The organism is Desulfuromonadaceae bacterium, assembly GCA_019429445.1.
Lineage (GTDB): Bacteria > Desulfobacterota > Desulfuromonadia > Desulfuromonadales > JAHYIW01 > JAHYIW01.
Window position 1 is genome coordinate 1 of sequence record JAHYIW010000004.1, and the last position, 57,671, is coordinate 57,671.

General features: G+C 55.3%; 50 protein-coding genes (1 of these 50 running past the window's edge). 31 read left to right on the forward strand and 19 right to left on the reverse strand.

Translation table 11 applies throughout. The features are described from left to right. Nucleotides 1-19 precede the first annotated feature (19 nt). From K0A93_02125 to K0A93_02165, 9 genes are all read right to left on the reverse strand, one after another. Nucleotides 20-991 (reverse strand): calcium/sodium antiporter, encoded by a 972-nt coding sequence (locus K0A93_02125; protein ID MBW6510901.1) that lies wholly within the window; start codon nt 989-991, stop codon nt 20-22. A gap of 138 nt (nt 992-1,129) precedes the next feature. Continuing rightward, entirely contained in the window at nt 1,130-1,816 is a 687-nt protein-coding gene (locus tag K0A93_02130; GenBank protein ID MBW6510902.1) for a hypothetical protein, read from the reverse strand. Between the two features lie 104 nt (nt 1,817-1,920). Further along, complete coding sequence (locus tag K0A93_02135) at nt 1,921-4,245, reverse strand: MMPL family transporter (GenBank protein MBW6510903.1); 2,325 nt, start codon at nt 4,243-4,245, stop codon at nt 1,921-1,923. A 17-nt stretch (nt 4,246-4,262) separates the two neighbouring features. Further along, on the reverse strand, nt 4,263-5,234 hold the full coding sequence (locus K0A93_02140) for a hypothetical protein (protein ID MBW6510904.1): 972 nt from the start codon (nt 5,232-5,234) through the stop codon (nt 4,263-4,265). A 97-nt stretch (nt 5,235-5,331) separates the two neighbouring features. Then, complete coding sequence (locus tag K0A93_02145; GenBank protein ID MBW6510905.1) at nt 5,332-6,693, reverse strand: DUF1329 domain-containing protein; 1,362 nt, start codon at nt 6,691-6,693, stop codon at nt 5,332-5,334. 17 nt (nt 6,694-6,710) lie between these two features. After that, the gene (locus K0A93_02150; GenBank protein MBW6510906.1) at nt 6,711-8,519 is read right to left on the reverse strand and encodes a DUF1302 domain-containing protein; all 1,809 of its coding nucleotides are present in this window, start codon (nt 8,517-8,519) and stop codon (nt 6,711-6,713) included. A 59-nt stretch (nt 8,520-8,578) separates the two neighbouring features. Further along, nucleotides 8,579-10,570 (reverse strand): Ig-like domain-containing protein, encoded by a 1,992-nt coding sequence (locus K0A93_02155; GenBank protein MBW6510907.1) that lies wholly within the window; start codon nt 10,568-10,570, stop codon nt 8,579-8,581. Nucleotides 10,571-11,523: 953 nt separating this feature from the next. Continuing rightward, nucleotides 11,524-11,901 carry a type II toxin-antitoxin system VapC family toxin gene (locus tag K0A93_02160; GenBank protein MBW6510908.1) on the reverse strand — a complete coding sequence of 126 codons (378 nt, stop codon included), beginning with the start codon at nt 11,899-11,901 and terminating at the stop codon, nt 11,524-11,526. Then, the gene (locus K0A93_02165) at nt 11,891-12,133 is read right to left on the reverse strand and encodes a hypothetical protein (GenBank protein ID MBW6510909.1); all 243 of its coding nucleotides are present in this window, start codon (nt 12,131-12,133) and stop codon (nt 11,891-11,893) included. The genes K0A93_02160 and K0A93_02165 overlap by 11 nt, the downstream gene beginning before the upstream one ends. A 327-nt stretch (nt 12,134-12,460) precedes the next feature. Between K0A93_02165 and K0A93_02170 the strand changes: the two genes are divergently transcribed. Both K0A93_02170 and K0A93_02175 read left to right on the forward strand, forming a co-directional pair. Then, the gene (locus K0A93_02170; GenBank protein MBW6510910.1) at nt 12,461-12,733 is read left to right on the forward strand and encodes a prevent-host-death protein; all 273 of its coding nucleotides are present in this window, start codon (nt 12,461-12,463) and stop codon (nt 12,731-12,733) included. Next, nucleotides 12,730-13,029, forward strand: a complete 300-nt coding sequence (locus tag K0A93_02175; GenBank protein ID MBW6510911.1) for a type II toxin-antitoxin system RelE/ParE family toxin — start codon at nt 12,730-12,732, stop codon at nt 13,027-13,029. The genes K0A93_02170 and K0A93_02175 overlap by 4 nt, the downstream gene beginning before the upstream one ends. A 225-nt stretch (nt 13,030-13,254) precedes the next feature. Here K0A93_02175 and plsY read toward each other — a convergent pair whose 3' ends face one another. Together plsY and K0A93_02185 are read right to left on the reverse strand one after the other, a co-directional pair. Next, on the reverse strand, nt 13,255-13,845 hold the full coding sequence (gene plsY, locus K0A93_02180; GenBank protein ID MBW6510912.1) for a glycerol-3-phosphate 1-O-acyltransferase PlsY: 591 nt from the start codon (nt 13,843-13,845) through the stop codon (nt 13,255-13,257). A gap of 30 nt (nt 13,846-13,875) precedes the next feature. Beyond that, nucleotides 13,876-14,940 (reverse strand): nitronate monooxygenase family protein, encoded by a 1,065-nt coding sequence (locus K0A93_02185; GenBank protein MBW6510913.1) that lies wholly within the window; start codon nt 14,938-14,940, stop codon nt 13,876-13,878. Between the two features lie 304 nt (nt 14,941-15,244). Between K0A93_02185 and K0A93_02190 the strand changes: the two genes are divergently transcribed. Together K0A93_02190 and K0A93_02195 are read left to right on the forward strand one after the other, a co-directional pair. Beyond that, nucleotides 15,245-16,204: a HAMP domain-containing histidine kinase gene (locus tag K0A93_02190; GenBank protein ID MBW6510914.1), complete on the forward strand. Its 960-nt coding sequence runs from the start codon at nt 15,245-15,247 to the stop codon at nt 16,202-16,204. Then, on the forward strand, nt 16,197-16,901 hold the full coding sequence (locus K0A93_02195; protein MBW6510915.1) for a response regulator transcription factor: 705 nt from the start codon (nt 16,197-16,199) through the stop codon (nt 16,899-16,901). The genes K0A93_02190 and K0A93_02195 overlap by 8 nt, the downstream gene beginning before the upstream one ends. A 6-nt stretch (nt 16,902-16,907) precedes the next feature. On the opposite strand, the gene K0A93_02200 is transcribed toward K0A93_02195, so the two are convergent. Further along, nucleotides 16,908-17,474: a HEAT repeat domain-containing protein gene (locus K0A93_02200; GenBank protein MBW6510916.1), complete on the reverse strand. Its 567-nt coding sequence runs from the start codon at nt 17,472-17,474 to the stop codon at nt 16,908-16,910. An 11-nt stretch (nt 17,475-17,485) separates the two neighbouring features. Continuing rightward, nucleotides 17,486-17,974 (reverse strand): single-stranded DNA-binding protein, encoded by a 489-nt coding sequence (locus tag K0A93_02205; GenBank protein ID MBW6510917.1) that lies wholly within the window; start codon nt 17,972-17,974, stop codon nt 17,486-17,488. Nucleotides 17,975-18,279: 305 nt separating this feature from the next. On the opposite strand from K0A93_02205, the gene K0A93_02210 reads away from it, so the two are divergent. From K0A93_02210 to alaS, 13 genes are all read left to right on the forward strand, one after another. Further along, nucleotides 18,280-18,975 (forward strand): 1-acyl-sn-glycerol-3-phosphate acyltransferase, encoded by a 696-nt coding sequence (locus tag K0A93_02210; GenBank protein MBW6510918.1) that lies wholly within the window; start codon nt 18,280-18,282, stop codon nt 18,973-18,975. A gap of 23 nt (nt 18,976-18,998) precedes the next feature. Next, nucleotides 18,999-20,639: a ribonuclease J gene (locus tag K0A93_02215; protein MBW6510919.1), complete on the forward strand. Its 1,641-nt coding sequence runs from the start codon at nt 18,999-19,001 to the stop codon at nt 20,637-20,639. A 63-nt stretch (nt 20,640-20,702) separates the two neighbouring features. Beyond that, nucleotides 20,703-21,506, forward strand: coding sequence for an undecaprenyl-diphosphate phosphatase (locus K0A93_02220; protein ID MBW6510920.1), 804 nt, complete (start codon nt 20,703-20,705; stop codon nt 21,504-21,506). A 14-nt stretch (nt 21,507-21,520) separates the two neighbouring features. Further along, nucleotides 21,521-23,809 (forward strand): DNA translocase FtsK 4TM domain-containing protein, encoded by a 2,289-nt coding sequence (locus K0A93_02225; protein ID MBW6510921.1) that lies wholly within the window; start codon nt 21,521-21,523, stop codon nt 23,807-23,809. 14 nt (nt 23,810-23,823) lie between these two features. Beyond that, on the forward strand, nt 23,824-24,582 hold the full coding sequence (gene larB / locus K0A93_02230; GenBank protein ID MBW6510922.1) for a nickel pincer cofactor biosynthesis protein LarB: 759 nt from the start codon (nt 23,824-23,826) through the stop codon (nt 24,580-24,582). Then, nucleotides 24,579-25,757, forward strand: a complete 1,179-nt coding sequence (gene larC, locus K0A93_02235; protein MBW6510923.1) for a nickel pincer cofactor biosynthesis protein LarC — start codon at nt 24,579-24,581, stop codon at nt 25,755-25,757. The genes larB and larC overlap by 4 nt, the downstream gene beginning before the upstream one ends. 1 nt (nt 25,758) lies before the next feature. Continuing rightward, nucleotides 25,759-26,214, forward strand: a complete 456-nt coding sequence (locus tag K0A93_02240; GenBank protein ID MBW6510924.1) for a phosphatidylglycerophosphatase A — start codon at nt 25,759-25,761, stop codon at nt 26,212-26,214. 249 nt (nt 26,215-26,463) lie between these two features. Continuing rightward, complete coding sequence (locus tag K0A93_02245; GenBank protein MBW6510925.1) at nt 26,464-27,738, forward strand: CinA family nicotinamide mononucleotide deamidase-related protein; 1,275 nt, start codon at nt 26,464-26,466, stop codon at nt 27,736-27,738. Continuing rightward, nucleotides 27,735-28,325 (forward strand): RNA 2',3'-cyclic phosphodiesterase, encoded by a 591-nt coding sequence (gene thpR / locus K0A93_02250; protein ID MBW6510926.1) that lies wholly within the window; start codon nt 27,735-27,737, stop codon nt 28,323-28,325. Before K0A93_02245 ends, thpR begins: the two co-directional genes overlap by 4 nt. Nucleotides 28,326-28,395: 70 nt before the next feature. Further along, on the forward strand, nt 28,396-29,421 hold the full coding sequence (recA, locus tag K0A93_02255; protein ID MBW6510927.1) for a recombinase RecA: 1,026 nt from the start codon (nt 28,396-28,398) through the stop codon (nt 29,419-29,421). After that, nucleotides 29,421-30,569: a type IV pilus twitching motility protein PilT gene (locus K0A93_02260; GenBank protein MBW6510928.1), complete on the forward strand. Its 1,149-nt coding sequence runs from the start codon at nt 29,421-29,423 to the stop codon at nt 30,567-30,569. Before recA ends, K0A93_02260 begins: the two co-directional genes overlap by 1 nt. After that, nucleotides 30,541-31,011, forward strand: a complete 471-nt coding sequence (locus tag K0A93_02265; protein ID MBW6510929.1) for a recombination regulator RecX — start codon at nt 30,541-30,543, stop codon at nt 31,009-31,011. Before K0A93_02260 ends, K0A93_02265 begins: the two co-directional genes overlap by 29 nt. A 28-nt stretch (nt 31,012-31,039) precedes the next feature. Then, entirely contained in the window at nt 31,040-33,682 is a 2,643-nt protein-coding gene (gene alaS, locus K0A93_02270; GenBank protein ID MBW6510930.1) for an alanine--tRNA ligase, read from the forward strand. 79 nt (nt 33,683-33,761) lie between these two features. On the opposite strand, the gene clpB is transcribed toward alaS, so the two are convergent. Continuing rightward, a complete protein-coding gene (clpB, locus tag K0A93_02275) occupies nt 33,762-36,374 on the reverse strand; it encodes an ATP-dependent chaperone ClpB (protein MBW6510931.1) in 2,613 nt (870 codons plus the stop codon). A 1,176-nt stretch (nt 36,375-37,550) separates the two neighbouring features. Next, on the reverse strand, nt 37,551-38,282 hold the full coding sequence (locus K0A93_02280; protein MBW6510932.1) for a substrate-binding domain-containing protein: 732 nt from the start codon (nt 38,280-38,282) through the stop codon (nt 37,551-37,553). Nucleotides 38,283-38,731: 449 nt separating this feature from the next. Between K0A93_02280 and K0A93_02285 the strand changes: the two genes are divergently transcribed. From K0A93_02285 to K0A93_02340, 12 genes are all read left to right on the forward strand, one after another. Continuing rightward, complete coding sequence (locus K0A93_02285) at nt 38,732-39,823, forward strand: response regulator (protein ID MBW6510933.1); 1,092 nt, start codon at nt 38,732-38,734, stop codon at nt 39,821-39,823. 134 nt (nt 39,824-39,957) lie between these two features. Next, the gene (gene argB / locus K0A93_02290) at nt 39,958-40,848 is read left to right on the forward strand and encodes an acetylglutamate kinase (GenBank protein MBW6510934.1); all 891 of its coding nucleotides are present in this window, start codon (nt 39,958-39,960) and stop codon (nt 40,846-40,848) included. Beyond that, entirely contained in the window at nt 40,845-42,062 is a 1,218-nt protein-coding gene (locus tag K0A93_02295; GenBank protein MBW6510935.1) for an acetylornithine transaminase, read from the forward strand. The genes argB and K0A93_02295 overlap by 4 nt, the downstream gene beginning before the upstream one ends. Next, nucleotides 42,063-42,971 carry an ornithine carbamoyltransferase gene (gene argF / locus K0A93_02300; GenBank protein ID MBW6510936.1) on the forward strand — a complete coding sequence of 303 codons (909 nt, stop codon included), beginning with the start codon at nt 42,063-42,065 and terminating at the stop codon, nt 42,969-42,971. It begins immediately after the preceding gene. A 148-nt stretch (nt 42,972-43,119) separates the two neighbouring features. Continuing rightward, nucleotides 43,120-44,340, forward strand: coding sequence for an argininosuccinate synthase (locus K0A93_02305; protein MBW6510937.1), 1,221 nt, complete (start codon nt 43,120-43,122; stop codon nt 44,338-44,340). 31 nt (nt 44,341-44,371) lie between these two features. Then, entirely contained in the window at nt 44,372-45,748 is a 1,377-nt protein-coding gene (argH, locus tag K0A93_02310; protein ID MBW6510938.1) for an argininosuccinate lyase, read from the forward strand. A 7-nt stretch (nt 45,749-45,755) separates the two neighbouring features. Continuing rightward, complete coding sequence (locus K0A93_02315; protein ID MBW6510939.1) at nt 45,756-46,502, forward strand: fibronectin type III domain-containing protein; 747 nt, start codon at nt 45,756-45,758, stop codon at nt 46,500-46,502. Between the two features lie 145 nt (nt 46,503-46,647). Further along, nucleotides 46,648-47,523 carry a 4-hydroxy-tetrahydrodipicolinate synthase gene (dapA, locus tag K0A93_02320; protein ID MBW6510940.1) on the forward strand — a complete coding sequence of 292 codons (876 nt, stop codon included), beginning with the start codon at nt 46,648-46,650 and terminating at the stop codon, nt 47,521-47,523. Between the two features lie 53 nt (nt 47,524-47,576). Beyond that, on the forward strand, nt 47,577-48,380 hold the full coding sequence (dapB, locus tag K0A93_02325) for a 4-hydroxy-tetrahydrodipicolinate reductase (protein ID MBW6510941.1): 804 nt from the start codon (nt 47,577-47,579) through the stop codon (nt 48,378-48,380). Nucleotides 48,381-48,502: 122 nt separating this feature from the next. Next, nucleotides 48,503-49,738 (forward strand): LL-diaminopimelate aminotransferase, encoded by a 1,236-nt coding sequence (locus K0A93_02330; protein ID MBW6510942.1) that lies wholly within the window; start codon nt 48,503-48,505, stop codon nt 49,736-49,738. A 107-nt stretch (nt 49,739-49,845) separates the two neighbouring features. After that, entirely contained in the window at nt 49,846-50,166 is a 321-nt protein-coding gene (locus K0A93_02335) for a type II toxin-antitoxin system RelE/ParE family toxin (protein MBW6510943.1), read from the forward strand. Nucleotides 50,167-50,168: 2 nt separating this feature from the next. Next, nucleotides 50,169-50,453 carry a helix-turn-helix domain-containing protein gene (locus K0A93_02340; protein ID MBW6510944.1) on the forward strand — a complete coding sequence of 95 codons (285 nt, stop codon included), beginning with the start codon at nt 50,169-50,171 and terminating at the stop codon, nt 50,451-50,453. Between the two features lie 336 nt (nt 50,454-50,789). Here the strand turns inward: K0A93_02340 and K0A93_02345 are convergent, their stop codons facing one another. Continuing rightward, a complete protein-coding gene (locus K0A93_02345) occupies nt 50,790-51,677 on the reverse strand; it encodes a radical SAM protein (GenBank protein ID MBW6510945.1) in 888 nt (295 codons plus the stop codon). A 296-nt stretch (nt 51,678-51,973) separates the two neighbouring features. On the opposite strand from K0A93_02345, the gene K0A93_02350 reads away from it, so the two are divergent. Continuing rightward, on the forward strand, nt 51,974-52,174 hold the full coding sequence (locus K0A93_02350) for a cold-shock protein (protein MBW6510946.1): 201 nt from the start codon (nt 51,974-51,976) through the stop codon (nt 52,172-52,174). A gap of 235 nt (nt 52,175-52,409) precedes the next feature. Here K0A93_02350 and K0A93_02355 read toward each other — a convergent pair whose 3' ends face one another. Then, nucleotides 52,410-53,615, reverse strand: coding sequence for a rhomboid family intramembrane serine protease (locus K0A93_02355; protein ID MBW6510947.1), 1,206 nt, complete (start codon nt 53,613-53,615; stop codon nt 52,410-52,412). Between the two features lie 301 nt (nt 53,616-53,916). On the opposite strand from K0A93_02355, the gene K0A93_02360 reads away from it, so the two are divergent. After that, entirely contained in the window at nt 53,917-54,573 is a 657-nt protein-coding gene (locus tag K0A93_02360) for a fumarylacetoacetate hydrolase family protein (GenBank protein ID MBW6510948.1), read from the forward strand. Nucleotides 54,574-54,668: 95 nt separating this feature from the next. Here the strand turns inward: K0A93_02360 and ppdK are convergent, their stop codons facing one another. Together ppdK and glyS are read right to left on the reverse strand one after the other, a co-directional pair. Continuing rightward, the gene (ppdK, locus tag K0A93_02365) at nt 54,669-57,332 is read right to left on the reverse strand and encodes a pyruvate, phosphate dikinase (protein MBW6510949.1); all 2,664 of its coding nucleotides are present in this window, start codon (nt 57,330-57,332) and stop codon (nt 54,669-54,671) included. A 116-nt stretch (nt 57,333-57,448) separates the two neighbouring features. Beyond that, nucleotides 57,449-57,671: the end of a glycine--tRNA ligase subunit beta gene (gene glyS / locus K0A93_02370; protein ID MBW6510950.1), read on the reverse strand. 1,844 nt of this gene lie beyond the right edge of the window; only the last 223 of its 2,067 coding nucleotides appear in the window; its start codon lies off the right edge, out of view — the gene reads right to left on this strand; its stop codon occupies nt 57,449-57,451.

The window sequence follows — 57,671 nt, forward strand, 5'->3', positions numbered from 1 at the left end:
AAAAAAACAAATCAGCCAGCTATATTAAAAAAAAATCACGAATCAGATAACCGTTGTAGACGAGATATGAGCAGACCAAAAGAGCCCCGCCCCAACGATTAATGCGCCCCACTCTTCGATAACGATAACCGAAAACAAAGATCGATAAAGTCAAGACGGCCATCATCAGCAGGTCGCGAGAAATAACGACCGGTTCAACGCTCATCGGTTGAATCGTACCAGCAATACCGACCACCGCCAGGGTGTTAAAAAGATTCGAGCCGAGAACATTCCCCAGCGCGATGTCATGGGCCCCTTTGCGAGTTGCGATGATAGCCGAAGCCAGCTCCGGCAGCGACGTTCCGACCGCAACGATAGTCAAGCCGATCAACAGGTCGCTGACACCAAAACCCCGGGCGATCGCAACCGCTCCCCAGACCAGGATGCGCGAACTTACAACAAGGAGAGTCAGACCGACAACCAACCGCAAAAGTGCGCGGTTAAACGGCATGGCGTGGATATCGATATCGAGCGCCATTTCACTCCCCATGACTTCCTCATTATTTTTTACCCCTTGCCAGATCGTCCAGCCCATCACGACGGCGAAGACGCAAAGAAGAACCACCCCTTCTATCCGGGTAATTTCACCATCCCAGAGCTGAAAACCGGCCAGCGCCGTCACAACAGTGAGGAGTGGCAGCTCTTTGCGTAATACCTTGGACTGCACAACAATCGGACTGATCAGAGCGGTCAGTCCCAGAACCAGAGCGATATTTGCGATATTTGACCCATAAGCGTTACCGAGGGCGATGCCGGGGTTCCCCTGTGATGCGGCCAGTGCCGAAACGACCATCTCCGGGGCAGAAGTTCCAAAACCGACAATGACCATACCAATCAAAAGCGGTGGCATGCCAAAATGGTCAGCGGTCGCTGAAGCGCCTTCGATAAAACGATCAGCACTCCAGATCAAAAGTATCAGTCCTGAAATAACAGCGAAAAATGAGAGCAACATAAGAGTTGTGAACCTTGGAGCCTTTTGTAAAGGGTTTCGTGTAAGATTATTTTACTGAAACCGATCGTTTAAAGACCAAAAAGACCGGTCCGCGTTGCGCTGACCGGTCTTTTCTCCTATCAGACAAAAGAGCAGAGATCAGAGCGATTTAAACATCTTTTCCAGCGAAGTGGTGTAGCTGTCTGTCCACTCATTGATTGTCTCTTTATTGACCGCCTTGATACCGAGCCCCCCTAAAACTTTTTTCCCGACCATATCGATACGACGGTAGAAAATTTTATCCCCATTTTTATCCCAGAAGGAGACGATATTTTTTGTTTTTGCCCGGGTAAGCGGCACAAAACCTCCCGTTGCCTGGGTCCATTCGGAGAAGACCAGAACAACAGCGTCAACTTTCAGCGTTTTGCAGAGCTCACGAGCCTTTTCCGGAGTAATATCCCCTTTTTTGAAACCGGGGCCAAACAACGGCATCTCTTTTTTAGTGATGATTGGCGAATAGACCGAAACCTTGATATCTTCAGCCGCTTTACGGTATCCCTTGCTGGTGATAAACGTTTTAACGGCAACAACCTGCCAATGTTCAGACAAGGTTTTTTCGGTGACGGCCAGCATCTTTGCAGTCGCTCCCTGCATCAACGATGAAACAGAGTGACCACCGACACTATTCGAATCGACCGACCCCCCCCAATCACTGATGGCCAGCGAAACGACGGCAACCTGCTTCAGTTCAGGATTCCCTTTAAGATTCGCCTTAACAGCCCCGGCACAGCCGGTAAGCAGTAGTAAAAACATCAGAAATACGACAAGAGACAAGCGTTGCTGCATGATTGAAACCTCCATATCAGTATTAGATTAAATTTAATGTGATGATTCTGCCAAATCAGCAACGATTAAGCAAGGTTTTGTTGGTCTTAATATATGCTCCTCCCCTACCTCTTTTTTTCTTTTTTCAGCAGAAAACAGGCGAGAGCCGGTAAAAGCAGTATAGCGCCAAGCATGTTGACCAAAAACATAAACGTCAGCAGAATTCCCATATCTGCCTGAAACTTAAGCGGGGAGAAGATCCAGGTTGAAACGCCGATCGCAAGAGTGACGCCGGTAAAAACTACACCATTTCCGGTGATCGCCAGCGTATGCAGATAGGCTTGCTGTAATGATTGTCCCTGAATCAGATAACTGCGCAGGCGGCTGAAGATGTAGATACCGTAATCGACTCCGACCCCAACGCCCAGGGCGACCACAGGCAAGGTGGAGACTTTTAAGCCGATTTGAAAGATGCTCATTAACGCATAGGCGAGAAGAGAGACGAGTGCTAGAGGGATTACAATACAAAGAACCGAACGAACCGAACGGAATTCATAAAAACAGAGCAGGATAACAGCGCTGAAGACATAGAGCAGAATCGGGAACTGGGCTGCCGAGACCTCCTCATTGGTCGCGGCCATAACCCCGACATTGCCGGTTGCCAGTCTGAATTTCACATTCTCTGTGGCTGTGGTTTCCCGGTAATTTTTAACTTCGGATACAATCTTTGCGATGGTTTCAGCCTTGTGATCTTTGGTAAAGATCATCACCGGCATAACGCTGCAGTCGGAATTAAGCAGACCACTGCTGGTCGGAACATAACCGACAGCCTGGACCATGGTCGATTGATTACGCGGCAAAACCCGCCATTTCAGACTCCCCTCGTTCCAGCCGGAATTGATCACCTTGGCAATTCCCGGGAGGGTAATGACCGATTGCACCCCTGCAACATTATTCATATGCCAGGCAAAACGATCGATCGCCGTCATGATGTCGAAATCGACACAACCGTCAGTTTTGGTTTCAACAATCACCGTGATCACATCGACACCGATAGAGAAATGTTCGGTCACAACAGCACTATCGAGATTGTATCGGGAATCAGACCGCAGCTCGGGGACGCCGCGATGCATGTCGCCTATTCTCACATCCGACCCCTTCCAGAGTCCGAACCCGAAGAGAATGACGGCAACAGTCAGAATAATCATGGCAGGCTTCGGCTCGGCGGCCTGCTCGAAGAAACGCCAGAAAGGTCTCAAGAGACTGATCTGCTGATCGACACGCCGCTGGTAACGGTTGCCGGTCCGCACGTAAGAGAGGAGAATCGGCAAAAGGACGAGATTGGTCATAATAATAACGGCAACCCCGAGACTGGCGGTCACCGCCATCTCCTGAATCACTCTGATATCGATCAGATAAATCGTCACAAAACCGATGGTATCACTGGCCAGTGCAATAAAACCGGGGATCAGCAGCTGGCGAAAGCTCGCTTTGGCCGCGCTGAGTCGATCGGCGCCAGCACGCACTTCTGCCGTATTGGCAGTGATCATCTGCACAGCATGACTGACACCGATGGCAAAAATCAAAAACGGGACCAGCAGCCCCATCGGGTCGATGCCGTAACCGAGCAGCGGGAGCAGTCCGAGTTGCCAGATAACAGCAATCAGTGAACAGCTCAAAGGGATCAGGCTGAGAAGATAGGAACGGGTATACAAAAAAACCAGTAAAGACGTAATAACAAAAGCGACAAAGAAAAACAGGATCACGCGTTTTGCTCCATCAGCAATATCACCGATAACTTTGGCAAAACCTATGATATGAACGCTCACCTCATCGCTCTGGTATTTATCGCGAATCTTCTCTTCGAGCAGGTCTGAAACTTTAATAAAATCGAGCTTTTCACCACTGCTCGGGTCGATTTCCAACAGTTGCGCACTGATCACTGCTCCACTGAAATCGTTGGCCACCAATCGACCGACAATCCCGGCCTTAAGGATATTTTTCCGAACTATTTCCAACCCCTCGGCCGTCGGTTCAAAATCTGCCGGAATAACATTGCCGCCGGCGATCCCGTCTTCAACAACTTCGGTAAACCTGACATTCGGAGTAAAGAGCGAAGTGACCTGCGCGCGGTCGACTCCCGGGAGGAAGAAGACATCATCGGTCGCTTTCTGCAGCGTCTCAAAAAACTCCGGAGTAAAGATATCGCCCTGTTTTGTCATCAGGGCGATTAAAACCCGATTTGCACCGCCGAACTCTTTTTGATGCTCAACATAGGTCTGCATGTATTCATGTTCGAGAGGGAGCAGTTTGCTGAATCCGGCATCAATGCGCAGATTGGTAACGGAATAAGCCATCAGCAGCGTCATCAGAATAAAAAACCCGAGGAACAGACGGCGATTATTAAAAACGACCCTTTCAAGGCTCGATATCAAAATATCCAATTTCATAAAGATCTCCTGCCCCCTTATTTATCTGAAAGCAGACTGGTTTGTGAAAATCTGGCAACGCCGAAGTCTCCTACGGCAACAATAGCGCCGTCAGCGCTCTGAAGTAAGCTGCTGTAGCCCCGGCGTTCAGGATCTTGTTGCAGCTCAAAACTCTGGCCATCGTCATCACTGACGAGAAGAACTCCGGCCATTCCGGCGATAACGATCCTCCCGTCATTCAAACGCAGACCGGCGGTCAGACTCGCTTCCGTTACTGTTTCTATCTGTTCCCAGGTTTCACCAGCATCCTCTGAACGAAACAGATGACCGCGTAATCCATACAGCAGCAATCGGTCACCGGCTATAGGCAAAATACCAAAAAATGATCCATTGTAATCAGGCGTCAAACTGATCCAGTTTTCCCCGTCATCATCAGAACGGTAAGCAAGCCCCGCTTCTGCAGCAATAAACAGGCTGTCACCAATTTTTAAAATTTTATTCAGATGTAAATCATCTTCACTGATAAATCTCTTTGACCAGCTGTTTCCGGCATCGAACGTCTCCAGAAACAGACCGTAAGCGCCAATTGCAAAGCCGTGTTGCTGATCGAGAAAATAGAGATCGAGCAGAGGCGTCTCGGCTTCGATATCTTCATAGAGAAGCTCCCAACTCACCCCGCCATTTCGTGTGCGTAAAATGACCTGATCATGACCAACCGCAAAGCCATGCAGACGGTCTGTAAAATAGACGCCGGTTAAAGTGGTCCTGGTCGGAACCTGTTGTTGTTGCCAGCTGTTGCCGTTATCCTCACTGATCAGGATATGTCCACGCTCTCCCACAGCAATAAGCGCACTTTCTGCACGTTTCATATCAAGAAGCAGGGAGTGCGTTGCAAGGGGTGCAATGACCGAATTTTCATCCTCTGTCGCACAAGAGACAGAATAACAGGAGACGAAAAAGATCAGAAAAATGATCAGTTTAAAGCTGTATTGAGATAAATAATTTTTCATAATCGACCATCTCACAGTGTGTCCTGATTAAAAAAAACGGTCGAGCCGATACCGACCCGACCGCAAAAAAGCAAACAAAACAGTGATTATTTAATGTTCAACGATGTCCAGATCGACGCAGATCCCCGGGTGAAAAATCATTGAGGGTCCGCTTGATGTCAAAATTATACATGCTGCTTTCATTATCCAGCCCGATTGCGATATAACGACCGGTTTGCAGATCGGTGTGAACTTCAAGGGTTGTCCAGAAGGTCGGCACCTCATAATAGTTGATCGAATGCCCTTCTGATACCCGCCACAATTGATCCCGGTTGTCATAGATATCGACAGCGACGATCTGCCAGCTATCCTCATCAATATAGAAAGTGCGCCGTTTATAGAGGTGTCTCTCCCCGTCTTTTAATGTCGCGTCGACAATCCAGACCCGGTGCAGCTCATAGCGCAGATAGTCCGGGTTGAGGTGCAAAGGGGTCAGAATATCTTTGTATTTGAGCTTGTCGCTATGCAGCGTGTAAGAGTTATAAGGGACATAAATCTCTTTTTTGCCGACCAGTTCCCAATTATAGCGGTCCGTGGCACCGTTAAACATATCGAACTGGTCATTGGTCCGAATCCCGTCGGAAGCGGTACCGGGATTGTCGTAGGAGACGTTTGGTGCTCTTCTGACTCGTCTCTGCCCGGAGTTATAGACCCAGGCGGCGCGCGGTTCCTTGATCTGATCGAGAGTTTCATGAACAAGAAGAATATTGCCGGCCAAGCGTGCCGGCGCGGTGACAACCTGCTTGAAAAGAAGGATTTTGTTATCGAGCTCCTTTTCGGTTATCCCCGCCTTGCTGTAGACAAGATTGAATTCGTCGTCAAACTTGACCAGGGTGTAGTCGCCACCACGAGTCAATGCCGCCTGGGCGATTTGGCGTGACGCCATATCACCGCGATAGCGCAGCAAGTGATTCCAGATCACTTCGATCCCTGATTTTGGAATCGGAAACGGAATACCGTTGACGGTCCCTGTAACGCCGTCACCGTTATTAACCAGCTCGGCCGTCGCAGCGACCTTGCGGGTGGCGTCATAAATCCGTTGGGGGGATGATGCACTCCGCCGGGTCGGATAGACGTTCATCTTGAAAGTCGGATAAGCCTTCAGCATCGCCTGATGACCGACCGTCAATTTATCAGAATATTTTTCCAGATTCTCATTGGTAATGCTGAATTCGATCTTGTCCGCTGCAAAAGGATCCTGGTGATGATCCCCTTTTTTATAACCGGCAAGCGGGGTGGTAATCCCCCCGGTCCACGCGGGGATCGTCCCGTCGGCATTCGCGGCTTGTTCAGCACCGATCGGTGTCAGATCCTTTCCGAGCCGGGCAATCTCTTCCGGCGTCAATTTCGCCCAGCAGACGGACGCGATGCCGACAAACAGCAGAGTCGCTCCGAGAGTTATATTTTTTTTCAGACGCATAGTAATTCCCCTATCGTTTAGAATGAGTATTTGATGTTGGCGGCAACAATATCACGATCATTGAGCAGGTTGTACCGTCCGGCGCCGAAGAAATTGGTGTAGCTCAAGTCGGCGGTCCAGCTGTTGAGATAGTTGGCGCCAATCCCCACCGTGACCGCCATGCGCCCTTCGATGAAGTTGCCACCGGGTCCGGGGCTGATGCCGTTGACGTCGTGCTGCCAGGCGACCCGTGGAGAAAGAGTGACCGCGCCAATGGCGTTGTCATAGTCGAGTCGCGTCGCCAGACGATATCCCCAGGAGGTGGCGTCGGCAAAAGCGTCAGCTGGCTCAATTTCACCAAAATGCAAGGCCGCCAGATTGGCATTACCGCTGATGGGGGTTCCGGGGCCATTCAGACGCAGTTTATCTTTGTCCGGCATATCGTTGACATGGGTAATGCCGACTTCACCGATCAGAACAAACTGACTCGCTCCAAAAGTGGGGCCTAACAGTTTCGTCGCCGTAGATTGAACCTGCACAACGTCCCGTTTGATATAACCGGGGACCACCGATTCAAAGGGGATCAACCCCAACTGACCATAGGTGGCAAGCGGGGCGGCACCAGTGTTTCCCGGGCTGAGATTATCCTGAGCACCGAGCGCCGCAAACAGAATTTCAATATCATCGATCTGTAACGGCATATCCTGCCGATAGGAGACTTCTCCCTGCAGGGCGATTCCTGACCCTTTTAACTGGGTGTTGAAACTGATGCCGTAGAGTTTGATATCTTCGGGATAACTGACAAAATAACTGGCTGTCTCTGCATAAGTACGCCCTTGCGGGTCGACTCCGGCGGCAGCGGCGGCCGTGCCGGTGCGGGCGTTGATAATCGGCAGACGACTGTGATAATTAATGAAGTAAAATCCGAATTCGGTCTCATTGAGCGCTGGTGTATAGACCCGCAAAGCTAATCCATACTGGCCGTCATCGGAGGCTTCCTGGGTTGCGGATCGACCGACGACAGCACCCGTAGACGCCGGGACCGTATCAGGGACCCCTCCCCAACCGAGCATGACCCGACTCCCCCCCTCGCCGACAAAATCGTTGGTACTCCAATACGATCCGGGAGGATCGATAACCGTCTCCTCCCAATCGTAGAGGTAGAAACCTTCCAGAGTGGTGTTCGCTGTCGCTCCGATCGAACCCCAGATCATCCCTTCCGGTATTAAAGCTTCTTTCAACTCAGCCCCCGGCAGACGAATCGCACTGACATTGACCGGATTGATGCTGTTGATACTGTTCTGGATAAAAGTGCTCTCACCCCAACTGACAACCTGATCGCCGACCCGAAACTGCATCGGTATCGAACCGGCATTAAAGGATGCGTGGATATAAGCATCGAGCAGATCGGTGGAGCTGCCAACCAGATCTTTAGCCTCAGAGGTCAAGGGTGCTTTATCGCGATCACCCTTCTCATTTTCGTAATCATAAAATGTCGTGCCGCGCAGAAAAAGTCCGACGCTGCGATAGTTCACCGCCAGATCAGAGGTCAGTTTGGCGACATTACTGATCAGCCCCTTACCATAATTAAGATTACCGTCATCAAAGTTGACCGAACGCGCCGTTCCACCGGCGGCTGTGCCGATCAGCTTAGAACTCTGATTCTGCACCCGCCACGTCGCCCCGTACGAGAGGGTCGAATCGAGGCTGCCGGTGATCTCCCCTGCTTCGAACTGAAATGCTGCCGCAGAAGAGACCACTAAAGTTGAAAGAATCAAAACAGACAGGACAAATCCACCGACCGGTGAGCCGTAGCTCCAGAATTTTTTAATCGTTTGCTTCATCATAGTCACCCCTTTGGGCAATAAAGATCGTTGAGATATCGCTCTGATCACGAATCTACCCCCTATTCCAGAACAGAATCGTCAGATATTGTAAAAGTAGTGCCATCCGTCGCCAAAAAGGTTGCCATGGCCGTCTGCATGACAGATGTGACCAGAGGATTTGCCGCCGGGCTGAGAATCGAACTGTGGTCGCCAGAAGTAAAGCGTAACCAGGTGCTCGTCACGCTGTTCTTCTGTAGTCCCATAAAGAAGGCCAGAGGATCGGTACCGGCAAGCGGCGACGGAACCGTCCCCGCCGGAGCATCAGCCATGACATTATTCGGGACAACCTGATCACCGATCACCTCGAACAGTAACATTCCACGCCCCGTTCCGACCGTTGTTGCGTAGTTGATTGGATCGGCAGAATCGATAACGGTCTGGGTCGCACCCATAAAACTTTCATAATCCGCAGAACCCTTGAGCACACCATTGGCGGCCAGACCTGCCGCAATACGCGGTCCAAAGGTTGCTGATCCGTCGAGGAGTTTGGCAATCCCGCCGCCAGGCATGCCAAGAACCGCCGACTTTACTCCAGACTCCAGGTCGAGGAAGGGGACGCCAACGATGCCACCAAGAGAGTGTCCGACAAAGTAGATATTACTGATATCAAAGTCTGCTCCTCCGCCGTCGTAATCCATCGTCGTCAGGGCGTCTGTTAAGGCAAAGAGATCAGCTACTGCCTGGCGCACATTGTCACGTGAGGTCAGCAGGCTGGAAAGATTGATGAAATGGGTGCCGGAGGAATCGGCACCATCCGGCATTTCACCACCCGCAAAGTCAAGAGGAGCGCCGGTGGTATTGTTGACTAGATCCAGATCAAAAGTTCGCTCCGCTCCGAAACGAAGAGGGTGTCCAAGAGGTAAACCATGCAACGGCATATCTATAGCAACGACCGCAAACCCGGCATTGGCTAAACTGTCTGCGACAGCCAGCATATTGGTACGGTTTTGAGTAATGCCGTGCTGGAAAATAACGACTGGCCATGGTGCGCTACCCGTTGCAGGCACGGATAGTAGCAAAGGAATGGTTTCGGTGCTGGTTGCAACCGGGTTCGGATTTAGAAAGGTCAAATTAGAACCACTCACCCCCTGCCAAAATGACTGCAGCGGATCAAGCGGACTGATATCGGCATTTTTAAGATAATAAGGGACATCCAGTGTCCCGGCAAAAACATTCGCCAGACCAGGGCCAGCACCCAGCAGGGATGCGGTTGTCCCGATCGGGACAAAGTTATCAGCCGCTCCAGTTGCGGCGGTACGTGCGGCGTTCAATACCACTCCAACCGACTGAGTGGTAAAGGTCCAGCTGAGAATGACAGTATCGGTATCAACCCCGGCGCCAGTCAAAGCCGCTTCCTGATAATTCACCAACTGTCTGACCGGTTCCAAAGCCTCTGCAGCCGTTCCGACAAGACTGTTTGGCGTTTTGGCAATCAGATAGTGTGCGGAAGTTTGTGGTGACCGCCCATCAATGCTCTTGATACCATCAGTCAGCATGACCATATAGCTGCTGCTCGATTTCAAGGGAGCCGTGGGGAGGATCACCAAGGTAGAATTGGTCGGATCGACCGATGAGAGTGTTGCAAAGAATTCACGACCAAAACTAAGCTCACGGACAATGCCCGTAACCGGACCTCCAACCGGTAAACTAGGAGACGTAAAAACACTCACCTCAAACACTCTAACTGTTGCCGGCGTTAACGTTGTCGGGTCGATAGCGCTGCTGAAGGTCGTGCTGATCGGCGCGACAGTCGAAAAACCATCCAGCGCATTCATCGCCACCTTCGGGTCTGAAAAAGCATCCGGGTCGTCGACCGGGATATTCAGCGTCCCATCGGTTGAACCACTGAACAAAAGGTTAGTCGGGAATGGAATGACCCCTGCGGTCAGGTCAAAGTAAGCGGTAAACCCTTTTCTGTCGATATTGAGCTCTGTTTCAACATTCTCATTACTGCTGCAAGCCGTCAGCAGAAGCAGTAATGAGAGGACGAATAACCAGATTACCCTGTACATAAAATTGGCCTCCTCTTGACAAATAGAACCGAATTTTTACTTGATAGGCTGAATCAGCCTAACAAGCAGCAAACCTGCCGCAATCGAGCTATCAATTTTGCGTCCCTCTTGACTCTGGAATCAAAAAAAGAGAAGACGTCAATATATTTTCCACCACAATATATCGACAGTATACTGAGGCTCTCTTCCCCTGCAAGAAATATAATAGCGTTATACAAGCAGATTCAGATTATATTGAAATGACAATTAACATTAAGCGTATAGACTTTGATCAATAAATGATTTTAATTCTTTTGATGATACCGATATTTAAATTAAAAAAAATAAACAGCTAACCTGCCGTAAAATAAAGCTTGAAACGATTATAGCAAGAGCTTGAAAAAGCGACATAGACAGACCATAACCACAAATCAGAATCTGGCTCAAGTTGACGCTCTCGTAAACGTTATAGAACAGCATTCTATCCAAGTCAACAATTATTATTTTATTTAATCCTGCAAGAGTAAAACAACCGTTACGATCGACAAGTGAGGCAGGAAGTTATCGGCAAAGTTCGGTGGAGGGAAATGAAGAATTGAAATTTAAAAGAGTCTGCACAACGCAAAAAAGCGGGTACCGCTACGGCTGTAGCGCTACCCGCTTTTAAACTGGTGGCCTCGGTGCGACTTGAACGCACGACCTACCGCTTAAACAATAGAGAGCAACAATAGAGGGACGTTGTTAAGCTGGTTAACTTGCCATTTTCAAGGGGTCAGAAAGGGACACTTAGCAGCTTAATTTTCCAACACATTTCGCCCCTTAAATTAATCGTAGGGCACCAGGGAGCAGACCAACAAAATCCAAAGTTAAGAAAGGGGGTAGTCGGTTAGCTCCACCTCTGTGCCTGTTGAACCCCTTTAAATTTTCCCTTGGATTTCTGAGCCGTGAAGATGCGACCCCGGTGATCGGTTACCTTAAGGTTTAAATGCTTTTAGTTGAAGATCTTTTATGACCCTGAAATGCTTCACATTACTTGAGGCGAGGGTCATGTTATTTTCGACTGCTGTAGCGGCTATGAGGGCATCACCTGATCCAATGCTTGATGACAAGGTATACTCCTCAATATAGATGGACGCACGATGGCCAATATTTTCAGTTAAAGGCAGGACCATAAATCCAAAAGCTGTTAAAAAATCTTTCGTGCATTTATGCTGTTCTTTGTTTTTGGCATTCTGCAACAATTCCATGTAGGTCTGAACCGAGAGGTATTTTTCTTCTTCTTTTTCAAAGAGATCGGCGGCTTTTTTATTGCCTCGCTGAGCCCAGATAAATATATCAGTGTCAAATATCATCGTATCGAGGCCTCCTCAACTCTTTCATGACATCTGCCACAGATTGTGTCGAATCTTGAGATAACATTCCAAAAAATGGATGCTCTTGAACTTTTTGCCGCTTTTTCTCTCCCGAAGGGATCAAAACCCCTTTGACTTTGCCACGATAAAAAACGGTTACTCTCTCGTTCCGGTCTAACGCCTTGAGAACATCATTCATTTTATATCTGAGATCGACTACCGTTGCTTTCATAGTGAACCTCCCCTTGAAATGTATATTTCAAGTATACATTGACTCCTCAAAAGTCTCAAGGTGAGATGCCATTTTTTTGGTTCTTACGGTTGAAATTTCTGGCGGACAGTTTATCTAACTCCCCGCAGACAATCAAATAAAAAGCAAGGGCACAAGGATCTGCAAAATTAAAATTTAAGAAAAGGGGGGAGTCGGTTAGCTCCACCTCCGTGCAACAGGCCTGCTGAAGAAACAGCTCACCAGGGGCCATTTGTTGGGTAAAATCTCCTTGTCATGACCGGGTATCCTCGTTATAGTGTGTTGCAAATGCAACGCAAGGAGCCAGTTATGAAAACAGCCAGTATGCCATCACTCCGAGTCGACCCTGAGCTACGTCACGATGCCGAAAGTGTTTTGCGTGAGGGCGAAACCCTCTCCAGCTTTATGGAGCAGGCACTCCGCTTAAGCATCCAGTCCCGTCGCGTACAAAAAGAGTTTATCGCTCGTGGATTAATCTCTCGCGATGAAGCAAAGCAAACGGGTGAGTATTTTGCGGCAGAGGACGTTTTGCTTGAAATGCAAGAGCTGCTGGCGCAGGCACAAACCAGGGCGCGTAAGTGAACGATCAGGTTCGTTACACAAAAGCCGCCAGGGAAGATCTGCTTCGACTTTGTAAATTCCTTGTCGAGAACGACCTGGAAACTGCGAAGAGTGCGCTTGAAGCAATCAGAAAGAGTGTAAGTCTTCTGCAGGATTTCCCTTTCACCTGTAGAAAGGCAACTTTCGAAAACCCGTTTTTAAGGGAGATGGTGATCAGCTTCGGTGCTGGCGGGTATGTCGCCCTGTTTGAGATCGAGGCGGAAAATCTTGTCACCATTCTGGCGGTTCGGCATCAAAGAGAAGAGGATTACCATTAGCGACGCCAAGGCTCTTGAAAAACTGACTTGACGTACAGAATCGCCAATGACACAAATCTCCCCAGTCTTTTCCATTCCACGCCGTTGCGCCTCTTTGCAAAATCGTCGGCCGTTTCTATCGCCCCGATAAAACTGGTGACTGCTCATCGGGTATCGGGCGGCCTTTTTTGTCAAGAGCTGTCCGGGGGAATTCCCCGGAGGGTGAGGAAGGGGGAGGAAGGTTCTTCAGACACGAAAGCGGTTTTCAGTGCCGCTGATCAGACGGGAAATATTGTCCCGGTGGCGCCAGATGACGATTGCCGCGATGAAAAATGTGGCACCGACCAGTGCTGTGGAACGCTCAAACCAGAAAATCAGCAACGGTGCAGCTGCCGCCGCGCAGATCGAACCGAGCGAGATGTAGCGCCAGATCGCCACCAGGGTAATAAAGATGGCCACCAGACATGCGACCGTCAGCGGGGACAGGACAATAAAAATGCCCAGTGCCGTGGCGACGCCTTTTCCCCCTTTGAAACCGAGATAGATCGGATAACAGTGGCCGAGAAATACCGCTAGCGCCACCAGCGCCACCTGGGGTTCCGGAAGATGCCCCCACTGTGCTGCGAGCAGGACCGGCAGCACCCCTTTGAGGGCATCGCAGACCAGCGTCAGCACTCCCAGTTTACGTCCGGCCACGCGATAGACGTTGGTGGCGCCGATATTGCCGCTGCCGGAAGAACGGATATCCCCGGCTCCGCTTAAGCGGGTTAAGATCACTCCGCAGGGGAGTGCGCCGACCAGATAAGCAGCGAGGATAATCAGCATCAATTCAGGCATCGGTTTTCTTTCCGCCGTGGCCGGTACAATTTAGAGATCAAACAGTTCGTTGAAGATTGCCTGGACGGTGGTGATTTTGTCGGCTTTCCAGGCATTGGTGCCGCAGAAAACCAGTCCGGTTTCGGTGTCGCCACGTTGTGCCCGGTCGAGGGCGTGGACGATACAGAAGCGTTCTTGTGACGATTTGTAGGTACATTTCTTCAGGCAGGCGGTTGGACACCGCAGATTCAGTGCGACGTCGCGCTCACGAATTTTATCAAAATGGGTGAGGATGGCGCGACCGGGAAGCCCGGCCGGACTCATGATCAACCCGATATCCTCTTTACGGCAGTCGAGATACATCTGTTTGAATTCGTCAGAGGCATCACACTCTTCAGTACAGACGAAACGTGATGCCATCTGCACGCCGTCGGCCCCTTCGGCCAGGGCGTGCAACAGGTCGGCGCGATCCCAGATTCCGCCAGCGGCGATAACCGGAATATCAACCCCCCACATTTCCTGAAAATAGGTTTTGACACCCCGGACTGTTGCATACTGATCGTAGCTGCCGTCACCGATCTTTTCCATTTTCTCACCGAGGTGCCCCCCGGCAGTGTCGGGGTCTTCGACGACGACGGCGTCCGGCAGGCGATGGTAGCTTTTGTTCCATTTGCGGGCGATCAATTCAGCGGCCTTGATGGAAGACGCGATCGGCACCAGCGCGATATCGGGGAAATCGGCGGTCAGTTCGGGGAGGTTGAGGGGCAGACCGGCACCGCTGACAATGATCTTGGCGCCCCCCTCACACGATGCGCGAACGATCGTTTCGTAGTTCGAAACGGCGACCATACAGTTGGTGCCGATGACCCCGTCGGGGGCGATTGCATACGCCTTGCGCAGTTCATCCTTGAGCGCCGCAGGGTCGGCGGAAAAGAAGTTTTTACCGTCAAAGTGCGGGCTGTTAAGGCCGAGGCCGGCGGTGGCGATCAGTCCGATGCCGCCACATTTGGCCACCGCGCCGGCCAGGTTGGCGGCGGAAACCCGCACCCCCATGCCGCCTTGAATCAAGGGGTAGGGAACACTATGTTTGCCGATTGTCAATGAGGGGCTACTCATGGGATAGGTCCTTTTTGGGTCGGTTTGTAGTTAACGGAAGCATAGCAGAAGGGAGCGTCGTCAATTGTAATAGTTGTGTAAAAACATCTTGTTACTTTTATGATGCACTCGCAAAAAAGCATGAGATGGCTAAGCAAAAATTTCGTCCTGCAAGGCTTGGTGGTTTTTCAGGGGCGAAGACCTACATCAGGTAGGTCGAGGTCCTGAAAAACCAGCGTAACGCCGGAGGGCGGACTTTTTGCGACGCCATCTTTTGTGACCTTTCTCCTTGTCGCGGTTCGGTGGGAATGATAATAGATAGCGTATGAAAGTATTTGGACGTATTATTAATCCCTTGATCACCTTCATTGCCGTGCAACTGGTGTGGATTCTGCTGGTGGTGCTGTGGATCTACTGGTTTATGGGCGCCCACCGGAAATTTCGTGATGTGGCGGAAAAATACAGTCCGGAACTGCTCCAGGGGGGGGTCGACTGGGTAATCCTGTTCGAAGGACTGCTGTTGCTGGTTGCGATTCTGGTCGGGGTTTATGTTATTTTTCTTTTCTGGAGTCGACAGGCCGCACTTTATCGCGCCCAGAAAAATTTTATTTCTCAGGTCACCCACGAACTTAAATCGCCGGTGGCGTCGCTGCAATTGCATCTTGAAACAATTCGCCGGCGTCGACCGAGTGTGGCAAAGATGGATGTATTTATCGATACCATGCTGGCAGACAGCGAACGCCTGAACAATCTGATCGATAACCTGTTGTCAGCCCATCATCTGGAACAGCGCACGACCCTGCAACATTACTCGACGCAAAACTTTTCTCAATTTATCGAAAGGTACTTCGGTTCCCGGCAGTATTCCCTCCCCCATGCCGGGACGATGGAACTCTCGGTTGAGTCCGACCTGTACGTGTCGTTTGACCCGGACATGATGGAGACGGTTCTGCGCAACCTGCTTGAAAACGCCATCCTCTACTCTGAAGGGGCCCCACGCATTACGGTTCGTCTGCAATCCCGTGCGAAATATGCGTTATTGGTGGTTGCCGACCGGGGGCGTGGAATCGCCCGCGAGCATCAGCGTAAAGTCTTCAATATGTTTTACCGGGTCAAACCGCAGGACAAGAAATCGGTTCGCGGCAGCGGTCTCGGTCTGTTTATTGTCGGTGCGACGGTGCGCCGTTTTAAAGGGAAGGTCTGGTTGGAGAGTGCCGGTGAGGGACAGGGAACCGCTGTTTACATTAAGTTGCCGCTCCGCCCGCAGGGAGAACGGGATGAGTGATGCGCATATCCTGCTGGTGGAGGATGAACCGAATATTGCCTGCGGGTTGATTTATAATCTGGAGGCGGAGGGGTTTCGGGTCACCCACGTTGAAACCGGCGAAGAGGCTTTGTCCGTCCTGACCGGCGATGTCGTCCTGGTGATTCTGGATTTGATGTTGCCCGGCATTGACGGTTTTGAGGTGTGTCGCCAGTTACGCGCTATCGACCCGCGGCTACCGATCCTGATGCTGACCGCGCGTGGTGCCGAGGTGGACCGGGTGGAAGGCCTCAAGGCCGGTGCTGACGACTATCTGGCCAAACCGTTCAGCCTCGACGAATTCCTGTTGCGGGTGGAAGGGATGTTACGGCGCTCCGAGTGGTATCGCCCGGCTGACAGCGCGCAAACAACGTACGTTTTTGGTGGCAACACTGTCCATCTGCATGAACAGCGCGCGGAAACAGCCGCCGGGGAGATTGTTCTGACCGAGCTTGAAGTACGGATGCTCGATTATTTTATTCGTCATGAGGGACGGATCGTCGAGCGTAAACAGCTGCTCAAGGCGGTTTGGGGGGTAAGTCCTGATACCGAAACGCGCACTCTGGACAACTTCGTCGTGCGTCTGCGGCGCTATTTCGAAGCCGACCCGGCAACCCCTATCCATTTTCAAACCGTGCGGGGGCGTGGTTATCGTTTTGTTCGCGCCGGTGACAAGTGATGGAACTCAGCAGCGCAGGGCGGCGAGAGCTTTGACCGCCGCCCGACGAATTTCCGGGCGGGGGGCACTGATCAGCGGTGCCAGGGCGTCCTGGGCGTCGGGACTGCCGATTTTGCCCAGAGAAGCAGCGGTCGCCAGCACCAGACGGTCGTCATCGCTGGCGAGCAGCGGCGTCAGGTAGGGCACCAGACGGGGATCGCGGAAATTGCCGAGTGCTGCGGAGGCATGGACACGCACTGACGGTTGCGGGTCCTTGAGCAGTTTAACCAGCGAGCCGATCGTTTTCGGGTGACATTTGTTGCCCAGCACCTGTGCCGCCGCACCACGGATATCGGCATCGTTGCTTTCAAGTTCACTCAGCAGCGGTTTAAAAACCTGCGCCGATTCAAACTTTTCCAACGCAAAGATGGCCCGCATGCGCTGGCCACGATCACCTGTACGCAGGATCTTAAGCAGATACTCCAGACTGCGTGCCGCATCGAGGGCATTCAGCGCTTCAGCGGCAATCGCCCGCGTCTCTTCATCACGGTCCTGGAGAACGGCCAGGAAGAGTTGTCGACGTTTTTCAATCATCGCAGCAGGTCTCAGAACGGGATATCATCATCCGGGTTAAAGGGGGGTTCATTGAAGCTGTTGTCCGGTGAACTTGCGGCCTGGTTGTTGTCCCGACTCTGGTTGAAATTATCCGCCGGTCGCTGCTGGTGTTGTTGATAACCTCCCCCGCTATTGCTGCTGCCACTTTCGCCACGCTGTCCCAGCATCTGCATCTGGTCGGCGACGATTTCCGTCATATAGCGTTTGTTACCGTCGCGGTCATCGTAGGAACGGGTTTGAATCTTTCCTTCAATATAAACCTGTTTCCCTTTTTGCAGGTACTTGCCGCAAATTTCGGCCAACTGCCGCCAGGCAACGATATTATGCCATTCGGTTTTTTCCTGCTGTTCCCCGTCACGATTTTTGAATCGCTCAGAGGTTGCCACGGAAAAGGTTGCCACCGCGACGCCTGACGGGGTGTAGCGCAGCTCCGGATCTTTTCCCAGATTGCCGACCAGAATAACCTTGTTAACGGACATTGTCTGCTGCCTCCTTGTGCGAAATAAATATGCTCGAAAAGTGATGGCGTCGCAAAAAAGTACGGCCTACGGCGTTAAGCTGCGACCTACCTGATGTAGGCCTTCGCCCCTGAAAAACCACCAAGCCTTGCAGGACGAAATTTTTGCTTAGCCATCTCATTCTTTTTTGCAGGTGCATCAAAAGTGAGTCTAGCGGAAAGCAGCGAGGCTGTAAAGCGGGAACACAATCGATTGTGGAAATGGTTGACTCCCCCCACCAACTTCCCTAGACTGCAAGTTTATTTGCAGACGGAGTTTTCTGGACGATGTTGCGTACACTTTATTTCATGGGCGGATTTACGCTGGTTACAATTTTTTTTATGCTGACCGGCCTGCCCCTGACACTGATTAATCCTGATTATTTTCACAACTACACGTTTTATTGGGCGCGTATCTGTCTGCTCATGGGGGGGGTACGTCTGCACGTGGTCGGCGGTGAACGTGTTCCCCGCGACCGGGCGGTGATCTACATGCCCAACCATCAGGGCAATTTTGATATTCCCGCGCTGTATGTCGGGATCTCCAGACAATTTCGCTGGCTGGCCAAGGTGGAACTGTTTCGCGTGCCGTTGTTCGGTTTCTGCATGCGCAGCATCGGGCATATTCCGATCGACCGCACCGACCGCAAAGAGGCGATTGCCAGCCTCGACGAAGCGGCGCGCCGGATTGCCGCAGGAACCTCGGTGATTATTTTCCCCGAAGGTACCCGCAGCCTCGATGGTCGCTTGCAACCGTTCAAAAAGGGGGGCTTTACGATGGCGATGCAGGCTGGCGCAGTGATCGTGCCGGTGGCGATTTCCGGCAGCGCCGAGGTCATGGCGAAAAATGGCTACCGGGTGCGGGGAGGGTCAATCCGCCTTGAACTGCTGTCGCCGATTGAAACCGTCCACATCGATGACCGGAGTGTACTGATGGAGAAAGTTCGCGCCTCAATTGCGCAGGCGCTGGAGTCCGTCAGGTGAAGAACGACAACGGTGCGATCCGCTTGTTGCCGTTCGGGGGACTGGGTGAAATCGGACTCAATCTGATGGCGCTCGAATATGACGGTAAACTGCTGATTATCGATTGCGGGTTGATGTTTCCTGAACCGGCCATGCTCGGCGTCGATCTGGTCGTTCCCGAGATCGGCCTGCTGACCCGGCGCAGTGCCGATATCGTTGGACTGGTGCTGACCCATGGTCACGAAGATCATATCGGTGCGGTCTCCTATCTGTGGCGTCAGCTGGGCAAACCGGAAATCTACGCGACCGCCCTGACCATCGGCCTGCTCCAGGCCAAACTGCGTGAGTTCAATCTCAGCGGGGTAACCACGCATGTTATCCGCCCGCGTGATGAGGTGATCCTGGGACCGTTCCAGGTCGAATTCTTTCGCGCTGCCCATTCGATCGTCGACGGGGTCGGGTTGGGAATCCGTACTCCAGCCGGGCTGGTGGTACACACCGGCGATTTTAAGCTCGATCCGACCCCGGTCGATGGCGAAACGACCGATCTGGCACGTCTGGCGGCCTACGGTGAAGAGGGGGTGTTGCTGCTGCTCTCCGATTCGACCAACGTCGAGCGCGCAGGGTATACCCTTTCGGAACAGACCGTGGGGGCGGCGCTGCAGCGACTCCTGCCGACCTGTTCGCGGCGCATCTATATTGGCACCTTCTCTTCGCACATCGCCCGTATTTGTCAGGTTCTGGAGGCTGCCCAGGCGCACGGGCGGAAGGTTTTGATTCACGGTCGCAGTATGGTCACCAGCACGGCTGTGGCGCGACAACTCGGATACTTGAACATCGCTGATGATCTGCTGATCAATCTCGCCCAGCTCAAACAATTGCCACCGGAACAGACCCTGGTGTTAACGACCGGCAGTCAGGGGGAACCTTTGTCCGTCCTCGCGCGCATGGCCCGCGACGATCACGCTCAGTTGCAGATTGAAGAGGGGGATACTGTCATCCTGTCGTCGCGGCAGATCCCCGGCAACGAGAAGGCGATCACCGACATGATTAACCATTTGTATCGCCGTGGGGCCGAGGTTCACTACGAAACAACCAGTGAGATTCATGTTTCCGGACATGCCAGTCGCGAAGAGCTCAAACAGGTTCTGGCGCTAACCCGGCCGCAGTCGTTTGTGCCGATTCACGGTGAATATCGTCATCTAGTCAAACACGCGCGTCTGGCGGTCGCCATGGGAGTCGCTCCGGAGCGCGCGCTGGTGCTCGAAAACGGGCAATCCGCACGCTTTTCCGTCAACGGAGCGAGTAATGCCGGGACGTTTGAGAGCGGTCGGATATTCATCGATGGCAAAGGGGTCGGTGATGTCGGGGCGGTGCAGTTACGTGATCGCAGCCACCTGGCTCATCATGGCCTGGTGGTGGCGTTGCTGGCGGTCAATCGTTTGACCGGTGCACTGCTCTATGGCCCGGAACTCTTTACCCGTGGATTCGTTCCGGAAGAAGAGCGGGGGGACTACCTCGCGGCCGCTGCCGAGATTGTGCGCGGAGTCTTCAGCGAACACAGTGTCGCGGCGCTGACCGACCTGGAAGAACTCCGCATTGACGTTCGCAAGGCGCTGCGGCGCTTTTTTATTAAATCGATTGAACGGCGACCACTCATTCTGCCGGTGGTGCTGGAACTGTAACCAACCTGTTCGCGGACCGCACGCGGTCACGCGCGGACCAATCTGGAGAATTGTGTTGATATGATGTCAATCTGGGAAGCAATCTTTCTCGGCGCCTTGCAGGGGCTGACCGAATTCCTGCCGGTATCTTCCTCCGGGCACCTGGTGATGGCCCAGCAGCTGTTGCCCGGTTTTCATCAGCCGGGGGTGGCTTTTGATGTCCTGCTCCATGTGGCGACGATGGCTGCGGTGGTGCTTTATTTTCGCCTGGAAATTGGCAAGCTGATCGTCGCGCCGTTTCGACGCGGCGCCGACTATCAGGTCTATCGGCGCCTGCTGCTGCTGATTATTCTGGCGTCGGTGCCGACGGCTGTCATCGGCTTGACCTTCAAGGATTTTCTGACCGGGCTGTTTGAACAGCCGATCGTAACCGCAGTGATGCTGCTGGTGACCGGGACGATTCTCTACGCTGCCGAACGGATAAAAACTGCGGAACGCTCAGGACGGATGATCGACAAGCTGACCGTCAGTGACGCGCTGGTGGTCGGTACGGTCCAGGGGCTGGCAATTATTCCGGGGATTTCGCGTTCCGGTTCGACAATCGCTACACTGTTGTTCAAGGGGGTTGACGGTGAGACGGCGGCGCGCTTCTCTTTTTTGCTGGCGTTGCCGGCAGTCGGCGGGGCGACCCTGCTGTCGCTGGGGGACCTGGCCCAGTTGAACAGCACCGCAGTCCCGGCCTGTTTGCTCGGGATGGTGACCTCGTTTGTCACCGGTCTGCTGGCGATCCACTGGTTGCTGGCAGTGGTGCGTAAAAAACGCCTCTTTGCTTTTGCCGTATATTGTTGGATAATCGGTGGAACGTTTCTGGCCATTTCGCTGATTTAATCGGAGCAAGGTTTATGGGTTCGGAATCGAAACTCTTTTTGCGCGACCATCTCCAGAAAGAAATCGCCGGATTTTTTTGGGCAGGCGCGGGACTCTTCCTGTTGCTGAGCCTGTTGTCCTTTTACGGCAACGATCCCTCGTTCAATAATAATCTGCATCCGCCAACAGTGAATAATTTCGGCGGCGTCGTTGGCGCGCATCTGGCGGATATCTTTCTGCAATTGTTCGGAGTCACTTCCTACCTGTTGCCGCTGGCCTGTTTTATTTTTGCCTGGCGCCTGCTTAAATTTCGCGATGTAAAGGTGCGTTTTTATAAAGGCGCGGCCTTTTTTCTGTTGTTGTTTTCTTTTTCGGGGCTTATCGCATTGCGCTTTGGCCCGATTCAGCTGTTTGACCAGGAGGTCAGCGAGGCGGGCGGGGCGATCGGGCGACTGCTGGTGGCGACCCTCTCCAGCTACCTGAACACGACCGGTGCGGCGATCGTTCTCAGTGTTTTTTTTCTGGCCGCCGTGCTGCTGGTAGCGCGCTTCTCGCTGGTCCTTTTTCTGGAAGGATTACTGGCCCGCTTCGGCGCTTACCTTGAATTGCTCCGGGAACGCCGCATGGAGAAGAGCATGCTGCGCGGCAAGGCGGGGAAACAGCGCAAGCTGATACCGCCAATCGTCGTCATGCCCGAAGCGGTGGCTCTCCCCGCGCCGCAAGCAGTAAAAAAGACCAGGAGCAAACAGTCGGTCGATGCGGCGCAGGAAACATTTGCCTTTCTCGAACCGTCCGGAACCTATCATGTTCCAACCTTGGCATTGCTCGACCACGAAGGCGCGCCGCCGAAGCCGATCGACCGCGATGCATTGATGATGAACGCCCGGCTTCTGGAAAAGAAACTTCAGGATTTCGGGGTCACCGGAGAGGTCGTTGAGGTCAAGCCGGGACCGGTGGTGACGATGTACGAATTCGCTCCGGCGCCGGGGATTAAAGTCAACAAGATTGCGGGACTTTCCGACGATCTGGCGCTGGCGTTGTCAGCCCATTCGATCCGTATTGTCGCGCCGATTCCGGGACGCGGTGTGGTCGGCATCGAGATTCCGAACAAAGAGCGCGAAACGGTCTATCTCAAGGAGATTTTGGAAAGTCAGGAGTTTCAGAGGACTGGCGGGCGGTTGCCGATGGCGCTGGGGAAGGATATCTTTGGCCGCACGGTTGTTTCCGATCTGGCCAAAATGCCCCATCTGCTCGTCGCCGGATCGACCGGCAGTGGCAAGTCGGTGTCGATCAACACGATGGTCTTGTCCCTTCTTTACAGCGCCCGCCCCGAGGATGTGCGGATCATTATGGTCGATCCGAAAATGCTGGAATTGTCGATTTACGAGGGGATTCCACAGCTGCTGCTGCCAGTGGTGACCAATCCCAAGAAAGCCGCGCTGGCGCTCAACTGGGCCGTACGTGAAATGGAACGACGCTACAAGTTGATGTCCGACAAGGGGGTTCGCAATATCGATGGTTACAACAAAAAGATCGCCAAGGAAGAAAAAGAGCGCCTTGGGCGAGTGGCCGCCGGTGCACTGGTGGTGCCGGTGGTCGATGAGCTGGAAGACGAATTGCCGGAGATCGAGCTGGCCGAGGACGAGGTCCTCGACCATGGGCACCTCCCCTATATTGTTGTGATTGTTGATGAACTTGCCGATCTGATGATGGTCGCCGGGCGTGAAATCGAGGAGTCCATTGCTCGCCTGGCGCAGATGGCGCGGGCCTCCGGCATTCACCTGATCCTTGCCACCCAGCGACCAAGTGTCGATGTTATCACCGGCCTGATCAAGGCCAACTTTCCGACCCGGATGTCGTTCAAGGTCTTCTCGCGCACCGATTCACGCACCATCCTCGATTCGATGGGTGCCGAGACGCTGCTGGGGATGGGGGATATGCTTTTTCTGCCCCCCGGAACCGGGGTTTTGCAGCGTATTCACGGCGCTTTCGTCTCCGAACTGGAAGTGCAGCGGGTGGTTGATTTCCTCAAAAAACAAGGGCGTCCTGATTACGACAAAATGATCCTCAGCGCTTCGGCCAGCGGCACCGATGGCGGCACGGAAGATGCCGATGATGACTACGATGAAAAGTGGGATGAGGCGCTGGCACTGGTCGCCGAGACCAAACAGGCGTCGATCTCAATGGTGCAGCGGCGGTTGCGGGTTGGTTATAATCGCGCCGCGCGGATGATTGAAAAGATGGAACAGGAAGGGATCGTTGGCCCATCGGATGGCACCAGCCGACCGCGTGAAGTATTTATCAATCCTATCCCCCCGACGTAAGGATATGAACGTTTATGAACCCCACCGAACTCGAAAGAATCCTGCGCGAACTGCAGAGCGGTGATATCGGCGTCAACGCTGTCATGGAACGTCTCCGGCTGTTGTCGTTCGAGGATGTCGGTATTGCGCGTATTGATCATCACCGGGCGCTACGTCAGGGGTTCCCCGAGGTTATCTGGGGGGAACACAAGAGTTGTGAACAGCTGGAGATGATCATCGGACGGATGGCGACCGGGCAACAGAATGTCCTCGCGACGCGGATCGATGCCGGGAAGGGGGAGGTGCTGTGTGCCTCTTTTCCTGCCGGTGAATATGACCCGGTCGGGCGTACATTTGTGTTGAAAACGCAGCTGATCAAGGCGACCGGGCGCGGTACAGTGCTGGTCATCTGCGCCGGAACCTCCGACTTGCCGGTGGCGCGTGAAGCGGCGACGACCGCGCGGCTGTTCGGTAATGACGTCGAAGAGCTGGTCGATGTCGGTGTTGCCGGGATCCACCGGATCCTCTCTCAAAGTGACGCACTCGGTCGGGCGAGCGTAATTATTGTCGTCGCCGGGATGGAAGGGGCGCTGCCGTCGGTGGTTGGTGGACTGGTTGCAGTGCCGGTGATCGCGGTGCCGACTTCGGTTGGCTACGGTGCCGCCTTCGGCGGGGTCGCGGCGCTGCTGGGGATGCTCAATTCCTGCGCCAGCGGGGTTACGGTGGTGAATATCGACAACGGTTTCGGTGCGGCCTGCGCCGCTGCCCGGATCAACCGGGAACACTGCGCATGATCCTTTGTCTCGACCCGTTTGCCGGAATCTCCGGCGATATGTTCCTTGGTTTACTGGTCGATCTCGGTGTTGACGTTGCCGCTTTCGAGGCGCAACTGGCATGCCTTCCGCTCCCCGCTTACCAGCTTGAATGGCAGCGTGAAAAACGTCGGGGGATTGCGGGCACCCGCTGTCTGGTCCACGCTGAAGAACAGACCGCTGACCGGACGTGGCGCGCCATCGATACCCTGCTGGCGGAAAGTTCCCTCGCTATGCCGGTGCGTGATCTGGCCCGGCGGATTTTTCGGCGTCTCGCTGTCGCTGAAGCCAGGGTGCATGGGACGACGCCGGAGGAGGTTCACTTTCACGAAGTCGGTGCCCTTGACTCGATCATCGATATTGTTGGTGCTGCCATCGGCCTGACGACCCTCGCTCCCGCACAGATCGTTTGTGCGCCACTGCCGCTGACCCGGGGAATGGTGACGACCCGGCACGGCAATTATCCGTTGCCGGCACCGGCCACCCTTGAATTGCTGAGTGGTGTGCCGCTACAGTTCGTTGCCGGAAATCAGGAGCTGGTGACGCCGACCGGTGCGGCGATTGTCGCCGAGGTCGCAACGTTCGGGTCCTTTCCCCCTTGCGTCCCCGTACGGGTTGGTTACGGGGTCGGCAGCCGCGATCCCGAAGAGCGACCGAACGTCTTGCGTGGATTTCTCGCGCAGCATGGCGGAATCGCCGGGCTTGAAACCGATCAGGTTGCAGTGATCGAAACCCATCTTGACGACGCTAACCCCGAATGGCTCGGGGATCTGATGGAGCGCCTCTTCGATGCGGGGGCACTCGATGTTGCTTATGCGCCATTACAGATGAAAAAAAATCGTCCCGGCGTGCGCATCACGGTGATTGCATCGCTTAAGCAGCGCGAGCTGCTTGCTCGACAGTTGCTGCATCACAGCAGCGCGATTGGCGTGCGTTGTTACGAAACCACCCGTTACAAGTTGCGTCGCGCGGCGGCGACGCTGACGACAGAACTCGGTGAGGTGCAGGTCAAGCTGCTCTTCGATGGCGACGCCCTGGTGCGTGTCACCCCCGAATATGACAGCTGCCGCGAGGTGGCGCGCCGTCATCAGCGTCCCCTTGCCGACGTCTACCGGCTGGCCGAGATCGCCAGCGCGGCGCACGATTGGAAGGCTTGAAATGCCCCGTTGGTTGACCCTCTTTCTCGCCACTAATGGCGGCCTTGGTTATGCTCCGGTCGCCTCCGGCACGATCGGCACCCTCGCCGGGCTGCCGCTCTTCTGGCTCGTTTCTTCCTGGCCCGCCTGGCTCTACGGTCTGAGCTGGCTGGCGCTCCTCTGTCTCAGTTTTGTCGTCGCGGATGCTGCCGGAAAACTCTATCAGACCGCCGATGATGGTCGGATCGTTATCGACGAACTGGTCGGCTATCTGGTCACCGTCGCTTTTCTGCCCTGCACCTGGTGGGTACTGCTCGGTGGCTTCTGCTGGTTTCGCGTCTTCGACATTTTTAAACCGTGGCCGGCCAGTTACTTCGACAAAGAGATGAAGAACGGCGTCGGCGTGGTGCTTGACGATGTGGTCGCAGGGGTCTATGGGGCGGTGGCGTTGCGGCTCTGTCTGTGGTTGTTGGTTTAAGGTTCTCACCACGCAGATACAAAGGACACCAAGCGGGTCGCTCGGTGAATATGGCTCACGCTCTTTGGCTAACCGGTTGTGTACTGAAGGAGTATTCAATGGACAGGGAATGTCTGGTTGAACGCATAGAAGAATATCTCAAAGCGCTGTCACAGCTGGAAAAAGCTCTCGCCCAGCCGCAAAATCGTTTTGTTTCATGCTCGTTGTGCCCGGCGTGGTGAAAACACCTCTTGTTTTGGAATAAACATCATGAACTCTCCCACTATCGCCGTTCTCACCATCGGCGACGAACTCCTCAATGGTGAGCTCGCTGATACCAACACCCAACGGATCGCCCGCCAGCTCGGCGATGTCGGGTTGGCACTGCGTGAAGTGGCGACGGTACCTGATGACGAGGGTGCCATCGCCACGGCACTGCTGCGCCTGACGGCAGGTTACGATGCCCTGATTGTCACCGGCGGGCTCGGCCCGACGGCTGATGATCTGACCGCGCGGGCGGCGGCAAACGCTTTCGAGCGACCGCTGACCCTGAACGATGATGCGCTACGCCGGGTGCGCGACTTTTTTGTGCGTCGCGAACGGCCGATGCATCCGCGCAACGAAAAGCAGGCACTGCTGCCGCGCAAGAGTGAGATTATCCCGAACCCGACCGGCACCGCTCCGGGTTTTTGGTTGCAGCATAACGGGTGTCGTTGTTTCTTTCTCCCCGGCGTTCCGTCGGAAATGACGGTGATGCTGACGGCGTCGGTCCTGCCGGTGATTGAAAACGCCGTTGGTCTGCCTTTGCTGCTTAAACGGTTGCACATCTTCGGGCTCCCTGAACCGGAGGTTGAAGAACGTCTCGACACGCTGTCGTTGCCAGCGCAGGTGCGGGTGGCGTTCGGAGTTGAATATCCGCTGGTGACGATCAAGTTGAAGGCTGACGGAGCGCAGGCTGATGCGCTGGTTGCCGCCGCAGCGACGCTCCGCGTGGCGTTCGGTGAATATCTTGTCGCTGTCGATGATGAGACCCTCCCCGGTGTGGTGGGCAAGGCGCTGGCCGCTGCCGAAAAAACTTTGGCACTGGCGGAATCATGCACGGGGGGCTTGATCGCCAAACTGCTGACCGATCTGCCCGGCGCGTCAGCTTTTTTGGAACGCGGTGCGGTAACCTACGCCAATGCGGCCAAACATCATTGGCTGGGGGTTTCGCACCGCATCCTGGAGGGTGCAGGCGCGGTCAGCGAAGCGTGCGCGCGGGACATGGCACGTGGCATTCGCCAGCAGGCGCGGACCGATCTGGGCTTGGCGGTGACCGGTATCGCCGGACCGGATGGCGGGACGGACGAGAAACCGGTCGGCACCGTTTTTATTGCCCTGGCAACGGCTGAGGGGGAGACGGTGCGACGTTACCTGTTTCATGGCGACCGCGCGCAGGTGCGGTTGATGACTGCGATGATGGCGCTCGAATGGCTGCGACGTTATCTGTTACAGTCGGCGACCATACTTGATGAAGCACAAGCGGGCACGGTTAATCAGGGGTGAGCGCCGCCGCAGTCGATCGTGCGGACGTAACGCTGGTCAGGTGTTTTGTCGCGCTGCCGGTGCCGGAGCACGTCCGTAACGCACTTGCGGATATCCAGCGACGACTGGCGGGGCATTTCCCGCAGGCACGCTGGACGCGCCCGGAAACCTTGCACCTGACCTTATGCTTTTTCGGCGATCAACCGGAAGAAGCACTTGATAAAATAGCCGCAATCATGCTATCGGTAAGTGCCCGGTTCGCCCCGTTCGCGGTGCGTGCGACCGGAATCGGGGCCTTTCCGCGCGAGCGCTGGGCACGGGGATTCTGGCTCGGGCTGGAGGCGTCACCAGCGTTGCTTGACTTGCAGCGTACGTTGCTGGCCGGGTGGCGGCAAGCCGGGCTCGTCTCCGCCTCCGGCACCTTCTCTTTGCACCTGACCCTGGGCCGGTTGCGTCATCCGCAACCAGTGGCCGCAGAGTTCTTCGCTTCATCCGCAAGCACTGCCGTGGTGAGTTGGCAGGTGAAGCGGCTGGTGTTATACGAAAGTCGACTGCAAACAACCGGAGCGGAACATCTTTCGCGCCGGGTCGCGTTGCTTGGCGGTTAACGGGGGGCATCCGCAGAGCAGGCACCTGCATCGAACGGTTTTTTTCTTCCCCTGTGGAGGTTAGTGAAAAATGAGTGATCAGAATCGGGATCGGGCCATTGATCTGGCGATGTCGCAGATTGAAAAGCAGTTTGGTAAAGGCAGTATCATGCGCCTCGGCGAAGGCCATGTCGTGCCGGATATCGAGGTTATTTCAACCGGAGCACTGAGCCTCGACCTGGCGTTGGGGGTTGGCGGCGTGCCGCGCGGGCGGATCATCGAAATCTACGGCCCTGAATCGTCCGGAAAAACAACGTTGGCGTTGCATATCGTCGCCGAGGCGCAAAAGAAGGGGGGGATTGCCGCCTTTGTCGATGCCGAGCATGCGCTCGATATCGGTTACGCCAAACGTCTTGGCGTGAGGACCGACGATCTGCTCGTTTCGCAACCTGATACCGGTGAGCAGGCGCTGGAAATTACCGAAACCCTGATTCGCAGCGGGGCGATCGACGTGCTGGTCGTCGATTCGGTCGCCGCGCTGGTTCCCCGTGCCGAAATTGAAGGTGAAATGGGAGATTCACACATGGGGTTACAGGCGCGGTTAATGTCGCAGGCGCTGCGCAAGCTGACCGGAACGATCAGCAAGTCGAACTGTAGCCTGATTTTCATCAACCAGATTCGCATGAAGATCGGCGTGATGTTCGGCAACCCCGAGACCACGACCGGTGGCAATGCACTCAAATTCTATGCGTCGGTGCGCATGGATATTCGCCGCATCGCTGCACTCAAGCAAGGGCAGGACGTGGTTGGCGGACGGACGCGGGTCAAGATCGTCAAAAACAAGGTTGCGCCGCCGTTCAAGGAAGCGGAATTCGACATCATGTACGGTACCGGCATCTCCCGCGAGGGGGATATGCTCGATATCGGCGTCGAACAGGGGATCGTTGAAAAGAGCGGGGCCTGGTTCTCCTTTGACGGCGACCGGATCGGTCAGGGGCGCGAAAACTCGAAACAATTTTTACTTGAAAACCCTGCCATTGCTACGGCCATTGAAAAGAAAATTGTCGCCAAGCTAAGTCTCGTGTCGGTAGAGCCAAGTGATGAGGGAGCAACTTGATGGAACTGAACGATATTCTGGGGATTGCACTTAAATCCCGCGCCTCCGATATCCACCTGAAAGCCGGTCTGCCACCGGTGTACCGGATTGACGGCGCCTTGCGGCCATTGCCGAAAGCTCCGCGTCTCGATGGGACGCAGATGATGAAGATGGCTGACCAGATCATGAACGACAAGCAGCGGATGCTGTTTCAGGAAATTCACGAGGTCGATCTGGCCTACGGGGTTCCCGGTCTCGGGCGTTTTCGCGCCAACGTCTTTTCGCAGCGGGGAACGGTATCGATGGTTTTCCGCGCGATTCCATTCGATATCCTTGGTGTCGATGACCTGAACCTGCCGCCGGTGATCAAGAAAATCGCCAACGAGCAGCGTGGCCTGATTCTGGTCACCGGAGCGACCGGTTCCGGAAAGTCAACCACCCTGGCGGCGATGATCGATTATATCAATGCCAACCGCACCTCGCATATTGTGACCATTGAAGATCCGATCGAATACTTGCATCGTGACAAAAAAAGTATTATTAATCAGCGCGAACTCGGGATTGATACGGAAAGTTATGCCGGGGCACTCAGAAGCGCGTTGCGTCAGGATCCAGATGTTATTCTGGTCGGCGAGATGCGCGATATGGAGACGATTGAAACCGCGATGCACGCGGCTGAAACCGGGCATCTGGTCCTGTCGACACTGCACACGATCGATGCCACCGAAACGATCAACCGGATCGTTTCAGTCTTTCCGCCGCACCATCAGCAGCAGATTCGCGGCGAGATTGCCGGGGTCATTCGCGGCATTATCTCCCAACGACTGGTACCGCGCGCCGACGGCAAGGGACGGGTGCCGGCCGTTGAAGTTATGATTTCGACCGCGCGCACCCGGGAGCTGATCGAGAGCAAGGAAAGAACCCGTCAGATCAAGGATGCCATGCAGCAGGGCTACGAGACCTACGGGATGCAAACCTTCGATCAGTCGCTGCTGTTGCTGTTCAAACGGCAATTCATCACTTTTGAAGAGGCGATGCGGCAGAGTTCCAACCCGGATGATTTCAAACTGAAGGTTTCCGGTATCTCGTCGACTTCCGACCAGTCGTGGGATGCGTTTGAGGGGGAAAAGGCGGACGCTGATGGCAGCGCAACGGTCGAGCGCTTCTGATGCGCTGAGCACTGCGTTACGCCTGCTGACCGTGCGTGATCGCAGTGAGTCGGAGTTGCTCCGGCGGCTGCGAGAGAAGAAGTTTCCCGACGATGAGATCGCGGCGGCGCTGGAGCGTTGTCGCGATTTCGGTTATCTTGACGATCGTCATTTCGCCCTGAACCGGGCGCGGATGCTGCTGCGCGAGGGACGAGCGGTCGGTAGTCGGCTGGGGTGGGAGTTGCGACGTGGCGGGGTAGCGGACGAATTGATTGATCTGGCCATGACCGCCGCCACCGCTGAGTATCCCCCGCTTGACGTGCTGCGCGAGCTGCTTGAACGGCGTTATCCACATTATGACCACCACCTTGCTGATGACCGTAAGCGGCGGCGGGTGATCCAGTTTTTTCAACGCCGGGGGTTTGCTCTCGGTGACATTTTGTCGGTACTGCAAAAGGGGTAGATGGACGATGACAACCGCCACCACAAAGATGACTGCCAAGGAAATCCGTCAACGCTTTCTCGATTATTTCTCCCGGCACGGGCACACCGTGGTCGAATCTTCGTCGTTGATTCCGCATAACGATCCGACCTTGCTCTTTACCAACGCGGGGATGAATCAGTTCAAGGACTGTTTTCTCGGTCAGGAAAAGCGCGATTATCTACGTGCCGTGTCATCGCAAAAATGTGTTCGCGCCGGTGGCAAGCATAACGATCTGGAGAATGTCGGGCGGACCGCCCGTCATCATACCTTCTTTGAAATGCTCGGTAATTTTTCTTTCGGGGATTACTTCAAAAAAGAAGCTATTGCCTACGCCTGGGAATTTCTCACCGTTGATCTCGGTCTTGATAAAAATCGTCTCTACGTGACCGTCTATACCGATGATGACGAGGCTGCCGATCTCTGGCACACGCAGGAAGGGGTTCCGCGCGAGCGCATCTTCCGCTTTGAGGATGATAACTTCTGGGCAATGGGAGATACCGGGCCGTGTGGACCATGCAGCGAGATTTTCTGGGACAATGGCCCTGCAATGGCGTGCGCTGATCCGCAATGTAATGTCGGCTGCGATTGTGACCGTTACATGGAGATCTGGAACAATGTTTTCATGCAGTTCAATCGCCAGGCGGACGGCACCCTGGAACCGTTGCCGAACCCGGCGGTCGACACCGGGATGGGGCTGGAGCGGATCACCACCGTCATGCAGGGGGTGCAGTCGAACTACGACACGGATCTGTTGCAGGGGATCATCCGCCATATCGTCAGGCTGGTCGGCAAGAGCTACGGTGACAACGACAAAGACGATGTCTCGTTGCGGGTGATTGCCGATCACATCCGCGCGATGACCTTTTTGATCGCCGACGGGGCGCTGCCGAGCAACGAAGGGCGTGGCTATGTTTTGCGGCGCATCATGCGTCGGGCGGCGCGTCATGCCAAGATGCTTGGTGCTTCTGATCCAGTCCTCTTTCAGGTGGTCGATGCGGTCAAGGAGCTGATGGGGGAAGCCTATCCCGAGCTGATTGCGCGCGAAAGTTTTATTAAAAAAGTGATTCGCGCCGAAGAAGAGCGCTTCATGGAGACGCTCGATAATGGTCTGCGGATTCTGCACGAAGAAGTCGAGAAGCTCAAGCGCACTGGCGGGGCGCAGATCCCCGGTCCGGTGCTGTTTAAACTCTACGACACCTATGGTTTCCCGACCGATCTGACGGCTGATATTGTCCGCCAGGAAGGGCTCGGCATCGACGCCGCGGGATTTGCCAGCTGCATGGCCGAGCAACGCGCCAAAGCACGGGAAAACTGGAAAGGTTCGGGCGAAGAGGCGGTTTCGGCGATCTATCACCAGCTCCACGAAGCGGGGATCAACAGCGAGTTTGTCGGCTATCGCGAGCTGACCGGGTTTGGTAATGTGCTGGCGATACTCAAGGATGGCCAGCAGGTCAGTGTGGCGGAAGAGGGTGACAGGGTTGAAATTGTCACCTCACTGACTCCCTTTTATGGTGAGTCCGGCGGACAGACGGGTGATCGCGGGACGCTGGCCACGGAACGCGGCGAGGTGCGGATTGACACGACCCGCCGTCCGCTCCCCGAGTTGATTATCCACGTCGGCGAAATCGTTTCCGGTGCTGTGCAGCAGGGCGAAAGTGCCGAGCTTGCCGTTGACCGCGAGGTACGCCAGGCAACCTGCCTCAATCACACCGCGACCCACATCCTCCAGGCGGTGCTGGTCGACGTTCTGGGCGACCATGTCAAACAGGCCGGTTCCCTGGTTACGCCGGAACGGTTGCGTTTCGATTTTACCCACTTTTCTGCCATGACCGCGGCAGAAATTGCTCGGGTCGAACAGGAGGTTAACCGCCGCATTCGTGAAAACGGCACCGTTGACGTGCGAGAAATGTCGCAGGAAGACGCACTGGCCGCTGGAGCGACGGCGCTCTTTGGTGAAAAATACGGGGATAGTGTCCGCGTGGTGCGCACCGGTGATTTCAGTATGGAACTCTGTGGCGGCACACATACGTCCGCTGCCGGAGATATCGGCCTGTTCCGCATTGTGCAGGAAACCGGCATCGCCGCCGGAGTACGGCGGATCGAGGCGTTGACCGGTGGCGCTGCTCTTGACTATGTCAATCGTCGCGACGCAATGTTGCGCGACGTCGCCGCGCTGGTCAAGAGTGATGTCGGGCAGCTGGAATCGCGTTTACGCAAGATGCTGGAGCATCAGAAAGAGCTGGAGCGCGATATCGACCATCTGCAGACGCAACTCAATGTCGGAAAATCGGCGGAACTGCTGGAGCAGATGCAGGATGTCGCCGGGATCAAGGTGTTGGCGGTCAAGGTCGATGAGATGGACGGCAAGGCGTTGCGGGAGTTCTCCGACCGGCTGCGCGAACGGGTTCCCTCGGGGGTAATCGTCGTTGGTTGCGTCTTTGCAGGGAAGGTGAATCTGCTTGTCGCGGTGAGCAAGGATCTGGTCGGGCAGCTTCACGCCGGCAATCTGATCAAGGAACTCGCCGCACTGGTCGGTGGCAAGGGGGGGGGACGCCCCGACCTGGCCCAGGCGGGGGGGAGTGAGCCGGATAAATTACCGGCAGCGCTCGCGGCAGTGACGCAGCTGGTTGAGGGGTTGGTGAAGGGCTGATTCTCTGTCATAACGCGGGTAGCGCCGTGAGAACTCTATCCCGGCGCCCCCCGTCTTCAGCGCGGGACTCCTGCTCGGATTACTGACGCTCTGTAACAATCTCTAATTTTCCATTGTCGACCTCGACAATGATCTCCGCACCGTCGGCAATCTCTCCGCTGATAAGTTTGCGACCGATGGCCGTTTCCAGATTATGTTGCAAGTACCGTTTCAACGGCCTGGCTCCGTAGACCGGATCGTAGGCAGCATCAGCGATGAAGCGCTTGGCCGCGTCACTGATGGTGAGAGCGATGTTGCGCTCGGTGAGACGCGCACGCAGTTCGTTGATCAGCAGTTCGATGATCGCGGCGATCTCGTCCTTGTGCAGCGGCTTGAAGAGCACGGTATCATCGACCCGGTTGAGAAATTCAGGGCGGAAATGCCGCCGTAACTCAGCCATCACCGCCGTGCGCGCGTCGTCGGATATCTCTCCCTGGGCATTGATCCCCTCCAGCAGAAACCCCGAGCCGATGTTGCTGGTCATGATGATCACGGTGTTCTTGAAATCGACGGTGCGCCCCTGTGAATCGGTGACGCGACCGTCATCGAGAATCTGCAACAGGGTATTGAAGACATCGGGATGCGCTTTTTCAATTTCGTCAAAGAGGATGACGCTGTACGGTTTGCGGCGCACCGCTTCGGTGAGTTGCCCCCCCTCGTCATAACCGACATACCCCGGCGGAGCACCGATCAGGCGGCTGACGCTGTGCCGTTCCATATATTCCGACATGTCGATCCGCACCATGTTCTCCGCGCTGTCGAAGAGGGTTGCGGCAAGCGTGCGCGCGAGTTCGGTTTTGCCGACGCCGGTCGGACCGAGAAAGATAAAGGAGCCGATCGGGCGCTGGGGATCCTTGATGCCACTGCGGGCACGAATCACTGCGTCGGTGACCAGCTGCACCGCTTCGTCCTGGCCGATGACGCGTTGATGGAGGATCGTGTCAAGTTTGAGCAGCTTTTCCTTTTCCCCCTCGACCAGCCGACTGACCGGGATCCCGGTCCAGCGCGAGACGATGTCAGCAATCTCTTCCTCCGTGACTTCTTCACGTAAAAGCTGTTTGTAGCTGGTATCGACAGAGGTTGCGGCTTCCGCTTCACCCAGTTTGCGTTCCAGCTCGGGCAGCTTGCCGTGTTTCAGTTCCGCAGCCAGATTGAGGTCGTAGTTACGTTCCGCCACCGCTATTTTCTGACGGGTTTTTTCAATCTCTTCGCGCAGCTCCTGAAGCTTTTTGATCGCGTTTTTTTCGTTGCTCCATTGGGTGGTCAGGGTAGCGGACTGATCTTTGAGGTCGGCGAGTTCGCGTCTGAGGATTTCAAGGCGTTTTTTACTCGCCGCATCTTTCTCTTTTTTCAGCGCCGCCTCTTCGATTTCCAGCTGCATCACCCGGCGCGTGATCGCGTCAAGTTCGGCGGGGAGGGAGTCGATCTCGGTGCGGATGGTGGCGCAGGCTTCGTCGATCAGGTCGATTGCCTTGTCGGGCAGAAAGCGGTCGGAGATATAGCGGTGACTGAGGACCGCAGCGGCGACCAGGGCGTTGTCCTGAATGCGCACCCCATGATAGACCTCGAAACGCTCCTTGAGCCCGCGCAGGATACTGATACTCTCCTCGACCGTCGGCTGGTCGATCAGGATCGGCTGAAAGCGGCGCTCCAGCGCCGGATCCTTTTCGATATATTTGCGGTATTCATCGAGGGTCGTGGCACCGATGCAGTGGAGTTCCCCGCGTGCCAGCATCGGCTTGAGCATGTTCCCGGCGTCCATCGCCCCTTCGGTCTTGCCGGCGCCGACGATAGTGTGCAGCTCATCGATGAAGAGCAGGATACGGCCACTGCTTTCGCGGATTTCGTTGAGCACCGCCTTGAGGCGTTCCTCGAACTCGCCGCGATACTTGGCGCCGGCGATCAGCGCGCCCATGTCGAGGGCAAAAACGGTTTTCTCCTTGAGCCCCTCCGGGACATCGCCGCGCACGATGCGGTGCGCCAGCCCTTCGGCGATAGCGGTTTTGCCGACCCCCGGTTCGCCGATCAGCACCGGGTTGTTTTTGGTCTTGCGCGAGAGGATGCGGATCGTGCGGCGGATTTCTTCATCACGACCGATAACCGGATCGAGTCGTCCTTTCTTGACTTCCTCGACCAGGTCGCGACCGTATTTCAGCAGCGCTTCGTAGGTGCTTTCCGGGTCGGCACTGGTGATGCGTTGATGACCACGAATCTCCTTGAGGATGCCGAGTAGACGGGTCCGATCGATATTGAACTGGCTGAGGATGCGCCCGGCGGCGGTGCCCTTTCCTTCCTTCAAGAAACACAGGAGCAGGTGCTCGACACTGACGTATTCGTCTTGCAGACTTTTCGCTTCGCTTTCGGCCTCCACCAGCAGGCGGTTAAGCCGCTGGGTGACGTAGATTTTCCCCGCTTCCATGCCGGGGCCGGAGGCCGAAGGGCGGGAACGCAGTTCCTGCTCGACGGCGTTGCGAACCGAGTCAAGCGGAATGCCCATCTTTTCGAGGATGCGTGGGACCAAGCCATCGTCCTGATGAAGCAACGCATGCAGCAAATGCTCCCCGTCAACCTCGACATGGCCGAACTTGACCGCCGTATTTTGAGCCTGACTGAATGCTTCCTGGGTTTTTTGGGTCAATCTGTTCGGGTCCACGTGGCCTCCGCAATGAGCATGGTTACGATGTGTGTCACGACATTCCACAAGTATACTGCCATTTTTCCAAATGACAGTTCTTGCCGGTCATCAAAAAGTAGTGATCGTCGATGAGCTTGTCAAGGGCGCTTATTGGAGCGTTATCTGTTGGTTGAGATATGAAAATCTAACCGAGAATGGATAAATGTCAAAATATCAAGAATGTTCCCTTGGACGTTATGAGTTGCGATTACATTCAACTTGTCAACTTGGAAGCCAGACCCCGTTGACTTATTGTGGGGCCCCGTTGGCGTTGAAAATTGTTATAGCCGGGTTTCATGGCGGCTTCAATTCAGCACTCCCCGTTCACTACGAAGACGCCGACCGGCACGGGGCGAAAAGAACAGCCCCGTTAGACGCGGCAGATGCGCACCGACCGCGTCCCTCGTACACAGTTTCTTGAATTCCTCCCCCTGCGAATTCGACATGCTCCATGTAATGGCAGGCCCTTTTCTGCTTACTCTTTTGGGCCAGCAAAAGAGTGAGGCGGCAGCGGGCCGCGACCCGCGAAGTTGCTTTTCGATTCAGTAGAAGATTGAAACAAAAACCGGCGGGTTTCGTCCCGCCAGCCGACATCCTTTTGCCCGGCAGCAAAAGGATGCAAAAGTGCCTGCGCTCGCAGCGGGCATGGTGGTCGCGTATCGCTGTGATTTTAAGCAGGGGAAAATGAATGTCCAGATTTTACGGGTCTGCACCGGGACGGGGCCTTTCTTAAGGGGCCCCGTTGGCGTTGAAAATTGTTATAGCCGGGTTTCATGGCGGCTTCAATTCAGCACTCCCCATTTACAACGGAGACGCCGACCGGCACGGGGCGAAAAGAACAGCCCCGTTAGACGCGGCAGATGCGCACCGACCATATCCATCGCACGAAATCATCAGAGCACATCGCAGCTTGCATCCGACATGCTCCATGCAATGGCAGGCCCTTTTCTGCTTACTCTTTTGGGCCAGCAAAAGAGTGAGGCGGCAGCGGGCCGCGACCCGCGAAGTTGCTTTCCGATTTTCAAGCCAGAGTACTCAAGTTAACCAACTTAACTATGTCCCCCTATTACACTCAAGTTAACCAACTTAACTATGTCCCCCTATTACACTATTACAGCTCAACTCCACGCATCAACGATTCAGCATACCAACCGATCAGTCCCAGCCGTGCTTCTGGAAAATCCGGTAGGCATCCTCGGACTTGAGGAATTCGAGGAAATTGCGTGCCTGCTGTGGCCAGGCGGAGTGCGTGGTCAGGGCGAGAGGGGTGTAGCGCAGTCCCTGTTCGGGAGGGAGTTCGATGAAGTCGGCATCGTCGAGCTTGACATGCCAGGAACGGTAGGTCACCCAGGCGTCGATCTCCGGTTCGTTTCGCCAGGCTCGCAGCCCCTGCCGACCGGTGTAGACCAGACTCTTCAGGTTGTTCGGTCGCTCGGAAAACGCGTTGTGCAGCTGACCCATGTTTTCCAGTTTGACATCAAGCAAGCCGACATCCTCCTCGGTCAGGCAGCCGAGTCCTTCGATGCCGAGGGGGTTCCCTGCGCGCACGATGATGCCAACCTGGCGCGGGTAGAGCAACTCGACGGAGGCGAGGTCGAGCAGTCCGGGGTTGTTCTCGACGAACTCTTCGAGCATGCAGGGCGCGCCGCCATAATAGATATCGCCATCGACACGGATCCACTCGGCCAGATCGTGGGGGAGCGCCCGCACCACCTGGACCTCGACCCCGTGCCGGTCGCGGTAGAGATCGGCACACTCCGACAGCGCATGGTACGGACCGCCCGGCCCGTAGACTCGCAGCACCGGCGTCGCCGTCTCCACCGAGGCCACGGCCAGATTGGTCAGCAGTAGAAAATAGCCGAGAAATCCGGTGATTTTACCAGTCATCAACAACGCCTTCCAGTCAAAGCGCGGGAAAAACAACGGTCCCCATCAATAACATCCTGGGGCCAGAATGGCCGCGGCAGCGGCAAAACATAAGGTTTCCGCGGGCCTCCCGGCGGTTGGGCCACCATATGACAAAGCAAAAACCCTGCCGCAATCCACGTAGTCTCATTGATAAATCCACACAAGAGATCTCATGGTCGTAAAAAGCAAAGACCACGAACCGAATCTACGGTGTTATCTGCGGGCTTCCAGGACGGCAAGTTGAGGGCTGACAGTAACACATAGCATGCGCTTGTCATGCAGGGTCATCTTTGGCATGCCGGGCAAATATACGCGCAGTTGGCTTGCGCAGGTTGACACTTTGCTGTAACTTTTATAGGCTGCATTTTTATTCGTTGCCTCGGCAAAGATGGCGATGCAAGAGTATCATGAACAGTTGAACTGACGGGGTGACTTTGGCTGACGGCAGAACCCAATCAACGATCCTGATTGTTGATGACGAATCGGTAATTCGTGGCTTGTGCGCACGGGTTTTGAACGGCTTTGATATTTTTGAGGCGGGGGGTGCCGAAGAAGCGCTGACGATTTTTGAACGCGAACACCCCGATGTTGTGCTTGCCGATATTATGATGCCGAACATGAGTGGACTTGAGCTGTTGCGGGCGATCAAGGCGCAGGCTCCCAATCAAATTGTTGTGCTGATGACCGGTTTTGCAGAAAAGGAGATCATTCTGCAGGCGCTCAAAAGTGGTGCCGATGAGTTCATCAGCAAGCCGATCAATCTCCTTCAGCTGCGTACAGCTATCGACAGTGTCCTGGAAAAGAAGAAACTCAAGGAAGAGCTGCTCGATCTCAAACACAGTGACCACCTCAAAGCGGAGTTTCTCGGGCTGGTCTCCCACAAGCTGAAAACTCCGACCACAGCGATTTACCTCTTTATCCAGAACCTCGCTTCTGGCGCGGTAGTGCCTGAAGGGGAGGCGTATCGTGACATACTCGACCGGATCCTCGATGAGTCCCGTCATCTCGATAATCTGATCAAGGATTTACTTTCCTTCAGTGAAATTATCCTTCATCAGGATGGCCCGAAAATCGAACTGACAGACGTGCATCAGTTGCTGGCCGAGGTGACAGCGCCGTTCAGGGAGAGGTTTCACCACAAGGGGATCGACTTCGAAGTGCACCTTCCGGCGACATTGCGGGAGCGCTCTCTGGATTCGCGGCGGATTCATGTGGTGGTGTGGGCGTTGCTCGACAATGCCCTCAAGTTTACTCCGCAGGGTGGCCGGGTGCGCTTTTCCGTTACGGATGGGACTGAACTGGTGATTGAAGTTACCGACAACGGGGTGGGGATCAACAGTGAAGAGTTGCTGAAAATCACGGAAAAATTTTACCAGGTTGATCCCCAGCGTACCGGCCAGGTGCGAGGTTTCGGTCTGGGGCTCTACTATGCTCAGCGTTTTGTGCGTGTCCACGGTGGTCGGTTGTCATTCACCAGCACGCCTGGGCAGGGTACGACGGTGAAGGTTGTCCTGCCGTAAATCCGTTGCAATCCCCCTGTTTGCCTCATTTTTTTCTATATCAATAAAAAAATTATGATATATTAAACGCTTTTCCACTGACCAAAATACGTGGCCGGGATTATTGTGGCGACAATTCGACAGAGATGGAGACGATGCAGGAATTAATCAATAAAGCCAAGGTGCTGATGGAGGCTCTGCCTTATATCCAGCGCTTCCGCAACCAGACGATCGTTATCAAGTATGGCGGCAACGCGATGGTCGAGGAACACCTCAAAGAGGGGTTCGCCCGCGATGTTATCCTGCTCAAATACATTGGACTTAATCCGGTCATTGTCCACGGCGGTGGTCCGCAAATCGGCAAGGTACTGGCGGCGATGGGGATAACCACCGCATTCGTTCAGGGGATGCGCGTTACCGACGCGGCGACGATGGATGTGGTCGAGATGGTTCTCGGCGGCAAGGTCAATAAAGAAATCGTTGCCAATATCAATCGTCATGGTGGCAAGGCGGTCGGACTGACGGGGAAGGATGGTCATCTGCTGACCGCGCGCAAGCTGGAACTGACGGCCATTAACCCCGACACGTTGACCCCCGAAATTATCGATGTCGGGATGGTTGGCGAAGTTGAAACGGTGCGCCCGGAGATTCTCCGTGCCCTGGAGAAAGAAAATTTCATTCCGGTGATCGCGCCGGTCGGTGTCGGCCTCAACGGTGAGACTTACAACATTAACGCCGATCTGGTCGCGGGGCGGGTGGCGGGCGCCCTGAAGGCGGAAAAGCTGATTCTGTTGACCGATATCGAAGGAGTCAAGGGGAAGGATGGCAAGCTGATCTCGACGATCGATATTCGCCGGGTGCCTGATCTGATCAACGATGGCACCATTTCCGGGGGGATGATTCCGAAGGTGAACTGTTGTGTCGATGCGATCGAAGAAGGCGTCATCAAGACCCATATCATCGACGGGCGGATGGAGCATGCCTGTTTACTGGAAATTTTTACCGACAAGGGAATCGGTACCGCGATTGCGAGGTTTGACCAATGAGTAGTGCACAAGAATGGATCGACCGCGGGGAGCAGGTGATTATGAAAACTTATGGCCGTTACCCGATTGTCCCGGTCAAGGGCGAAGGGTGCCGGTTGTGGGATGCCGACGGCAAGATGTATCTCGATTTTCTTGCCGGGGTGGCGGTGAACAACCTTGGCCATTGCCACCCACGGGTAGTGCAGGCGATTCAGGAACAGGCGGCGACCCTCATCCATTGTTCCAACTATTATCATATTCCCAACCAGATTGAGCTGGCTGAGCTGCTCTGCAATCACTCGTTTGCCGACCAGGCTTTCTTCTGTAATTCGGGAGCGGAAGCGAACGAAGCGGCAATCAAGCTGGCGCGCAAGTACAGTCGCGAGACGCGGGGTGAAAACTGTTTTGAAATTATCACCGCCGCCGATTCTTTCCACGGACGGACGATGGCGACGGTGTCAGCCACCGGCCAGGAAAAGGTCCAGCGCTTTTTCGATCCGCTCCTGCACGGTTTCAAGCATGTCCCCTTCAACGACATTGTCGCGCTGCGCGCGGCTGTCTCGTCGCTCACCTGCGCGATTCTCCTCGAACCGATTCAGGGGGAGGGTGGGGTCAAGGTGCCCTCGGCCGACTATTTCCGGGAGGTTCGCCAACTGTGTGACGAGCAGGGACTGCTGCTGATCTTCGATGAAGTTCAGACCGGTCTGGGGCGCACCGGCAAGCTCTTTGCCCATGAGCATTTTGGTGTGACTCCGGACATCATGACCCTGGCCAAAGCTCTCGCTGGCGGGGCCCCCATCGGCACCATGCTGTCCACCGCCAAGGTCGCGACGGCCTTTTCGCCGGGAACCCATGGCTCAACCTTCGGCGGCAATCCACTGATGACCGCTGCGGCGCTGGCGGCGCTGCATGCTCTTCTCGACGAAGGGTTGCTGGAGAACGCCAACCGCATGGGCGACTACCTGATGGCGGAGTTGCAGCGGCTCAAAACACGCTACCCGGTGATCACCGAAGTGCGTGGTATCGGGCTGATGGTCGGTATGGGGTTGACGATCCCCGCTGGCGAGATCGTCAAGCGGGGGCATGAACGCGGTGTCCTGCTCAACGTTACCCAGGACCGGGTGCTGCGTTTCGTGCCGCCCCTGGTTGTAACCAGGGTGGAAATCGACGAGATGATTGCCATTCTCGACACGATATTGGCTGAAATCCATAGCAGTGAAGTGGGAGAAAAATAGATGAACAAAGATTTTCTGGCTCTGTCCGATTGGTCACGTGAGGATCTCGAAAAGCTCTTTGAGCTGACCCGCGAATTGAAGGCCATGCAGCAAAGTGGCAAGGTTCACCAGCTGCTCAAGGGGAAGACCCTCGGCATGTTGTTTGAGAAGAGTTCGACCCGCACCCGCGTGTCGTTCGAAGTCGGCATGTTTCAACTCGGTGGTCACGCCCTGTTTCTCTCTTCGTCAACCACCCAGATGGGGCGCGGCGAATCGATCAAGGATACCGGTCGGGTGATGTCGCGCTACGTTGACGGCATCATGATCCGCACCTTTTCGCAGGCGGCGGTCGAAGAGCTGGCGCGTTGTTCGACGATTCCGGTGATCAACGGTCTGACCGACATGTATCACCCCTGCCAGTTGATGGCCGACCTTTTCACCGTCAGCGAGCACAAGGCGAACTACCGCGATTTGACCTACTGCTGGATCGGCGACGGCAACAACATGGCCAACAGCTGGATCAACGCGGCGCTGATCTTCGGCTTCGAGCTGCGCGTCGCCACCCCACCGGGGTACGAGCCGGATGCCACGGTGATGGCGCGGGCCGCTGCCGCCGGAGCAAAGGTCACGTACACCAATGATCCGTTCGCAGCCGCGCGCGGTGCTGATGTGCTCAATACCGATGTCTGGGCGAGTATGGGGCAGGAGGACGAGCAGGCGCAGCGGGTCGTGGCGTTTGCCGGTTTTCAGCTCAACGAGGAGCTGGTGGCGGTGGCCGCTCCCGACTGCATCGTACTGCACTGTCTGCCAGCACACCGCGATGAGGAGATCACCGACGCGGTAATCGAGGGACCGCACTCGGTGGTCTTTGACGAGGCCGAAAATCGCCTGCATGTGCAGAAGGCGATCATGGCGACGTTGATGCAATAATTATTTCACCACGAAGAACACGAAGGGCACGAAGAAACCCTGAAATAAATCAGTTGCTTTTCTCCGTGAGCTTCGTGTCCTTCAGCGAGTTTGCGAGCGGGTGGTAAATAAAAATCATTTAAATCCAACGAAATACAGGAGATAGATCATGAGCAAACACGGGCAAGTTAAAAAAGCAGTGCTCGCCTATTCGGGCGGGTTGGATACGTCGATTATCCTCAAATGGCTGGTCGAGGAATACGGGTGTGAAGTCGTCGCCTACTCGGCTGACCTCGGCCAGGGGGAAGAGCTTGACGGCATTCCGGCCAAAGCCAGGGCGACCGGCGCCAGCAGCTGCCACATCATGGATCTGAAGGAAGAGTTCGCGCGCGATTTCGTTTTCCCGATGTTCCGCGCCAACGCCATCTACGAAGGACGCTACTTCCTCGGCACTTCCATCGCCCGCCCCTTGATCGCCAAGGCGCAGATGGAGATTGCCAAACAGGAAGGGGCCGACGCGGTTTCCCACGGCGCCACCGGCAAGGGGAACGACCAGGTGCGGTTTGAGATTGCCTACTACCACTTCGACCCGGCAGTCAAGGTCATTGCGCCGTGGCGCGAATGGGATATGAACAGCCGTACCGCGCTTGAGGCCTACGCCAAGCAGCATGGCATCCCGGTGCCGACCAGCAAGAAGTTTCCGTGGAGCTCCGACCGCAACCTGCTGCACATCTCTTTTGAGGGGGACGTGCTGGAGAACCCCTGGGCCGAAGCTCCGGAAGAAATGTACGTGCTGACCACCAAGCCGGAGGACGCGCCGGATCAGGCCGAGTTTGTCGAGATTGAATTTGAAAAAGGGGATGCGGTTGCGGTGAACGGCGAACGCCTCTCCCCGGCCAAACTCCTTGCCAAACTCAACGAACTCGGCGGCAGGCACGGCATCGGTCGCGTCGATCTGATGGAGAACCGCTTCGTCGGCATGAAGAGCCGTGGCGTCTATGAGACCCCCGGTGGCACCATTCTCGAAGAAGCCCATCGCGGCGTCGAGTCGATCACCATGGATCGCGAGGTCATGCACCTGCGCGATTCGCTGGTTGCCCGCTACGCGGCGATGATCTACAACGGCTTTTGGTTCGCTCCCGAGCGCCGGGTACTCCAGGCACTGATCGATGAATCACAACAGACGGTCAACGGCATGGCGCGCGTCAAACTTTACAAAGGCCACTGCCGTCTGGTCGGTCGTGATTCGGCGCATGACTCCCTCTTTAACGTTGACTTCGCCACGTTTGAGGCGGACGAGGTGTACAATCAGGCCGACGCCGAAGGATTTATCAAACTCAATGCCCTGCGTTTGCGGATTGCCGCGATTCAACGGGCAACCAGAAAATAGCGGCTGGCCGACAGCAGGGAAAGAGAAGATCATGAGTAAACTTTGGGGCGGACGATTCACCCAGCCAACGGACAAATTTGTCGAAGAGTTCACGGCCTCGATCGAGTTCGACCAGCGCCTCTGGCGTTACGATATTCAGGGTTCGAAGGTGCACGCCGCGATGCTTGGTCGTCAGGGGATCATCGCCGTTGCCGAGGCTGAGCAGATCAGCGCCGGGCTTGATGCGCTCCTGGCCGAGATCGAAGCGGGCAAGGTTGAGTTTACGGTGGCCCTTGAAGACATCCACATGAATGTGGAATCACGTTTGATCGAGCGGATCGGCGCGGTCGGTGGCAAGCTGCACACCGGTCGCAGCCGTAACGATCAGGTGGCGCTTGATATCCGTCTTTACCTGCGTGACGAGATCGAGATCATCCTCGGCTATCTGCGCGCACTCGAAGATGCGCTGCTTCAGCAGGCCGAGGCGAACCTCGACATTATCATGCCTGGTTTCACCCACCTGCAGACCGCCCAGCCGATCCTCTACAGCCATCACCTGCTCGCCTACCGGGAGATGATTGCCCGCGATATTTCGCGCCTGCACGATATGCGCGTGCGCTTCAACGTTCTGCCGTTGGGTGCCGGGGCTCTGGCCGGCACCACCTTCCCGATCGATCGTGAGTGGGTCGCGCAGCAGCTCGGTTTTGACGGCGTAACGCGCAATTCCCTCGACAGCGTGTCGGACCGTGACTTTGCCATTGAGTTTTGCAGCTGTGCCAGTCTTTTGATGATGCACCTCTCGCGTCTCGCGGAGGAGTTGATCCTCTGGTCGAGCGCCGATTTCAATTTCATCGAGCTTTCCGACGCCTTCTGCACCGGCAGTTCGATCATGCCACAGAAGAAAAACCCCGATGTGCCGGAACTGGTGCGCGGCAAGACCGGCCGGGTTTACGGCAACCTGATCAGTTTGCTGACGTTGATGAAATCGCTCCCTCTCGCCTACAACAAGGACATGCAAGAGGACAAGGAACCGCTTTTCGATACCATCGACACGGTCAAGGGGAGTCTCAAGGTTTTTGCCGAGATGATCGCGCAGATGCAGGTCAAGGGAGAGAATATGCGCGTGGCCGCTGCACGCGGTTTTTCGACGGCCACCGATGTCGCTGACTACTGTGTGCGCAAAGGGCTGCCGTTCCGCCAGGCTCACGAGGTGGTCGGCAAAACCGTGCGTTACTGTGTGGAGAACGGCAAGGATATCCCGGAACTCAGCCTTGAAGAATTTCGTGCATTTTCTGCACTGATCGATGCAGATATTTATGATTTCATAACTCTTGAGGCCTCCGTTAACGCCCGCTCCGCCACCGGCGGCACCGCACGAGCGGCGGTGGAGCGAGAGATCGCCCGCGCCCGTGCGCAGCGCAACGGGTAACTGCGTCGTGCGTTTGCCCTGGCGGTTGCTGGTGACGCTCGCGGTGGTCACTCCGCTGTTTTTGGGGTGCGGTAAAAGAGGGCCGTTGCGCCCCCTGGGTGAATCGTTACCGCTGGCACCGACGCAAGTGCAGGTGCTGCAGCACGGCGCGACGCTGGAGCTGAGCTGGAGTGCGCCGGACAAGGATGAAGATGGCAGCCCGGCGCAGGTGGCTGGCTTCCGTATCTATCGTTTGCCCTTTCTGCCGGGGGAGGAGTGCCCCGAATGTCGCGATGATAAATGGCTGTGGCGGGAGCTTTCCGTCACTGACGGTCGCGACGCTTTACGTCTCTACGACGATCAGGTTGTTGCCGGGCAAGGGTATCGTTACCGGATCGAGCCGCTGACGGTTGACGGTTTCCCCGGAAGTTCGGCACAGGTGAACCGGGTGGTTGTGGCCGCGCCGCCGCTCCCCTCAGCCCTTGTTGCAACGGCGGGTCACGCGCTGGTGACCTTGAGCTGGGATGCCCCGGCAGCCATCCCTGGCGGGGAACTGCTCGGTTACCACCTGCAACGCGCTGCGGGGGAAGCACCTTTTGCTCCTCAGCCGCTTAACCGCACCCCCCTGGTTGAGACCACTTACGAGGATGTCGGCCTGACCAACGGTGTGACCTATCGCTATCGGGTCGGCGCGTTATGGCGCTGGGGAGATGTGGTGGTTGAAAGCGACTGGACAAAGGGCGTCAGCGTGACACCACAATCGGCATTTCGATGATCGTTTTGACAATGCCCGGCAAGTATGTTACCAATTTCGTTTCGTGTTTTAAGTGCAGAATCTGAACAAACACATCACAATTTAATCAGTTATAGATACAGACGCAGTTCACCGTTACTGTTTCATCAGCATGAGGAGGAAAGCAATGTTCAGTGGTTCCATGGTTGCCATCGTCACCCCGTTCAATACCCAGGGGCACGTCGATGAGGAAAAGTACCGTCAGCTGATCGAGTTCCAGATTGAGAACGGCACGGATGTTATCGTGCCCTGCGGGACGACCGGCGAATCGGCGACGCTTGACTTTGAAGAGCACGCGCGAGTCATTCAGATTTGCATCGAACAGGTCAACAAGCGGATTCCGGTGATCGCCGGAACCGGGGCAAACTGTACCGCCGAGGCGATTCAACTGTCGCAAAACGCCAGGCAGATGGGTGCTGACGCTCTGTTGCTCGTCTGCCCGTATTACAACAAACCCTCGCAGGAGGGGATCTATCAGCACTACAAAAAACTCGCGGCAGAAGTGGCGTTGCCGCAGGTGCTCTATAACGTGCCAGGGCGCACCGGGGTCAATATCACCGCCGCGACCACGATCCGTCTGGCCGAGATCAGCAACATTGTTGCGATTAAGGAGGCGTCCGGTTCGCTGGTGCAGGCCAGCGAGATTCTGGCTGCGGCCGGCGACAAGATCGACGTTATCTCCGGCGACGACTTCCTGACCTTTCCGATGATGGTCTGCGGCGCCAAGGGGGTCATCTCGGTGTCGGCCAACGCGATCCCCGCCCAGGTCAAGGCGATGGTCAGCGCGACGCAGCGGGGGGATTATGCCACCGCCCGCGACTTGCACCTGTCGCTGCTCAATTTCCACAATGCGATGTTCATCGAGTCGAACCCGGTGCCGGTCAAGACGACTTTAGCTTTGATGGGGAAGATAGCGGCGGATGTGCGTTTGCCACTGGTCGGGATGAACGACGCGACACTGGAAAAATTAAAGGTCATTCTGAAACATTACGATCTGATCTAACCCTGTGCCGGGGACAGACTTCAATCCTGTCCCCGTACTGAAATGAGCCAGATATGATAAAAATAGCAGTTACCGGAGCCGCGGGCCGGATGGGTGGCCGGATCGTTGCCCTCGCCACCGAATCCGCCGATTTGCAGGTGATCGGTGCCGTAGAGATGGCTGGACATGCTCGTTTGGGCGAGGATGCTGGAAGCGTCGCCGGTTGCGGTGCGCTGGATGTCAAGATCGTGGACTCGCTCGAAACGGCGCTGGCCGACGCTGACATGCTGATCGATTTCACCTGGCCGGAAGTCACGCTGAGCAATGCTGCGGTGTGCGAGAAACTTGGCAAGGCGATGATCGTCGGCACCACCGGCATGAATCCCGAACAGCGTCGCAAAATCGAGCGCATTGCGCAAACAGTTCCGGTGGTCTTTGCCCCGAACATGAGTGTCGGGGTGAACCTCTGCTTTAAAGTACTCAAGGATATTGCCGCCACCCTTGGCGACGCCTTTGATGTCGAGATTGTCGAGCTGCATCACAATAAAAAAAAGGATTCCCCTTCCGGCACTGCCGTACGCATGGGCGAAATCGTTGCTGATGCCCTCGGACGCGACTATCCGCAGGTCGCCAACTACCATCGCGAAGGGATGTGCGGCGAGCGTAGCGTTGAGGAAATCGGCATGCAGACAGTGCGCGGCGGTGATATCGTCGGCGAGCATACCGTCTACTTTGTCGGCATGGGAGAACGGATTGAACTCACCCACCGGGCGATGAGTCGTGACATGTTCGCGCGTGGCGCGATCCGTGCGGCGGCCTGGCTCGGCGGTAAGCCTGAAGGTCTGTACGATATGCAGGATGTTCTGGGTCTTAAATAAAAGATAAATATCACCACAGAGATCACGAACCAGGACACGAAGAGAACCTGTCGTTTTCGAACTTCTTCGTGTCCTCCGTGTTCTTCGTGGTGAAAATAATTTTTTGGAGGATTTTTTTTGTTATGGCACGGATCAATGATCATTATCTGAAACTCAAGGCCGGTTACCTCTTTCCCGAGATCGGTCGGCGGGTGCGTGAATTCAACGCTGCCAACCCGACCGCCAAGGTCATCCGGCTCGGTATCGGCGATGTCACCCAGCCGCTCGCCCCGGCGGTGCTCAAGGCGTTCCATGCCGCGATCGACGACCTCGGCACCACCGAGAACTTCGCCGGTTATGGCCCGGAGCAGGGCTATGAGTGGCTCTCTCAGGTGATCATTGAGAAGAGCTATCGGCCGCTCGGCATTGAGCTGAAGAGCTCCGAGATGTTCATCTCCGACGGTTCCAAGTGCGACTGCGCCAATATCCTCGATATCTTCGCGCTGGATAACGTCGTCGCCATCGGCGATCCGGTCTATCCGGTCTACAACGACACCAACGTCATGGTCGGCCGCACCGGCGAGGCGGATGACAAAGGCTACTACCAGGGCGTGGTCTACATGCCGTGCACCGACGAAAACGGTTTCGTTCCGGCGCTCCCCAAGGAAAAAGTCGACATCATCTACCTCTGCTCGCCAAACAACCCGACCGGCACTGTCGCCACCAAAGAGCAGCTCAAGACCTGGGTCGACTATGCCAACGCCAACGGCTCAATCATCTTTTTCGATGCCGCTTACGAGGCGTTCATTACCACCCCCGGCATCCCGCACTCAATCTACGAGATCGAAGGAGCCAAGCAGTGCGCTATGGAGTTTCGTTCCTTCTCCAAGACGGCTGGTTTTACCGGGGTGCGTTGCGGGCTGGTGGTGATCCCCGAAGAGGTGATGGGCACCACCGCGAACGGCGAAAAGTTCAGCTTCAACAAACTCTGGAACCGGCGCACTACCACCAAATTCAACGGCACCTCCTACCCGGTCCAGAGGGCCGCTGCGGCGGTCTACAGCGACGCGGGCTGGGCACAGGTCAAGGCGACCATTGACTATTACATGGATAACGCTCGTATCATTCGTGAAGGGCTGACCGCCGCTGGCATTACCTGTTACGGTGGCGTCGATTCGCCCTACATCTGGCTGAAGACGCCGGGCGGAATGACCAGCTGGGACTTCTTTGACAAACTGCTCAACGAGTGCCACGTCGTCGGCACGCCGGGGAGTGGCTTCGGACCGAGCGGTGAAGGCTACTTCCGTCTCTCCGCGTTCGGCGACAAGGCCAGCGTCGAGACCGCAGTGGCGCGGATCAGAGAAAAGTGGGGGAAGTGATTTGATCTAAAGGCGGCCCCAACGGGCCGCTTTTTTTCTAGCTTCGTACCTTGAAAGAATAATGACAGCTTGAATTTATAGCAAAATTGCGATAATATGGAGGGCGGATGAAGTGGAGAGTTGAGTTCTTGGATGAAAGGGTCGAGAAGGAATATCTTGATTTACCCCAAGATATGCAGGCCCGTTTTATACGTATTTCGGAATTGATTGAAAAGCACGGAATTGAAAATGTTGGTTTACCGCACATTCGTCCGCTCGAAGGCAAGCTCTGGGAAATGCGCTCCAAAGGGAAAACCGGAATTTCGCGAGGGATATACGTCACGGTGACAGGAAGGCGCGTTGTCATCCTCAGGATTTTCATCAAGAAGACACAAAAAACACCCGCGAAGGAAATTAAGTTGGCCAAACAACGCATGAAGGAGATCTGAACATGGGCAAGAAAATTGCGGAGTTGAAACAAGAGTTACTTGCCGATGAAGGATTTAAACGCGAATACGATGTACTCGAAGAAGAATTCGCCATTGCCTCACAATTGATCGAAGCCCGCAAGCGCGCCAACCTGACTCAGGCCCAGGTCGCTCTGCGCATGGGTACGACCCAGTCGGTCGTCGCCCGGCTTGAATCAGGGCACCCTCTTCCCAGCCTGCGTTCGTTGCAACGTTATGCGGATGCCGTAGGTGGAAGGGTTGAAGTCCGAGTGGTGGAGAATTCGTGATCGTGACACGTTCTGGGAAGGATCAAGGTTTGAAACCGCAGGACATGCTCTTTTGATGTGCCCAGACAGTGAAAGGCCCGCATTGATGTGCGGGCCTTCTCTTTTATTTTGTCCTACTTCCCTGTCACGGGTCTGGCCGACCTCCGTAAACCGTCGGCGGGTGTAGCCATCGATAAATTATGTTGTTCTACGATTGGTGGCACCTCCATTCCGGCAAGGGTTGATGTGACAGGTCGCGCGTCCTGTACATCCATTGTACCGCAACACTGTCCGTATTGCACGATCCGCCAAAGAAAAAACGGGGCGCATGGAACTTTTTTCATGCGGAAGAGAGGATTAATAAAATGACTCCTGATAATCGGGGACGGCGTTGTACCACTGCGGTCGCCGTCGCGCCTCTGCGATGGCCCCTTCGACATCGGTAATCAGACGCGCACGATCTTTGGGGTAACTTCCGGCGAGGTTGAGAAAATTGGAGACGTGGTTTGAGCGCAGGATCGTTTTTTCCGGAGCCAATCCGTGGACGATCCGCAATGTTTCCTCCAGAATGCCCCCTCGCGTGAGTTGCTGGATTGAGCGGATAAAGTCATCGTTGTGACGCTGAAAAAGGGTGAGCAACGAAAAGTATTCTGGCGACAGCTCTGTTACCCAGGCGGCAGTTGCAGCAGCATGTTCGCTGCTGCGCTGCTCACCGGCCAGACCGAGGATTGCAGTGACTGACAGTTTGATCCCGGCGCTCCTCACCGTGTGGCAGAGGTCAAGCATGGTGGCGGCGGTAAACCCCTTTTTGATCGCCAGCAGAGTCGGGTCATCACCGCTTTCCAGACCGAAATAGAGGATGCGGAGTTTTTTGCTACGCAACGCCTCCAGTTCGGCGACACTTTTGGTGGTCAGGCTGTTCGGCGAGGCGTAGGCCCCGATCCGGTTGAGATGGGGGAAGTTGTTGGCAAGCAGGTCGAGGATCTCAGACAACCCCGCCTGCGGATAGACCAGTGCATCGCCATCGGCCAGAAAGACCCGCCGGATAGGCGCACGGTGAGCGAACGGGATGCGCTCAATTTCGGCGGCGATTGCCGCAACCGGGCGCATGCGGAACTGCTTGGACTTGTACATGCCACAGAAGGTGCAGTGGTTCTGCGAGCAGCCGAGAGTGATCTGGAAGATAAGGCTCTGTGCCTCACTCGGGGGGCGAAATAGCGGTTCATCGTAATCGAAGTAGAACATCACCAAACTCCTTAAAGGGGGAGAGACGAAGATAACATGACCTGCGCTGTGCTGCAATCGACCGGTGCGCAGCGGAACGAACAGCCCTGCGGTGAGAAAATTGATGTTATTAGATTTTCTTTGCATTTCAGAATAGAACGATGTTAAATTATTTTCACTGTCAACAGGAGCCTGTCCGTGTCGTTCTGAGCAGGTAATTGAGAAGGCTGAAGCATGGCACAGACCGTTGTGGTTGTCCGGTGCTTCTTTTTTAAAAACCTTGCGCAGGAGCAAGGGTGCAGAAGGAGAAATGTAAAATGGCGGAAGGTACAGTGAAGTGGTTCAACGAGTCGAAGGGGTTTGGTTTCATCGAGCAAGATAACGGTCCGGATGTCTTTGTGCATTATTCGGGGATCGGCGGCGATGGCTTTCGCACTTTGAACGAGGGCGAGCGCGTCAATTTTGACGTGACCGAGGGTCCCAAAGGCCCGCAGGCATCGAATGTTATCAAAGGATAAATAACACTAAGGGCCTGTAAGAAAATAACATAACCATCTTGCATCTCATCTTCCGCCCATCTTCGGTCGCAGCTCAATCACAAAATCCTCGACTTAGCCCTGCTAGGCCTGCGGTTTTGTTCAATCGCTGCAACCAAATCTGACCCAAATCTGAGCGCAATAATGGCCACCTTATTTTCCTGCAGACCCTAAATGCGATCTGAGCAGAAAACTCCGCAAAATATTGCGGAGCTTTTTATTTGCGCGGTCTATCCTGTTGCGAGCGGCCCCGCAGTTCTTCGATAATTTTCAGCCGTTTTCGAGCCTCTGCGGCGAGGGCTTCATCGCTGGCGCAATCGAGGGCGTTGAGGAAATACTGGTAGGCTGCGGTGCTGCAGCGTGGTTTATAGCTTAATGCCTTCCCCGCTCCCAGGTAGGCTCGATCGATCCCCTGTGCAGTTGGTCGTTCGGCAATAAAGCGGCGAAATACCGACAGTGCGTGGTCGATGTTCCCTTGCTGCAGAAAATAATCACCGATCGCCAGGACATCCGGCGCGTCGATCGCGCCACGTTCGGCACGTGAGTTGAGCGAGAAGTAAAGTCCCGCCGCCCAGCGCAGATTGCCCTGTTTGATCTGCCGGGAAATTTCCTCGCGGTCGGCTTTAAGCGGGTTTTCAGTGGGGGGTGATTGCTCCGCCAGCGATGCTGTCCGGTAAGGATGATTGTCGCCGTGACGATGATCGATCACCCACGCCAGACCGAGTCCGGCCATAAAGCCGCCGATGTGCGCACCGTGAGCAACTCCGCTGCCGGCGCCACCATTCCATACAAAGGGGAGCAGATTGTCGATGAGGAGATAAAATCCGAGGACGACGCGTGCCGGAACCAGCACGGTGGTCATGATCAACGGGAAGAGAAAGACGAATACTTTTACCTGGTTGCGCGGAAACCAGAAAAAATATGCGCCAAGCACTCCGGAAATCGCGCCTGATGCTCCGATCAGCGGGACCGGGGAATCGAGGACGAACAGGGCGTAAAACAGGGTCGCCGCCACGCCGGCGAACAGGTAGGCGCAAAGGTAACCGAGGTGTCCCAGACGATACTCGATATTATCGCCGAAAATCCACAGAAAGAGCATGTTGCCAACCAGGTGCATCCACCCCCCGTGCAGAAAGAGTGAACTCAGCAATGCCGTGGCTGTCGGTTCAGCCGGACGGAAACCGTATTGCAGGACATGCAGGTCGTAAGCACTCAGATTTTGCAATGCCGCGCTGACCGCCTGGGGTGTGTAGGCCCCGACCAGTTGCAGATATTCATAAAGGAAGGGGTTGCTGGCGTCCGGAGGCGTTACCGAAAGGGGGAGGGTGATGAACAGAAAAACCGCAACATTGATGATAATGAGCAGGATGTTGACAACCGGAACACTGCGTGGATTAGGCATGTCGCCGACAGGTAGAAGCACACTTTTCCTTTAGGAGCCTGTCCGAGAATGAATGGCCGGCTGCAAACCCAGCTGTTTGGCTCATATTTCAGCTCCTTTTTGCCCCATAGCTACGGCTATGAGGCTGCAAATGAGTTAAAATCTGCCCGCAAACCTCTGGATTTTCGCTTCGGCCCTTATTCTCGGACAGGCTCCTGGGGCCGGTAAGAAAAGGGGGAAGCATTGGCCACGATTCCAAAATAGCACAGAGCGGACTACAGCTCAATCTTGCATTTTTGCGCTGTAGTCGCTATGCTTGTCCAACCCCTTCAGGAGATCAATAATGTTTCAGATTATCCCCCGTGGAACGACCACAAACTATCAGGTCGGCAAGCTGGTGTGTGTTGCCCGCAATTATGTCGATCACATCCGCGAACTGAACAATGCATTTCCGGATGAGCCGGTACTGTTCACCAAACCGACAACCAGCATTATCGTTGACGGCGAACAAATCATTATTCCTCCATATTCGGCCGATTGTCACCACGAGGTGGAACTTGCCGTGTTGATCGGTGCAACCGGGAAAGATATTCCTCCGCACCGGGCGTTGCAACATGTGGCGGGGTACGGTGTTGCCCTCGATATGACCCTGCGTGATGTCCAGAGCGCGCTGAAAGCCAAAGGACTCCCGTGGGACAAGGCCAAAGGGTTTGATACCTCCTGTCCTCTATCCCCCTTCGTCGCGGCGGAGGCGGTCGCCGATCCACAGCGGTTGCGTATTGCGCTACGCGTCAACGGGGCGTTGCGGCAGGATGCCACCACCGCCCTGATGATGCGCAGCATCCCGGAGTTAATCGCTGCCGCTTCGGCGATTTTCACGCTGGAAGCGGGGGATATCCTGCTTACCGGAACCCCTGCCGGTGTCGCGGCGGTCAAAAGTGGCGATGTGCTTGAGGCGGAGATTGAGCAGGTCGGACGGCTGCGGGTCACGGTTGCCTGAAACAGACTGGTTGTCCGGACGCACCAATAAAAAACGCCCTCGTTACGCGAGGGCGTTTTTTATTGGTGCGAATAGTATGTCCAGTGACCAGCGAATTATTTTTCCAGCAAGACCGCATGTGCCGCCGCGAGGCGGGCGATCGGTACCCGGAACGGCGAGCAGGAAACGTAGTCGAGGCCAATTTGATGGCAGAAAATGACCGACGACGGTTCCCCGCCGTGCTCACCGCAAATGCCGAGCTTGATCCCCGGTCGTCCGGCGCGCCCTTTCTCACACCCCATCTTGACCAGCAGGCCAACCCCTTCCTGATCGATGGCAACGAAGGGGTCGTTCGGGAAAAGGTCTTTCTCGACGTAGAAGGGCAGGAATCTCCCGGCATCATCGCGTGACAGCCCGTAGGTGGTCTGGGTCAGGTCGTTGGTGCCAAAGGAGAAGAATTCGGCTTCGGCCGCAATCACGTCGGCGGTCAATGCGGCGCGCGGCAGTTCGATCATTGTTCCGATCAGATACTCAACCTTCACGCCGTAGCGGGCGATCACGGCATCCGCGACCTTGATGGCGTTGGCGCGCAGCACCGCCAGTTCACGCACTTCGCTGACCAGCGGAATCATGATTTCGGGGATGATGGCGTACCCCTCGTTTTTGTTCAGTTCGCAGGCGGCTTCCATGATCGCCTGAACCTGCATGTCATAGATTTCGGGGTAGGTGATGGCCAGACGGCAGCCACGGTGGCCGAGCATCGGATTGAATTCGTGCAACGCTTCAACCTTGGCTTTGAGTGTCGCCGCGGGAACGCCGATGTCCTTTGACAGGGCATCAATTTCCTTGTCGGTGTGCGGCAGGAATTCATGCAACGGCGGGTCGAGCAGGCGGATGGTGACCGGCAGACCTTTCATGACCCGGAAGAGTCCGAGGAAATCACCTTTTTGCATCGGCAGGATTTTTTCGAGGGCTTTCTTGCGCCCTTCAACATCTTCGGCAAGAATCATTTCGCGGACCGCCATGATCCGGTCGCCTTCAAAGAACATGTGCTCGGTGCGACACAAGCCGATCCCCTCGGCCCCGAAATCGCGGGCCACCTGGGCGTCGTGCGGAGTGTCGGCGTTGGTGCGGACCTTCATGGTGCGGATGTTGTCGGCCCAGACCATCAGCTCACCGAATTCACCGGACAGTTGCGGTTGAACGGTGGGGACCTCGCCGCGCATCACTTCACCGGTCGAACCGTCAAGAGTGATGATCTCACCTTTTTTGAAAACATCCCCTTTGACCGTGGTGATGGTTTCGTTGCGGTAATCAACTTTAATGTCGCCGCACCCGGCAACACAACATTTCCCCATGCCACGGGCGACGACCGCCGCGTGCGAGGTCATCCCGCCACGGGCAGTGAGGATGCCCTGGGCGGCGTGCATGCCGTGGATGTCTTCGGGGCTGGTTTCAACGCGAACCAGGATAACCTTGCGGTTGAGTTTGGCCTCCGCTTCAGCTTCATCGGCGGTGAAGATGATTTTTCCTGAAGCCGCGCCGGGAGAAGCGGGGAGCCCTTTGGCAACAACGATTTTTTCGGCGGCAGGATCGAGTGACGGATGCAACAATTGATCGAGTTGCTCGGGGGCAACACGCAGCACGGCCTCATTTTCACTGATCAGCCCTTCCTTGACCATATCGACGGCGATGCGTACCGCGGCCTTGGCGGTGCGCTTGCCGTTGCGCGTTTGCAGCATGTAAAGCTTGTGTTTTTCGATCGTAAATTCGATATCTTGCATGTCACGATAGTGTTTTTCAAGGATATCGCGAATTTTTGCCAACTGCGCGTAGCATTCCGGCAAGACATCTTCCATGGCGGGCAGGTCGCCTGGTTTGTGTTTGGCTTTGTTGATCGGCTGTGGCGTGCGAATCCCCGCCACCACATCCTCGCCCTGCGCATTGACCAGATATTCGCCGTAGAAGTAGTTTTCACCGGTTGAGGGGTCACGGGTAAAGGCGACGCCGGTCGCACAGTTGTCCCCCATGTTGCCGAAAACCATCGACTGGACGTTGACGGCAGTCCCCCATTCGGCCGGAATGTTATTCAGCCGCCGGTAGGTGATGGCGCGGGCGTTCATCCAGGAACTGAAAACGGCACTGATCGCTCCCCACAGCTGCTCTTTGGGATCGTCAGGGAACTCCTTGCCAAGTTCCCCCCTGACCTTGTTTTTGAACAGGGTGACCAGTTGTTTGAGGTCTGCGGCGCTGAGGTGCGTATCCTCTTTGACCCCTTTATTTTCTTTCATATCGTGGAGGATATCTTCCAGCTCTTCACCGGGCATCCCCATGACGACGTTTGAATACATCTGAATAAAACGTCGATAGGAGTCGTAGGCAAAGCGTTCGTCTCCGCTCTGGGCAATCACGCCCTGCACCGTGGTATCGTTGAGACCGAGATTGAGGACGGTATCCATCATTCCTGGCATCGAAGCCCGGGCACCGGAACGCACCGAAACCAGGAGCGGGTTGGTGGCATCACCAAATTTTTTCCCCATCAATTGCTCGACACGCTCCAGGTTGGATTGAACTTCTTCAGTCAGCCCCGCCGGATAATTCCGGTCATTGGCGTAGTATTCGGTGCAAACTTCTGTGGTAAGAGTAAAACCGGCCGGAACCGGCAGGCCGATGGAAGTCATTTCCGCCAGGTTGGCACCTTTGCCACCGAGCAGATTTTTCATGCGGCCATCACCCTCGGCATGACCGTCACCAAAGAAATACACATGTTGCTTTGCCATCAAAATCCTCCTTGACACGATGTAGGTTGTTGGGGGAGCAAGCTCCCCAATGATAAGTGCTGGTAATCCCTAAACAAAAGAACCGCGCAAGGGGCGCGGTTCGGTTATATGTTGTGTTAAATGCTCAAACGGGTGAAATCGGCAATCTTGGCGAAAAGCTCGGCGACACGGGTCAGCAGCGCCAGCCGGTTGGCCTTGACCTTTTCATCCTCAGCCATGACCATCACCGCTGTAAAGAAGTCATCGACCGGTTCCCTTAAGGTGGCGATAGTGCGCAAGGCAGCGGTGTAGTCAGCGCTGCGGGTGGCGGTCGCACAACGGTTCTCGACCGCTTCGAGC

What these genes read in the sequence shown, in the direction of transcription:
- K0A93_02335 (MBW6510943.1), top strand. Translation starts at nt 49,846, where the DNA reads ATGAAGTGGAGAGTTGAGTTCTTGGATGAAAGGGTCGAGAAGGAATAT.
- K0A93_02340 (MBW6510944.1), top strand. Translation starts at nt 50,169, where the DNA reads ATGGGCAAGAAAATTGCGGAGTTGAAACAAGAGTTACTTGCCGATGAA.
- K0A93_02200 (MBW6510916.1), bottom strand. Translation starts at nt 17,474, where the DNA reads ATGATTGAAAAACGTCGACAACTCTTCCTGGCCGTTCTCCAGGACCGT.
- K0A93_02240 (MBW6510924.1), top strand. Translation starts at nt 25,759, where the DNA reads ATGCCCCGTTGGTTGACCCTCTTTCTCGCCACTAATGGCGGCCTTGGT.
- K0A93_02330 (MBW6510942.1), top strand. Translation starts at nt 48,503, where the DNA reads ATGGCACGGATCAATGATCATTATCTGAAACTCAAGGCCGGTTACCTC.
- K0A93_02135 (MBW6510903.1), bottom strand. Translation starts at nt 4,245, where the DNA reads ATGAAATTGGATATTTTGATATCGAGCCTTGAAAGGGTCGTTTTTAAT.
- K0A93_02225 (MBW6510921.1), top strand. Translation starts at nt 21,521, where the DNA reads ATGGGTTCGGAATCGAAACTCTTTTTGCGCGACCATCTCCAGAAAGAA.
- larC (MBW6510923.1), top strand. Translation starts at nt 24,579, where the DNA reads ATGATCCTTTGTCTCGACCCGTTTGCCGGAATCTCCGGCGATATGTTC.
- K0A93_02210 (MBW6510918.1), top strand. Translation starts at nt 18,280, where the DNA reads ATGTTGCGTACACTTTATTTCATGGGCGGATTTACGCTGGTTACAATT.
- K0A93_02125 (MBW6510901.1), bottom strand. Translation starts at nt 991, where the DNA reads ATGTTGCTCTCATTTTTCGCTGTTATTTCAGGACTGATACTTTTGATC.
- K0A93_02220 (MBW6510920.1), top strand. Translation starts at nt 20,703, where the DNA reads ATGTCAATCTGGGAAGCAATCTTTCTCGGCGCCTTGCAGGGGCTGACC.
- K0A93_02150 (MBW6510906.1), bottom strand. Translation starts at nt 8,519, where the DNA reads ATGATGAAGCAAACGATTAAAAAATTCTGGAGCTACGGCTCACCGGTC.
- argF (MBW6510936.1), top strand. Translation starts at nt 42,063, where the DNA reads ATGAACAAAGATTTTCTGGCTCTGTCCGATTGGTCACGTGAGGATCTC.
- K0A93_02195 (MBW6510915.1), top strand. Translation starts at nt 16,197, where the DNA reads ATGAGTGATGCGCATATCCTGCTGGTGGAGGATGAACCGAATATTGCC.
- K0A93_02160 (MBW6510908.1), bottom strand. Translation starts at nt 11,901, where the DNA reads ATGATATTTGACACTGATATATTTATCTGGGCTCAGCGAGGCAATAAA.
- K0A93_02145 (MBW6510905.1), bottom strand. Translation starts at nt 6,693, where the DNA reads ATGCGTCTGAAAAAAAATATAACTCTCGGAGCGACTCTGCTGTTTGTC.
- K0A93_02185 (MBW6510913.1), bottom strand. Translation starts at nt 14,940, where the DNA reads ATGAGTAGCCCCTCATTGACAATCGGCAAACATAGTGTTCCCTACCCC.
- K0A93_02265 (MBW6510929.1), top strand. Translation starts at nt 30,541, where the DNA reads ATGGCAGCGCAACGGTCGAGCGCTTCTGATGCGCTGAGCACTGCGTTA.
- K0A93_02305 (MBW6510937.1), top strand. Translation starts at nt 43,120, where the DNA reads ATGAGCAAACACGGGCAAGTTAAAAAAGCAGTGCTCGCCTATTCGGGC.
- K0A93_02170 (MBW6510910.1), top strand. Translation starts at nt 12,461, where the DNA reads ATGAAAACAGCCAGTATGCCATCACTCCGAGTCGACCCTGAGCTACGT.
- K0A93_02155 (MBW6510907.1), bottom strand. Translation starts at nt 10,570, where the DNA reads ATGTACAGGGTAATCTGGTTATTCGTCCTCTCATTACTGCTTCTGCTG.
- K0A93_02260 (MBW6510928.1), top strand. Translation starts at nt 29,421, where the DNA reads ATGGAACTGAACGATATTCTGGGGATTGCACTTAAATCCCGCGCCTCC.
- K0A93_02280 (MBW6510932.1), bottom strand. Translation starts at nt 38,282, where the DNA reads ATGACTGGTAAAATCACCGGATTTCTCGGCTATTTTCTACTGCTGACC.
- dapB (MBW6510941.1), top strand. Translation starts at nt 47,577, where the DNA reads ATGATAAAAATAGCAGTTACCGGAGCCGCGGGCCGGATGGGTGGCCGG.
- plsY (MBW6510912.1), bottom strand. Translation starts at nt 13,845, where the DNA reads ATGCCTGAATTGATGCTGATTATCCTCGCTGCTTATCTGGTCGGCGCA.
- ppdK (MBW6510949.1), bottom strand. Translation starts at nt 57,332, where the DNA reads ATGGCAAAGCAACATGTGTATTTCTTTGGTGACGGTCATGCCGAGGGT.
- alaS (MBW6510930.1), top strand. Translation starts at nt 31,040, where the DNA reads ATGACTGCCAAGGAAATCCGTCAACGCTTTCTCGATTATTTCTCCCGG.
- K0A93_02245 (MBW6510925.1), top strand. Translation starts at nt 26,464, where the DNA reads ATGAACTCTCCCACTATCGCCGTTCTCACCATCGGCGACGAACTCCTC.
- K0A93_02295 (MBW6510935.1), top strand. Translation starts at nt 40,845, where the DNA reads ATGAGTAGTGCACAAGAATGGATCGACCGCGGGGAGCAGGTGATTATG.
- K0A93_02360 (MBW6510948.1), top strand. Translation starts at nt 53,917, where the DNA reads ATGTTTCAGATTATCCCCCGTGGAACGACCACAAACTATCAGGTCGGC.
- argH (MBW6510938.1), top strand. Translation starts at nt 44,372, where the DNA reads ATGAGTAAACTTTGGGGCGGACGATTCACCCAGCCAACGGACAAATTT.
- K0A93_02140 (MBW6510904.1), bottom strand. Translation starts at nt 5,234, where the DNA reads ATGAAAAATTATTTATCTCAATACAGCTTTAAACTGATCATTTTTCTG.
- K0A93_02345 (MBW6510945.1), bottom strand. Translation starts at nt 51,677, where the DNA reads ATGTTCTACTTCGATTACGATGAACCGCTATTTCGCCCCCCGAGTGAG.
- larB (MBW6510922.1), top strand. Translation starts at nt 23,824, where the DNA reads ATGAACCCCACCGAACTCGAAAGAATCCTGCGCGAACTGCAGAGCGGT.
- K0A93_02350 (MBW6510946.1), top strand. Translation starts at nt 51,974, where the DNA reads ATGGCGGAAGGTACAGTGAAGTGGTTCAACGAGTCGAAGGGGTTTGGT.
- dapA (MBW6510940.1), top strand. Translation starts at nt 46,648, where the DNA reads ATGTTCAGTGGTTCCATGGTTGCCATCGTCACCCCGTTCAATACCCAG.
- recA (MBW6510927.1), top strand. Translation starts at nt 28,396, where the DNA reads ATGAGTGATCAGAATCGGGATCGGGCCATTGATCTGGCGATGTCGCAG.
- K0A93_02165 (MBW6510909.1), bottom strand. Translation starts at nt 12,133, where the DNA reads ATGAAAGCAACGGTAGTCGATCTCAGATATAAAATGAATGATGTTCTC.
- K0A93_02190 (MBW6510914.1), top strand. Translation starts at nt 15,245, where the DNA reads ATGAAAGTATTTGGACGTATTATTAATCCCTTGATCACCTTCATTGCC.
- K0A93_02130 (MBW6510902.1), bottom strand. Translation starts at nt 1,816, where the DNA reads ATGCAGCAACGCTTGTCTCTTGTCGTATTTCTGATGTTTTTACTACTG.
- K0A93_02205 (MBW6510917.1), bottom strand. Translation starts at nt 17,974, where the DNA reads ATGTCCGTTAACAAGGTTATTCTGGTCGGCAATCTGGGAAAAGATCCG.
- argB (MBW6510934.1), top strand. Translation starts at nt 39,958, where the DNA reads ATGCAGGAATTAATCAATAAAGCCAAGGTGCTGATGGAGGCTCTGCCT.